Raw genomic sequence first — 55,629 nt, forward strand, 5'->3', positions numbered from 1 at the left:
ATGCGCTGTCGCACGTCGGCTTCACCGGCGCGACGGGCGCGGTGCTGCTCGGCATCTCGCCGATCTGGGGGATGGTCGGCTTCACGCTCGCGGCCGGCATCGGGATGGGCGCGCTCGGCGAGAAGCTCGCGGGCCGCGACGTCGCGATCGGCGTGATCCTGTCCGGCGCGCTCGGCTTCGGCCTGCTGTTCCTGCATTTCTACACGTCGTTCGCGACGCAGGTCACCGCACTGCTGTTCGGCAACGTGCTCGCGGTGAGCCACGACACGCTCGCGGTGCTCGCCGGCATCGGCGCGGTGAGCCTGCTCGCGCTCGCGCTGATCGCACGGCCGCTGCTGTTCGCGTCGTTGCAGCCCGAACTGGCCGAAGCCAAGGGCGTGTCGCTGCGCACGGTGTCGATGCTGTTCCTCGCGGTGTGCGCGCTCGCGGTGGCCGCGGCGACGCAGATCGTCGGCGTGCTGCTGGTGTTCACGCTGCTGGTCGGGCCGGCTGCCGCCGCGCAGAACGTGACGACGCGGCTGTCGACCGGCGTGCTGCTCGCCGCGCTGTTCGCGTTGTTCGAAGCGTGGCTCGGCATCGTGCTCGCGTATCACACCGACTGGCCGACGAGCTTCTGGATCACCGCGCTGTCGGCGCTCGTGTACGGCGCGAGCCTGTTGCGGCGCCACTGAGCACCGCCAGGCGGATTGCCGCCCGAAGGAAATAGAAAACGCCGGCGTGCCCGAGGGCAGCGCCGGCGTTTTTTCATGCGCCCGCGATCGTGCCGCGCGCCGTGTGCCGACGTAAGCGTTAGCTGCTTCCCTTCCCGCTCATCGTACGAGCACGCGCGCGTGATGCGCAATGTGATCGGCGATGAACGTCGAGATGAAGTAGTACCCGTGGTCGTAGCCCGGATGGCGGCGCAGCGTCAGCGGCTGGCCGGCCTTCGCGCACGCGGCTTCGAACACGTCGGGGTTCAGCTGGTTCGCGAGGAACTGATCGGCAAGACCCTGATCGATGAGGATGCCGTCCGCGAACTTCGGCGCGTCGGCACGCGCGACGAGTTCGCTCGCGTCGTGTGCCTTCCATGCTTCCCGATCGGCGCCCAGATAACCCGAGAACGCCTTCTCGCCCCACGGGCAGCGCGTCGGCGCGGCGATCGGCGCGAACGCCGACACCGACCGGTACAGGCCCGGATGGCGCAGCGCGAGCGTCAGCGCACCGTGCCCGCCCATCGAGTGGCCGAAGATCCCCAACCGCGCGCCGTCGATCGACAGCTCGGCCGCGACGAGCTCGCGCAGCTCGCCCGTCACGTACGACTCCATCCGGTAATGCGCGGACCACGGCGCCTCGGTCGCATCGACGTAGAAACCCGCGCCGACGCCGAAGTCCCACGCATCGGTCTCGCCCGGCACGCCCGCGCCGCGCGGGCTCGTGTCGGGCATCACGAGCGCGAGGCCGTGCTGCGCCGCGTATTGCTGCGCGCCGGCCTTGATCGCGAACGTCTCGTCGGTGCACGTGAGCCCCGCGAGATAGAACAGCGCCGGCACGCGGCCGTGCGCGGCCTGCGGCGGCAGGTACACCGAGAACTTCATCGGCAGGCCGATGGCCGCCGAATCGTGACGGTAGAAACGCTGCTCGCCGCCGTGGCACGCATGCGAGGAAACGAGTTCGAGCATCGCGGTGCGCTCCCGGTCAGTACAGCACGACCGAGCGGATCGACTCGCCGGCCTTCATCAGGTCGAAGCCTTCGTTGATCCGCTCGAGCGGCAGCGTGTGCGTGATCAGGTCGTCGATGTTGATCTTGCCTTCCATGTACCAGTCGACGATCTTCGGCACGTCGGTGCGGCCGCGCGCGCCGCCGAACGCCGACCCCTTCCACTCGCGGCCCGTCACGAGCTGGAACGGACGCGTGCTGATTTCCTCGCCGGCTGCCGCCACGCCGATGATGAACGACTGGCCCCAGCCCTTGTGCGTGCATTCGAGCGCCTGGCGCATCAGCTTCACGTTGCCCACGCATTCGAACGAGTAGTCGGCGCCGCCGTCGGTCAGCTGCACGATGTGGTCGACCACGTTCTCGACTTCGTTCGGGTTGATGAAGTGCGTCATCCCGAACTTCTTCGCGAGCTCGACGCGCTTCGGGTTGATGTCGACGCCGATGATCTTGTCCGCGCCGACCATCTTCGCGCCCTGGATCACGTTCAGGCCGATGCCGCCGAGGCCGAACACGACGACGTTCGCGCCCGCCTCGACCTTCGCCGAGTACACGACCGCGCCGACGCCCGTCGTCACGCCGCAGCCGATGTAGCAGATCTTGTCGAACGGCGCGTCCTCGCGCACCTTCGCGACCGCGATCTCCGGCACGACGATGTAGTTCGAGAACGTGGACGTGCCCATGTAGTGGAACAGCGGCTTGCCGTCGAGCGAGAAGCGCGACGTCGCGTCGGGCATCAGGCCCTTGCCCTGCGTCGCGCGGATCTTCTGGCACAGGTTGGTCTTGCGCGACAGGCAGAACTTGCACTCGCGGCATTCCGGCGTGTAGAGCGGAATCACGTGGTCGCCCTTGCGCAGGGTGCCGACGCCGGGGCCGACGTCCACCACGACGCCCGCGCCTTCATGGCCGAGGATCGCCGGGAAGATCCCTTCCGGATCGGCGCCCGACAGCGTGTAGTAGTCGGTGTGACAGATGCCCGTCGCCTTCACCTCGATCAGCACCTCGCCGGCGCGCGGCCCTTCCAGATCGACTTCCTCGATCGTCAGCGGCGCGCCCGCCTTCCATGCAATCGCTGCTTTCGTCTTCATCGTGTGACTCCTGTCTGTGTGTGAGGTCGGCCCGGGTCGGCGCGTCAGCGCTCATGTCGGCCGGCGCGGGTGCGCGAGCACCGACGCCGGTTCCATGCTTCGCCCCGGGTTCCAGGCAAAGCGGTCGAAGCCGTGCCGCGCGGCATCGCGCACGGCACGGCGAAAGAATCTCGTGCTCGCCATGATGGCCGGTCCGGCCGCGCATCGCGTGCGGGAAACGGTCGCCGGCTTGCCACGATGCGTCATCGCTGGCGCAAAAGAACAAGTGTTCGAGTTTAATCGCCCGTCGTGAACCATGCATCCGTTCGCGCATACAGATCGACGAAGCGCGCGTGGCGCGCGGCCAGCGCGCGATCGTCGTGCGGCGCGGCAACCGGCGACGCGGCCGGCGCCAGCGCGTGCAGCGCGTCTTCCCGCCAGTGCCCGATCGCGACGCCCGCGAGCAGCGCGGCGCCGCGCGTCGCGGCGTTCGGGCAGTCGATCGCGTGGAGCGACGCGCCGAGCGCATCGGCCAGCAACTGGCGCCAGCGCGGATCGACCGAGCCGCCGCCCGCGAGACGCAGCATCGCGACCGGATCGCCGCGCTCGGCATCGCGGATCGCATCGAGCCCGGCGCGCAACGCGAACGCGACGCCTTCGAACGCGGCGCGCATCATCGCGCCGCGCGTGTCGCCGAGCCCGAGGCCGAGCCAGCCGCCGCGCGCATCGGGGTTCATCCACGGCGAACGCTCGCCCGTCAGGTACGGCAGGAAGCACAGGCGTTCCGACGCCGCGTGGGCGAACGCGTCGTCATACGCATCGGCCCACTGCTCGTAGCCGAGCCAGCCGCGCACGGCTTCGAGCGCGAGCCCGACGTTCTGCATCGCGGCCATCGTGTAATAGCCGCCGCCGGCCGCCGCGCGATAGCGATGCAGCCCGCGTCGTGCGGGCGGTAGCGCATCCGCGAGCACGACGATCTGGCCGCCGCTGCCGGTCGTCAGCAGCGCGTCGCCGGCGGCGGCCAGCCCGCTGCCGAGCGCCGCGCATGCGGTGTCGGCCGCGCCCGTCGCCAGCGGCACGCCGGCCGGCAGGCCAAGCGCTGCGGCCGCCTGCGCGCCGAGCGTGCCGCAGCGCGCGCTCGACGGAAGGACCGATGCGAACCGGTCGGCCGGCAGGCCGAGCGCGTCGATCAACGCGAGATCCCATGCACCGTCGGGTGTCGCGAGCGCGGTCGCGCACGCGTCGCTCGGATCGGCCGCGACGTCGCCGCCCAGCGCAATGCGCAGCCAGTCCTTCGGCTGCACGGCCCAGCGCGCGGCGCGCAGCGCTTCGGGTTCATGCGTGGCCAGCCAGCGCAACAGCGGGCCGGCCATGCCCGGCGCGACGGGGTTCGGGGCGACGGGCAAGCCGGCGGCCGGCCAATCGGCCACGTCCGCTTCGCGCACCGCGCGCGTGTCGGGCCACAGCAGCGCGGGACGCACCGGCTGCCCGGCCGCGTCGATCAGCACGACACCGTGCATCTGCCCCGAGAACCCGATCGCCGCCACCTGCGCACGCTCGTCGGCCGGCAGCCGCGCGGCCGCGCGCACGAGCGCCTGCCACCACGTATCGGGCACGATCTCCGCCCAGCCGGGCTGCGGCGACGACAGCGCATAAGGTTCGCTCGCGACTGCCCGCTCGACGCCGTCGGCATCGAGCGTGACGAGTTTGACGGAGCCGGTGCCGAGGTCGATTCCGAGCAGGCGCATGACGTGAGGGCGAATTCGAATGAACGGATGTCGATGATAACGGGATCGTGATGTGCGCCCCGTTTTTTGCCGCTACCGCGGCGGGCCGAACACGCGGTCGCCGGCCGGGTTCCACCCGGCTGCACCTTGCAGGCAAAAGCGGCCGTTCGCGGGTTAACCCGGCACGATTTTTCCCAGGCACTTTTTGCCACTATGCCGCCCACCCGATACACACCATAAGGCGGCCTATATTTGACACGGGGGCCGGCGCTATTTTGAAGGGCTATAAAACCGGGGAACCTCACTCCTGCGGCCGTTTCCCGATGATCGACACCCTGTTCCATGCCGAAATGGCATATCGAACCAGCAAAGAACGGAATAGTACCCAGCGCTCTTGTTGCGTTGATTCATTCCGCATAACTTCGTATCACCCCGAAAACAAGATCATGGAGTGAGACAGATGCAATCGAACACGGTCCATCCGTGCGATGAGGTGCTGCCGACCGGCAAGCTGGTAACGCTTGGCCTGCAGCACGTCCTCGTCATGTACGCCGGCGCTGTCGCCGTGCCGCTTATCGTCGGCGCCGCGCTCAAGCTGCCGAAAGACCAGATCGCGTTCCTGATCAGCGCCGATCTGTTTTCGTGCGGCATCGCGACGCTGATCCAGACGCTCGGCCTGTGGATCTTCGGGATCCGCCTGCCCGTCATCATGGGCTGCACGTTCGCGGCAGTCGGCCCGATGATCGCGATCGGCACCAACCCCGGCCTCGGCATCCTCGACATCTTCGGCTCGACCATCGCGGCCGGCATCATCGGCATCGTGCTCGCGCCGATGATCGGCAAGCTGTTGCGGTTCTTCCCGCCCGTCGTCGTCGGCACCGTGATCGCAGTGATCGGGCTGTCGCTGATGGAAGTGGGCATCAACTGGGCAGCCGGCGGCGTCGGCAACCCCGAATACGGCAGCCCCGTCTATCTCGGCCTGTCGCTGCTCGTGCTTACGCTGATCCTGCTGATCAACAAGTACGGCCGCGGCTTCGTCGCGAACATCTCGGTGCTGCTCGGCATCGTCGCCGGCTTCGCGATCGCCTTCGCGATCGGCCGCGTGAATACCGACGGCGTCGCGCACGCACCTTGGGTCGGCTTCGTGATGCCGTTCCACTTCGGCCTGCCGCACTTCGACCCGCTGTCGATCGTGACGATGGTCACGGTGATGTTCGTCACGTTCATCGAATCGACCGGCATGTTCCTCGCGGTCGGCGACATGGTCGATCGCCCGGTCAACCAGGAGCGCCTCGTGCGCGGCCTGCGCGTCGACGGCCTCGGCACGCTGATCGGCGGCATCTTCAACTCGTTCCCGCATACGTCGTTCTCGCAGAACGTCGGCCTGATCGGCGTGACGGGCGTGAAGAGCCGTTTCGTGTGCGCCACCGGCGGCGTGATCCTCGTGCTGCTCGGCCTGTTCCCGAAGATGGCGCAGGTCGTCGCATCGGTGCCGCCGTTCGTGCTCGGCGGTGCGGGCATCGTGATGTTCGGGATGGTGGCGGCGAACGGCATCAAGGTGCTGTCGAAGGTCGACTTCGTGAACAACACGCACAACCTGTTCATCGTCGCCGTGAGCGTCGGCATGGGCCTCGTGCCGGTCGTGTCCCCGCACTTCTTCTCGAAGCTGCCGCCCGCGCTCGCGCCGATCCTGCACAGCGGCATTTTGCTGGCATCGGCGACGGCCGTGATCCTGAACATCGTGTTCAACGGCGTGAAAGGCGAGAAGGACGCACGCTGCGACATCCGTCGCGCCGGACACGACTTCGACGGGCGTCCCGCCGACGTGCACCACTGATCGCGTCGAGCCGGACGACGGCGCGGAGAAGCGGTAAGCGGTAACGAAAAACGCCACGGCATGCCGTGGCGTTTTGCTTTGCGGGTGCGGCGAAAGGCGGGGACGCACGGAGCGATCGTGCGAAGTGCTGTGACGGACACACCAAGCACGCGCCGGCTTGTGACGGCCGGCGCTTACTGCATGGTATGCAAGGGGTTGCTTCACACCATCAAAATGTGCAGCACTGCGCGGCGGCTCGCGGCCAAGGCCTCATTTCACTTGGCAAGGACATTCATGCGGGCAACCGGGAAGGAAGTCGATTTCTACTCGTCGGCCATTATCCGGCACACCGCTCAAATGATGCGACTTATAAAGCCTGGCATCGACGTCGATAGGTGCTCGACCAAGCCCCAATGTGACTAGAAGCCCCTTGATACTTTCCGCGCGTTGTTGAGCCAGCACGTGCGGCTGTCTTTCGTCAGCTTCGGCAAGGCCACCGACAGACGTACGATCGAGATTGGGATATTTGAGTTGAAGGTCTATCGCCCAATTGGCCAGCCTTGTGATCTCATCGCTGGACACCTTGGCAGAATCTCTTTCAAACGAAACATCAAGTGTATGGACTGGGGAGCAGGCGAATGTCCCTGCCGAGAAAAATGCGAGTGCGATACATGCAGGTCCTTTTACCATATCAATTTTCCGTTGGACCCAATCAGATTCAACCAGGATCGCGCTGCAACACTGCCTCTAATCCTCATAGATAATATACCCGGCAATGCTATCCGCATTGTCGATTGCGAGATCGGGGCGCGTCCGAGCCAAGACCAAGCACTTGCGCATGAAATATTGATGATCCTGAGCGCCAAAAGTGTCGGAGAAGTGAGTGCACTCATGAATCAGAGTCGATAGCATCGAGTCCTTCGCACTGGATATGGGGCGCATCCCACAAAATTTTTCGTGGATACAAATAGTATGTGTAGCGGTGTCAGGGGCGCAAACATGAGCGACGGCACCATCAGGGTCCTTGTTGTTCGGCGTACAACCAAGATATCGATCAAGCTCCTCTGATTGACGAACAAAGTTTCCAGGCTTGAGATCGCGCATCACCCGACTTACTCGTGCGAGGCCGACTGTCAGACGTTGCCGAATCGTTTCATCGCTTGAGCCAAACCACGTTGCGACGCGTTGACGTTCGAGCGCCCCCCACTTGCGCAAGTCTACGAGCCGTACATCAATCATTTGTACGGCTCTATCGCGTAACGTTAGGACCATACGGCGAAATTCCGCATCAGTCATGTTTGGGCAGATGGGTGGCCCATTCGATATCAATGCTTCGATTAACGAACCTTCTTTCGTGTCCGTCATCGCCTCTGCAATCGCCACACGATCACCGTCACTCATTCTATTTCTCCGATGACCTCGAGCTTTACCGATTCAGCCTCCGGCGTGATCACTCGCACGGTATGCCCCTGCGCATCGGTAATCCCTGAAGCCAGCACGTCGCCACGGCAATTTGTGATCCAATACCGCGCGCCCACAACAGGTTTCCTGGATTTCTTGTTGCGAATAACGAACTGCTGATCGTGGACTGCCATGCCTCTTCTTACAGGGGCGACGCCTAAGCCATGCTTCCCCGTCAACCGCGCCACCTCGTCTGCGGTAAATGTCATCTTCATGCCGCGCTCGGCATAGAAAACAGGTGGCGGCTTGCAATCGCAGACGTTGATATCACCACTCAACGCCCACGGCTTGCCGTTTGGCCCTGTGCCCGGCCAGCGTGGGCCCTCCGGGGCGACAAACCCTTCCTGCTTGCATGCCGTGCAGTACGTCTTCATGTACAGCGTTGCGATATGCACGCGCGGCGGCGGATTGGAACAGGTTACGTCCTCCAATCCTTCCGTAATCGTGGCGCTGCCGCCCTGATCCCCTTTGGCAAGGAAATAACGAATCATGAGGTCTCGCCTCGATGCACAACGGTTGAACGTTTCACCACTGTGAAGGCGTTAGCAGATACCAGACCATTACGCTCAGGGCTATCGGTAATGACGTCGCCGTTATCTAGTTCGCTACCGACGAAAGCCAGCGGCTGGAAGTCTCCGTTATCCACCAGCCCAAGACCGCTTATGATTCGCGCGGTCGAACCGTCTGCGTAGTGAATTTGATTACCCACGACGCCAGCCTTGCCAAGCCCAACACCGGTGTCCCACGTGCCGGTAGCTTCGCGCAACGCACCGCCTCGCGCGGTCGTGGCTCCTCGTACAGCCAACCTGTATCGCGGCAGTGCAGGCGGCGGCGCATAATCCTCGTTAAACAACCCTCCGGCCGTTTCGCCAGCCGGTACGTGAATTCCCGACAACCGCTGAAGCGTTTCGACGATACGATCGCCGTTGCTCAACCTGCTACCCACCAGCGCAAACGGCTTGTCGCTGCAAATCGCATATTCGCCTGCACCATCCACAATGACGGCCTCGCTGCCATCCTCGTAAGTGACGACATCGCCAACACGGGCAACGACAAGCCCGGCGACTGTGAGGCCGCTCGTGGCCTCGGTTACCCGCCCACCGCGCTCAGTGAGCGCGCCGATGGTGGCAAAAAGATGGGTCGGTGCAGTCTGCTCGCTCTTCATCCGGATTTCCTTTCTCGACAATGGGTGAGAAACGCTTCAAGCAAAATTTGCACGGACGAGAAAGAAGAACCAATCAGACGAGTTCGAATTTCGTATAACTAATCGTTATAAAGACCGTCCAACAGCAAATGAGCCTGAATTGGGCGAAATGAGCGGGGATTTGGCGGCCGGGCTACAGACCACCGGAGAGGGATGATCATCGATTGGGCGAAACGAGAATCTGCACGGTTAGTCCGTACGCGTCGTGCTCGACGGCGCCAGGCCCCTGGATTTCGCGCCCACTGCAGATGTACACGCGTGTCCCGCGTGGATCGCCGCAGCATTCCCACGCGTGGTTACCGCGCACTTAAGGACCAACAATCATGGACTAGCCTTACGTTTCCTTCGTTACGCTTCGCATCGTTCGTAACGGCCAGCTTACGACAGGACTAACAACGTCCTGCCTGCGCGCGAAGCGACCGCACGCAGGCAGGATAACTGCACTTACCCGTTCGTCGCCGTTGCCGACGCAGGCGCCGGAGCGGCCGCCTTGTCGTAGTCGACCGGTGCATCCGGCGCGCGCGGCGCTTCGCCGGCATGCTGGATCCAGCCGCCGCCGAGTGCGCGGTACAGGTTGACCAGGTTCGTCCAGCGTGCCAGACGTGCGCTGATCAGCGACTGCTGCGCGGAATACAGGTCCGTCTGCGCGGTCAGCACCGACAGATAGCTGTCCACGCCGTTCTTGTAGCGCAGGTCCGACAGGTCGAAGCGACGCTGCTGCGCGTGCTCGTTGCGCTCCAGCGCCGCGATCTGCTGGTCGTACGTGCCGCGTGCGGCCAACCCGTCCGCCACGTCGCGGAACGCCGACTGGATCGCCTTCTCGTAGTTCGCGATCTCGATGCGCTTCTGCACGTGCGCAAGATCGAGGTTCGCGATGTTCGCGCCGCCCTCGAAGATCGGCAGCGCGATGCTCGGCGCGAACGACCACGCCGCCGTGCCGGCCTTGAACAGGCCGCCCAGCGTCGGGCTGCCCGTGCCGAATGCGCCCGTCAGCGAGATCTTCGGGAAGAACGCCGCGCGCGCCGCGCCGATGTTCGCGTTCGCGGCCAGCAGCGCCTGCTCGGCCTGCATCACGTCGGGGCGACGCGTCAGCAGATCCGACGGCAGGCCTGCCGGCACGTCCGTCAGCAGGTTCTGCGCGTCGAGCGGCATGCCCGCCGGCAGATCGTCCGGCAGCGGCTCGCCGACCAGCAGCACCAGCGCGTTCAACGCCTGTGCACGCGCACGCGCCTGCGCCTGCTGGTTCGCGAGCGCCGTCTCGACCACCGTCTGCGCCTGACGCAGCTCGAGCTCGGAGCCCGTGCCGTTGTCGAACTGCAGCTTGGTCAGGTCGTACGACGCCTGCGCGGTCTTCAGCGTGTTCTCCGTGACCTGCAGCAGGTCATCGGTCGACAGCAGCGTCAGGTACTGGTCAGCCACCTGCGACACCAGCGAGATCTCCGACGCCTGCCGCGCATACGCGGTCGACAGGTACTGCGCGAGCGCCTGATCCTTCAGGCTCTGCACGCGGCCGAACAGGTCGAGTTCCCACGACGCCGACAGGCCGACGTTGTAGGCGCGCGAGATGTACGGCGCACCGGTCTGCGAAAGACCCTGCGGCACGCGCTGGATATTGCCCGTGCCCGTGCCGTCGAGCGTCGGGAACAGGCCCGCGCGCGTGATCTGGTACTGCGCGCGCGCCGCCTCGATGTTCAGCACCGACACGCGCAGGTCGCGGTTGTTCTTCAGCGCGATCTCGATCAGCCGCTGCAGGCGCGGATCGACGAAGAACTCGCGCCAGCCGATGGCGGTTGCAGCCTGCCCGTTCGCGCTGCGCGCGCCGGCCGCACCCGGCTGCGTCGCGTAGACGCCGCCAGCCGGGTACGCCTGCGCGACGGGTGCATCGGGCCGCTTGTAATGCGGCGCCATCGTGCAGCCCGTGGCAAAGAGCGCGACCGCGATTGCAGTCAAAGCGTGTTTTTGCATCATCACTGTCCCTTGTTGCCTTCGTCGCCGTTGCCCGGCTTCTCTTCGTGGTGCGAGTGCTCCTGAGCCAGGCGCAGCGCCTCGTCGACGTCTTCCTTCTCGCCGCTGAAGATCGCGCGGATCTTCACGAAGAACATCGGGATCATGAAGATCGCGAGGAACGTCGCCGTGATCATCCCGCCGATCACGCCCGTACCGATTGCGTGCTGGCTCGCCGAGCCCGCGCCGTTGCTGATCGCGAGCGGCATCACGCCGAGAATGAACGCGAGCGACGTCATCAGGATCGGACGCAGCCGCAGGCGCGCCGCTTCCAGCGCGGCCTCGATCGGCCCCATCTTCTCCGTCATCTGCAGTTCGCGCGCGAACTCCACGATCAGAATCGCGTTCTTCGCGGACAAGCCCACGGTCGTCAGCAGGCCGACCTGGAAGAACACGTCGTTCTCGAGGCCGCGCATCGTTGCCGCGAGCAGTGCGCCGATCACGCCGAGCGGCACCACCATGATCACCGAGAACGGGATCGACCAGCTTTCATACAGCGCCGCCAGACACAGGAACACGACGAGGATCGAGATCGCATACAGGATCGGCGCCTGCGAACCGGACTGGATTTCCTGGAACGACAGGCCCGTCCACGAGTAGCCGATACCGACCGGCAGCTTCTTCGCGATCTGTTCCATCGCGGCCATCGCCTGACCCGTCGACTTGCCCGGTGCGGCCTGACCCTGGATTTCCATCGCCGACACACCGTTGTAGCGCTCGAGCTTCGGCGAACCGTATGTCCAGTGACCGGTCGCGAACGAACTGAACGGCACCATCCCGCCCGACCCGTTGCGCACGTACCAGATGTTCAGGTCTTCCGGCGTCATCCGGAACGGTGCGTCTGCCTGCACGTAGACCTTCTTGATCCGGCCGTCGGTATCGAGGAAGTTGTTCACGTACTTCGACGCCCACGCGATCGAGAATGTCTGGTCGATCGCATCCGCCGTCACGCCGAGCGCGTTCGCCTTCTCGCGATCGATGTCGACCTTGTACTGCGGCGTATCGTTCAGGCCGTTCGGACGCACACCCTGCAGCGTCGGATCCTTCGAGGCCATCCCGAGCAGCTGGTTACGCGCGGCCATCAGCGCATCGTGGCCGAGACCCGCGTTGTCCGTCAGCTCGAAGTCGAAGCCGGCAGCGGTGCCGAGCTCGGGAATCGACGGCGGGTTGAACGGGATCACGATCGCGTCCTTGTAGCCCGCGTAGCGCCCGAACATCCGGCCGATCAGCGCCTGCACCTTCTGGTTCGCATGCTGACGCTGCGCGTAGTCCTTCAGGCGAACGAACACGAGACCGGAGTTCTGGCCGCGGCCGGCGAAGCTGAAGCCGTTGACCGTGAACGCCGATTCGACGATTTCCTTCTCGTCCTTCAGCAGGTAGTCGGAAATGTTCGCGAGCGTCTTCGCGGTCGTTTCCTGCGTCGAGCCCGACGGCGTCTGCACGATCACGAACATCAGGCCCTGGTCTTCATCCGGCAGGAACGACTTCGGCAGGCGCACGAACAGCAGGCCGACCGCGACGATCACGACCAGGTAGATGATGAGCCAGCGGCCCGAGCGCTTGATCACGTGGTGCACGCCGACGTGGTACTTGTCGCGGCTGTTGTTGAACGTGCGGTTGAACCAGCCGAAGAAGCCCTTCTTCTCTTCGTGATGCCCTTGCGGGATCGGCTTGAGGATCGTCGCGCACAGGGCCGGCGTCAGAATCAACGCGACGAGCACCGACAGCACCATCGCCGACACGATCGTCAGCGAGAACTGACGATAGATCGCGCCGACCGAGCCGCCCGAGAACGCCACCGGCACGAACACCGCCGACAGCACGAGCGCCACGCCGACGAGTGCGCCGGTGATCTGGCCCATCGCCTTGCGGGTCGCCTCCTTCGGTGACAGGCCCTCTTCCGCCATCACCCGCTCGACGTTCTCCACCACCACGATCGCATCGTCCACCAGCAGGCCGATCGCGAGCACGAGGCCGAACATCGACAGCGTGTTGATCGAGAAGCCCACCATCGACATGATCGCGAACGTGCCGAGCAGCACGACCGGCACCGCGATCGTCGGGATGATCGTCGCCCGCAGGTTCTGCAGGAACAGATACATCACGAGGAACACCAGCACGATACCTTCGAGCAGCGTCTTGACCACTTCCTCGATCGACAGCTTCACGAACGGCGTCGTGTCGTACGGGTACTTCACGACGAGGCCGTGCGGGAAGAACGGCGCCAGTTCGTCGATCTTCGCGCGCACGGCCTTCGCGGTCGCCAGCGCGTTCGCGTTGGTCGCGAGCTGGATACCGAGTGCCGCGGTCGGCTGACCGTTGTACTTCGTGTCGAAGTTGTAGTTTTCACCGCCGAGCTCGAGCTTCGCGACATCCTTCAGGCGAACCTGCGAACCGTCCTGGTTGACCTTCAGCAGGATGTTGCCGAACTGCTCGGGCGTCTGCAGCAGCGTCGACTCGGTGATCGTCGCCTGCAGCATCGTGCCCGGCGTGGACGGCGTGCCGCCGATCTGGCCGCCTGCGATCTGCACGTTCTGTGCGGAGATCGCGGTCGACACGTCGACCGGCGTGAGGCCGTAGTTCGTCAGGCGGGTCGCATCGAGCCAGACCCGCATCGCGTACTGCGAGCCGAACAACGTGACGGTACCGACGCCGTTCAACCGGCTGATCGGGTCCTTCACGTGCGACGCCACGAAGTTCGCGAGGTCGTACTTGTTCATGCTGCCGTCTTCGGAGTTGAAGGCGAGCACCAGCAGGAAGCTGCTGCTCGACTTCGTCACCGAGAGGCCGAGCTGCTGCACGACCTGCGGCAGAATCGGCGTCGCGAGCGACAGCTTGTTCTGCACCTGAACCTGTGCGATGTCGGCGTTGGTACCCGGCGCGAAGGTCAGCGTGATCGTCGCGTTGCCCGAGTCGTCACTGGTCGACGACATGTACAGGAAGTTGTCGAGACCGCTCATCTGCTGCTCGATCACCTGCGTCACCGTGTCTTCCACCGTCTTCGCGGAAGCGCCCGGGTAGTTCGCGGTGATCTGGATCGATGGCGGCGCGATCGTCGGATACTGCGAGATCGGCAGCGTGAAGATCGCCGCAACCCCGGCCAGCATCAGGATGATGGCGATCACCCACGCGAAGATCGGGCGATCGATAAAAAACTTTGCCATGAAACAGGCTCCCTGTTATTGCGCGCTCGAAGCAGCGGCAGCACTCGCCGGCGCGGCGCCCGATGCGGCAGCACCGGAAGCGGCAGCGGCGCCGGAACCGGCGGCAGCCGGCGCGGCGGTGGCGGCGGCGCCCGATGCGGCTGCGGCCGCCGGTGCGAGCTGTGCCGGTACCGACTTCACGGTCGCACCCGGGCGCACCTTCTCGCCGCCCTGCACGATCACGTGGTCGCCCGCCTGCAGACCGCCTTCGACGATCCAGTTCGCGCCCTGCATGCCGGTGGTCTTCAGCGGACGCGGCTCGACCTTGTTGCTGGCGTTCACCACCATCGCGATCGCCTGGCCCTTCTGGTCATGCGTGACGCCAATCTGCGGCACCAGGAACGCGTTCTCGTTCACGCCTTCCTCGATCCGTGCGCGCACGAACATGCCCGGCAGCAGCACGCGGCCCGGGTTCGGGAACACCGCGCGGATCGTCACCGAACCGGTGGCCTGGTCGACCGTCACGTCCGAGAACTGCAGCTTGCCGGCTTCCGAGTAGGTCTTGCCGTCTTCCAGGATCAGCGACACCTTCGCGGCGCCCGGGCCGCTCGTCTTCAGGCGGCCGCTCTGCACGTCCTGGCGCAGCTTCAGGCCTTCGAGGCTCGACTGCGTGAGGTCGACGTACACCGGATCGAGCTGCTGCACCGTCGACATCAGCGTCGCCTGGCTCGCCTGCACGTACGCGCCCGGCGTCACTTGCGAGATGCCGACGCGGCCGGTGATCGGCGACACGACGTCGGTGTAGCCGAGGTTGATCTGCGCGGTATCGACCGCCGCCTTGCCGGCCGCGACGTCCGCCGCGGCCTGGCCCTGCGTGGCCACCGCGTTGTCGTAGTCCTGCTTGCTGACCGCGTTCGCGGCCACCAGCACCTTGTAGCGCGCGACCAGGGCGTTCTGCGTGACGAGGTTCGCCTGCGCCTTCGCGAGCGTTGCCTTCGCGCTGTTCAGTGCGGCGACGTACGGCGCCGGATCGATCTTGTACAGACGCTGGCCGGCCTTGACGTCGGTGCCTTCGGTGAATTCACGACGCAGCACGATGCCGTCGACCCGCGCGCGGACCTGCGCGACGAGGAATGCGCTGGTGCGGCCCGGCAGTTCGCTGAAGACCGGTACGGCTTGCGGTTGGACGGTGACGACGCCGACTTCCGGCGTTTGCGGCGGCGGTGCCGATTCTTTTTTCCCGCACGCGGCCAGGAAAACGGCGGCCGTCGCGACAGTGATTAAGCGGTATGGAACCCGTTCGACGCGCATGGAGCGACCTCTGTGTATAACCAATGGAATAAGTGCCGCACCCGACCGGAGGGAGCGCGACACGGATGCGCCTCACGGCGCAGATCGAACACCTGAAATACTGGACTGCTAGATACAGCAAGCGGCACGAAACCTCCGTGCCGACAGGTTGCCCCGCACTGCGGACTGGAACTTTGGCGGGAATCAGCAGAGTGGGATATTAACTGATTGCCACTTGGGTCATTCGATCGTAGGGTGGTATTGTATATACATTCATGAATGTATGTAAAAAGCCCGTTTATGCCCCGCCTGCCGTCCAGTCTTACGGATTGTTACCAATCGCAAGCATAGCCAGTCTATATGACGGCGCCGAGGGTTGCAGACCCTAAATTCACCTACGATCATTCCAATCAGGCCTGCACATGGTCAGACGTACCAAGGAGGAGGCGCTCGAGACGCGTAACCGCATTCTCGACGCCGCCGAACACGTGTTCTTCGAGAAGGGCGTGTCGCACACGTCGCTCGCGGACATCGCCCAGCATGCCGGCGTGACGCGCGGCGCGATCTACTGGCATTTCGCGAACAAGAGCGAACTGTTCGACGCGATGTTCGACCGCGTGTTTCTGCCGATCGACGAGCTGAAGCGGATGCCGCTCGACGCGCCGGGCGGCAATCCGCTCGAGAAGATCCGGCAGATCCTGATCTGGTGCCTGCTCGGCGTGCAGCGCGACGCGCAGTTGCGCCGCGTGTTCAGCATCCTGTTCATGAAGTGCGAGTACGTCGCGGATCTGGAGCCGCTGCTCCAGCGCAACCGTGCGGGCATGAGCGAGGCGCTGCACGCGATCGATGCCGATCTCGCGGGGGCCGTGCGGCTCAAGCTGCTGCCCGAGCGGCTCGATACGTGGCGCGCGACGCTGATGCTGCACACGCTCGTCAGCGGTTTCGTGCGCGACATGCTGATGCTGCCCGACGAGATCGACGCCGAGCAGCATGCGGAAAAGCTCGTCGACGGCTGTTTTGACATGCTGCGCTTCAGCCCGGCGATGCTGAAGGACGGCGACTGACCGCGCGACGAGCGCTCGCTTGCGGTGTTGTCTGTTTCATCGGGCGGCGCGCCGGGCCGCGCCAACGCGCTGCCCGCGCCCTCCCCCCTGTCCCTGCTGTTTCAGGCCGCCTTCATGTTCGCACGCTGCGCGCGGGCCCGCCGGTTCGACGCGGCGACCGAATCGCGCTTCGGCATCGGCGCACCGGCCAGTCCCGCGATCCACGCATCGGTCGACATCACGGCCGCGAAATTCGACTGGAACACCACCGTATAAGCGCGGTGAATCTCCTCGGCGCTCGCCGCCCCCGCTTCGTTCTCGTAAGGCAGTGCGCCCGTCGCGTCATTGAGGTACTCGACATTCAGCCCCGCGTGCGCCGCGTGATAGACCGTCGACGCGTTGCAGTTGTGCGTCATGTAGCCGGCCACCGCGAGCGTGTCGATCCCGTGCGCGTCGAGCCACGCGGCGAGGTCGGTTCCGGCGAACGAGCTTGCCTGCTTCTTCTCGATCAGGTGCGCATACGGCCGGCCGGCAACGACCGCGTGCAGCGCGACGCCGTCGGAGCCGGGCGCGAAGATCGGCGCGCCGGCCGGTGCGACGTGCTGGACGACGATCACCGGCACGCCGGCCGCATGCGCGGCGTCGATCGCACGGCCGATGTTCGCGAGCGACACGTCGAGCGGTGGATATTCGATCGGCAGGTTGCCCGTCACGTATTCGTTCTGGACGTCGATCACGATCAGTGCGCGACGGGCAGCCGGACGGGAAACGGCTTGGGAAGCGGAATGCGGGACGGCGTTCGACATGACGGGCTCCTGGTCCGGGGGCGCGGCCCCGCCCCGGAGCGGGACGGCCAGCGGCGCGATGCGATGCATTGTCGGCGCGCATCGTTCACGGGGACAGTGGCCCGATAGCCATTCTTCGATAAGATCGGGCCATCGCCATTCCGGAGCCCGCCATGACCGCCGCCGCCTCGTCCACCCGGACCGCCCAGCCGGCTCCGACCGTCGTTGCCGTGATCGCGTATGACGGCATCAGCCCGTTCCATCTGTCGGTGCCGTCGGTCGTGTTCGGCAAGGAGCGCGACGCGGCCGCCTCGCCCGCGTTCGAGTTCCGCGTCTGCTCGGCCGAACGTGGCCCGCTGTCGACGACGGGCGGCTTCACGATCACCGCGCAGTACGGGCTCGACGGGCTCGACGATGCGGACATCGTCATCGTGCCGGCCTGGCGTGACCCGGACGAAGCGCCGCCCGACGTGCTGCTCGACGCCGTCCGCGCGGCCGCCGCGCGTGGCGCGCAACTCGTCGGGCTGTGCCTCGGCGCCTACGTGCTCGCCGCGGCCGGCCTGCTCGACGGCCGCCCGGCCACCACGCACTGGGCGTGGGCCGACGACTTCGCACGACGCTTTCCGCGCGTGAAGCTCGATCCGGACGTGCTGTACGTGGACGACGGCAACCTGATGACGTCGGCCGGCACGGCCGCCGGGCTCGACTGCTGCCTGCACGTCGTCCGGCTGCGCTTCGGCTCGGACGCCGCGAACCAGATCGCGCGCCGCCTCGTAATCCCGCCGCACCGGCAGGGCGGGCAGGCGCAGTACGTGCCGCAGCCGGTGGCCGCGCACCCGCGCGATGCGCGGCTCGCAGGCCTGCTCGACTGGGTGCGCGCCCACCTCGACGCCGCACACAGCGTCGATTCGCTCGCCGAACGCGTGCTGATGAGCCGGCGCACGTTCACGCGCCACTTCCGCCAGGCGACCGGCACGACCGTCACTGCGTGGCTGCAGGCCGAGCGGCTCGCGCGCGCGCAGCATCTGCTGGAAACCACCGGGCAATCGATCGATGCGATCGCGCAGGCGGCCGGCTACGGGTCGAGCGTGTCACTGCGCCAGCATTTCGCGGGCGCGCTCGGCACGTCGCCGTCGGCATATCGAAGGGAATTTCGCGGCGCCGATGTCGTGCGGTAACGCGCGCGGCGAGCAGCCTCGCAGCGGAGCCGGCCGGCCGCTCAGCCGCCGTTGATCCAGCGCGCCGCGTAAAGCAGCAGCGCGACGAAGACGATCATCGCGGCCCACGCCCACACGGGCACCGTGCCGGCGCCGCGATGCGGGAGCGCGCCGGCGGCACGCCCGGTCAGCGCACCGCCGAGGTGCGGCGGCAGCGCACGTTTCGTCGCGGCCACCAGCGACGCCGGCCGCAGGAACACGTGCTGGCGCCGTGGCGCGGCCGAGCGCGCGCGGTTCGGCGCGAGACCGTGCTTCGCCTGCACGACCGCGCAAAATTCACGGAAGAAATCGTCGGTCCATTCGCGCAGCGTATTTTCGATCTGCCGCCCCGGCAGCTCGGTGAGCGGGCCGCTCGCCGTCGCCCAGACGACGTACTCGATGCGCGTGGCGTTCGCGTCGTCATCCGGCATCAGCACGAGCTCGACCTGGCCGCGCAGCGCGCCGAGCCCGTCGGCCCGCGCCTTGAAGTTGAGCACGCGGCGCGGCTGCCCTTCCGCGTCGCCCTGCTCCGCGGCCGCATGCGCACGCACGTCGTAGCGGGCGCGCAGCGGGCCGAGCGGCACCGTGATCGTCAGCGCAAACTCGCCGTGCGCAAGCTTCACGAAGGATTCGCAATGGTCGAAGCTCGCGCGCAGCAACGCGAGATCCTCGAATGCCTCCCGCACGACGGGCGGGGCGAGCGGTATGCGTAACGTGTCGTTCAGTTCCATGACGCCTCCCCGATGAACACGCGCCGCATCATGACGTCTCGACGAGACTGTCGATCCGTGCAGCGTCGAAGGCAACGTAGTGCGCGAGCGCCAGCGCAGCCGCCTTCGGTTCCTCATAACTCCATGCGGCGTTCTCGATCACGCCGTCTTCGGTCTGCAAGTCGAAGTGCACGGCCTCGCCCCTGAACGGACAGGCCGACGTGACGCCCGACTTCACGAGCCGGCGCATGTTGACGTCGCGGCGCGGCAGGTAGTGGGTGTCCGGCAGCCCCGCTTCGCGCACGGTCAGCGCGCCGTGCGAATCGGCGTACGTGATGCCGCGATGGATCACGCGCACGCGATGGCGGTTCGGCACGATTTCGAGACGAGGGTCGGCTGCGTCGGACATCGTTTCTCCTTGGGGCGGCCCGGCCAGGCCGGACTCAGGAAACGAAAAAGCCACGGCACGGGTGCCGTGGCTTTCATTATGGGCGAAACCGCAGCCGAATGCGCAACCCCGGCCGGGGCCGCGCGCGGCGGGCTACTGCGCGCTCCACTGGAAGGCGGCTTTCGCGCCGCCCTTCGCGCCGACCGTGACGGCGCGGGATTCCTCGTTGCCCTGGTACGACGCCTGCACCGTATAGCGGCCCGGCGGCACCTTCACGAGCATGTACGGCCCGCGCGCGTCGGTCTTCAGCACTTCGGTACCCTTGCCGTCGACGATCCGCACATGGACGTCGGCCAGGAACTCACCGCCCTTGCCGGTGAACCGCAGCGCCAGCGGCCAACTCGGCTCGCTGCGCTGGAACGCCGTCGATTCGTCCAGCCCGACGCCGCCGGACACGAAGGTGACGTCGCCCTGCTGGCGCGCGGCGGGCAAGCCGTCCGACTGCGCGTACGCGCCGGTCGCTCCGGCTGCGAGGCCGGCGGCCAGCGCCGCGGCGACGGCAAATCGGGACACGTTGCGTAGATATTGCATGGCTCTCTCCTTGGGGTCGGAACACATACAGGGCGCCGCGTCACACCTTCAGTACGGCGGCGGCGCCCGCCGCGGCCGGCCTGGCCGGCCATCGGCCGTGGCCGGTCAGCTCAGGTCGACCGGCACGAAGATCTGTGCATCATCGCGCTGGATCAGCAGAGCAAGACTGTTGCCCGCCCCCTTGACCGCGTCGCGCAACTGCTCGGGGCTCGTGACCGGGCGGCCATTGACCGCGAGGATCACGTCGCCGGGCTGGATGCCCGCGTTGGCGGCCGGCCCGCCGGCCTGCTGCACGATCAGGCCATGCGACAGGTTGGCGGCACTGCGCTCCTGCGGCGACAGCGGACGCACCGCGACGCCCAGGCGCCCCTGCTCGACCGGCCCGCCGTCGTTCGACGCGAGCTTCGCGTCGGCCATCGCGCCGAGCGTCACGCTGATCGACTTCTTCGACTTGTCGCGCCAGATCTGCAGGTCGGCCTTCGAACCCGGCTTCAGGTTCGCGATCTGCGCGGGCAGCGACGTCGAATCGGCGACCGGCGAGCCGTTGACCGCCAGGATCACGTCACCCGGCTGCAGGCCGGCCTTCGCGGCCGGGCCGTTGGCATCGACCGAGCTGACGAGCGCGCCGTCCGGCTTCTGCAGTCCGAACGAGCTCGCGAGCGTCTGGTTCAGCCCTTGCACGGCAACGCCGAGGCGGCCACGGCTCACGTGGCCCGTCTTCACGAGCTCGTCCTTCACCTTGATCGCCTCGTTGATCGGGATCGCGAACGACAGGCCCTGGAAGCCGCCCGTCTGCGAGTAGATCATCGAGTTGATGCCGATCACCTCGCCCTGCAGGTTGAACAGCGGGCCGCCCGAGTTGCCGGGGTTCACCGGCACGTCGGTCTGGATGAACGGCGTGTAATTCTCGTCCGGCAGCGCGCGCGACTTCGCGCTGATGATGCCCGACGTGACCGTGTTGTCGAAGCCGTACGGCGAACCGATCGCGACGACCCACTGGCCGACCTTGCTCTGCGCCGGGTCACCGATCTTCACGGTCGGCAGGCCGCTCGCGTCGATCTTCAGCACCGCGACGTCGGACTGCTTGTCGGAGCCGACGACCTTCGCCTTGTATTCGCGCTTGTCGGTCAGCTTGACCGTGACGACGTTCGCGCCGTCGATCACGTGCGCATTGGTGAGGATGTACCCGTCGGAGCTGATGACGAACCCGGAACCGAGGCTCGCGCTCGGCTGGTCGTCCGGCTGCGCGTCGCCGCCCATGCCCGGCACCTGGCCGTAGAAGTGCTTGAAGAACTGGTAGAACGGGTCGCTCGGATCGATCGGCAGCTGCGGCTGCGGCACGCGCCGCGACACCTGCTTCACGACGTGCTTCGCGCTGATGTTCACGACCGCCGGGCCGTAGGTCTCGACGAGCCCGGAGAAATCGGGGATGCCGGTCTTCGCGGCCGCTTCGGCCGGCATCAATGCGGCGGCCTGCGCGGGCGTGATGATCTGCGGATCGGCGCGGCGGGTGCCGGCGACATAGCCGGCGGACAGGGCGGCCGCCACGGCGACCGCGACGGCGCCGCGCGCAAGGAATCGGGTGTTCATCGTAGGACCTCCTCTTTGTTAGGACGCAGCGTAACGACCCTGACTTAAAGGAGGCTTAATCAGCCTTAAGCGGGGCTTAAGCGGCTGCCGGCGCCCGCGCGGGGGCGTGCTTCACACGGATTCGGACGGCTGCGGCGCCTCGGCCGGCATCTCGGCATCGCGGAACACGACGCTGACGAGCAGGCCGCCCGCGGCCGCGTCGCCGAGCGACACCGTCGCACCCTGCTGCGCGGCCACGCGCTTGACGATCGCGAGCCCGAGCCCGCTGCCCGACACGTCGGTGCGCGCCCGCGCGGAGCTGTCGCGGTAGAAGCGGTCGAACACGCGTTCGCGCTCGTCGGCCGGAATGCCGGGCCCGCTGTCGCCGATCTGCACGCACGCGCGGCCGGCCGCGTCGCGGGTCAGCGATACGTCGATGCGGCCGCCGTCCGGCGTGTACTTCACCGCGTTGTCGAGCAGGTTGCCGAACATCACGCGCAGCGCGCCGACGTCCGCGACCACGCTCGCCGCGCGCGTCTCCTCGAAGCCCAGATCGATGTCGTGCCGTTGCGCGAGCGGCGCAAGCGCGGCCACGCATTCGGCGAGCAGTGCCTGCAGGTCGACCGGCTCGCGCATCGTCGCGCCATCCGGTTCGGCGCGGGCGAGCGCAAGCAGTTGCTCGGTGAGGCGCGTCGCACGCGACACGCCATCCTGGAGATCGGCGATCGCCTCGCGGCGTGACGCGTCGTCCTTCGCACGGGCGACGAGCTGCGCCTGGATCTGCACGGCCGCGAGCGGTGTACGCAGTTCGTGCGCGGCATCGGCCACGAAGGCCTTCTGCGTGTCGAGGGCGGCCGCCAGCCGCGCGAGCAGGCCGTTCAGCGCGCGGACGAGCGGCTGCACCTCGAGCGGCAGGCGCGCATCGGGCAGCGCGTCGAGCGCTTCCGGCCGGCGCGCCTCGACCGCGCGCGTCACGCGACCGAGCGGCGCGAGCCCGCGTCCGACGATCACCCACACGGCCGCGCCGAGGAACGGCAACAGCACGATCAGCGGCCACAGCGTGCGCAGCGCGACGTTCGCCGCGAGCCGGTTGCGCACCGACAGCGGCTGCGCGAGCTGCACGACGTTGTCGCCGACGATCGCGCCGTACACGCGCCATTCGCCGCGATCGGTGCGTTCGGTCGAGAAGCCGAGCTCCGCGCGCGGCGCGATCGGCGCACGCGGATGCGAGAAGTACATCAGCACGCCGTTGCGGTTCCAGATCTGGATCACGATGCCTTCGTCGCCGTTGGTGCGCGAACCGAACACCTGCGAGAACGGCTCGGACGGCAAGGCCGCGGCGATTTCCTGCAACTGGTAGTCGAACAGTTCGTTCGCTTCGGCGAGCGCCTGCCGGTAGATGAGCCAGCCCGCGAGGCCCACGCCCGCGACGACGATCGCGAGCAGCCAGATCAGCAATTGATGACGAATCGACCTCACGCGTCAGCTTTCCTTGACGACCATGTAGCCGAGCCCGCGCACGTTGCGGATCAGGTCCGAGCCGAGCTTCTTGCGCAGCGCGTGGATGTAGACCTCGACCGTGTTGCTGCCGATCTCCTCGCCCCAGCCGTACATCTTCTCCTCGAGCTGGCTCTTCGACAGCACCGCGCCCGGCCGCGCGAGCAGCGCCTCGAGCAGCGCGAACTCGCGCGCGGACAGCGCGACGGGCGCGCCGTCGAGCGTCACCTGGTGCGAAGCGGGATCGAGCGTCAGCGCGCCGTGGCGGATCAGCGATTCGCTGCGCCCGGCCTGGCGGCGGATCAGCGCGCGCATCCGCGCGCCCAGCTCATCGAGGTCGAACGGCTTGACGAGGTAGTCGTCGGCGCCCGCGTCGAGCCCCTTCACGCGATCGGCCACCGCGTCGCGCGCGGTGACGATCAGCACCGGCAGCGCCAGCCCGCGTGCGCGCAGCGTGCGCAGCACGTCGATGCCGTCGCGCTTCGGCAGGCCGAGATCAAGCAGCAGCAGGTCGTACGTCTCGCCGCCGAGCGCCGTCAGCGCGGCGTCGCCGTCCTGCACCCAGTCGACCGCAAAGCCGTCCGAGCGCAGCGCCTTGCGCACGCCTTCGGCAATCATTCGATCATCTTCGACAAGCAGAATCCGCATCGGGACAGGCATCCATGGGGCGAGTCAAACACGCCGACCATTGTAGCGCCGCGAACCGGGCGCGCGGCACCGTGCAATGCAACAGAAAGGCGGATTGCAAGGGGGCTGTCCGGACTTGTCTCTACAATGTGCGCTTTGGCGCCGCGCGCGCCCTGCCCGAACGTCGTGCTTCCCCCGTATTCGCTCATGCCGATTTCCGATCTTTCCACCCGGTTCGCCCCCCGCGCCCGCGTCTGCCTGAAGGCGGCCGCCATCGTCGCCACCTGCACGGCCCTCGCCTTCGCGCCGCCCGCGCAGGCCCGCAAGAAATCCCACAAGGAAGCACGCAAGACGACCGTCGTGTCGCCGGCCGCGCGCGCGGCCGGCCTGCCGGCGTCCGTGCTCGTCGCGCTGCAGCGCGCGAAGGTGCCGGCGTCGGCGATGAGCGTCGTCGTCGAGCGCGTCGGCGATCCGGAGCCGCTGATCGCGTGGAATGCGAGCCGGCCGATGATGCCCGCCTCGACGATGAAGCTCGTGACGACCTTCTCGGGGCTGTCGATCCTCGGTCCCGACTACCGCTGGCGCACGACCGCCTACACGGACGGCACGATCGACCCGGACGGCACGCTGCAGGGCAACCTGTACATCAAGGGCACCGGCGATCCGAAGCTCGTGCCCGAAGAGCTGATCGATCTCGTCGACAAGCTCCGCAAGGCCGGCGTCAAGCGCGTGGCCGGCGGCCTCGTGCTCGACAAGAGCTACTTCGCGACCTCGACGCGCGATCTCCCTTCGTTCGACGACGATGCGAGCGCGCCGTACAACGTCGGCCCCGATCCACTGCTGTACGCATTCAAGGCCGTGTCGTTCACGGTCACGCCGGGCGACGACGGCAAGGTGGCCGTCGACGTGCTGCCGCCGCTCGCGGACCTGTCGATCGACAACCAGCTGGTCGAAGGCTCAGGCTCGTGCAGCGCGGCCGCCGCGGCCGCGCGCCCGACGCTGACGGCCGGCGGCGGGATCATGACCGCCTCGTTCGCGGGCGACTACCCGCTGCGCTGCGGTGCGCACACGACCAACCTCGCGATCCTCGATCACACGACGTTCTTCGCGCGCGGCTTCCTCGCGCTGTGGCAGCAGGACGGCGGCACGATCGCCGGGCCCGTGAGCGAGGGCAAGGTGCCGAGCGCCGCGCGGCCCCTCGCCGTGCATCACAGCCCGGTGCTCGGCAGCATCGTCTACGACATCAACAAGTTCAGCAACAACGTGATGGCGCGCAACCTGTTCCTGACGATCGGCGCGGTCAGCGGCAAGCCGCCCGCGACGCCCGAGCAGTCGAGCCGCGTGATCCAGGCGTTCCTGCAGAAGAACGGCATCGCGATGCCCGACCTCGTGCTCGAGAACGGCTCGGGCCTGTCGCGCGAAGAACATGTGAGCGCGCTGTCGCTCGCCGCGCTGCTGCAGGCCGCGAACGCGAGCCCGGTCGCGCAGGCGTTCGTCGATTCGCTGCCGATCGCCGGTATCGACGGCACGATGAAGAACCGCCTCACCAACGCCGGCGTGCTCGGCAACGCGCACATCAAAACCGGCACGCTGCGCGACGTGCGCGCGATCGCCGGCTACGTCGCCGGTGCGGACGGCCAGAGCTACATCGTCGTGAGCTTCATCAACAACGATCACGCGGAAGCCGCACGCGCCGCGCACGACTCGCTGCTCGAGTGGATCTACGCCGGCGCGCACTGACGTTGCCGCACGCCGCGACATACGGCGCGCCGGTGGCCTGCTGCCTGCGCGTGTCGGCCCGCCTCGGCATCGGGGCGGCACCGCGCAGCGGGTCGCCCTGACGCGCCGCCGGGGCCGCCTGCCGGCGCCTGCGCACACCCAATCCCGCCCTCTCCGGTTTGAAACACCCGCCGCCACCCGCGCACGACATATCGCGCGCCACCCACGTCCGCAAAACAGGGCCATACCGCCCGCCCCCGTGCCGCGCGGCTTCCGTACAAACCCTGTCCTCAGAGGGAACCCTCTACGCTGCCCCCTCGCCTAGCGCCTGGCGATTGCGTAGGCTGTTGGCCTGACCGATATCTACAACGGGCCACACGCCCGGCCTCAAGGCTTGCAGGGGAAAGAAGGAGACACGCCCATGCGATTCGACGTCGAATTGCTTCTGCTCGCGCTGGCGCCCGTCTTCCTGCTCTGCATCGCGTGGGAGGCCTGGCACCTCGCCCGCACCCGTGCGCACGACGCTGTCTATGCGTGGCGCGACACGCTGTGCAACGCGGCGCTCGCGCTGATGCACCAGGGCGCCGACAAGATCGCGTGGCTGTTCGTGATCCCCGTCTATGCGTACTGCTACCAGCACTATCGCCTGTTCACGTGGCATGACGGCTGGCTGTCGTTCGCGGTGCTGTTCGTCGCGCAGGATTTCCTCTACTACGTCTTTCATCGCGCGAGCCATCGCGTGCGCTGGCTGTGGGCCGCGCACGTCGTGCACCACTCGTCCGAGCGGATGAATTTCTCGACCGCGTTCCGCCAGAGCCTGATGTACCCGGTCGCGGGAATGTGGGTGTTCTGGCTGCCGCTCGCGTTCGCCGGTTTTCCGCCGCAACAGGTCGTCGGCATCGTGCTGATCAACCTCGCGTTCCAGTTCTTCGTGCATACGCAGGCGATCGGCAAGCTCGGCTGGCTCGAATACGTGCTGAACACGCCGTCGATCCACCGCGCGCACCATGCGCGCAACCCGCGCTACATCGACCGCAATTACGCAGGCGTCCTGGTGATCTGGGATCGCCTGTTCGGCAGCTATGTCGAGGAAACGCCCGACGATCCGCCGCAGTACGGGATCGTCGAGCGGCTAGGCTCGAACAACCCGCTCGTCGCGACGTTCCACGAGTGGGTGTCGATGGCCGGCGACGCGTTGCGCGTCGGCGGCTGGCGCAACAAGCTGCGCGCGATTTTCGGCCCGCCCGAATGGGCGAGCGCTTATCATGCGCAGATTGCCGAGGCCGCGAACCCCGATCCGCGCACCATGCCGCTTGCGGCCGCGCGAGACCAATAAACCGTTTCAGCCAACGGCCGCCGCGCAGCCCGGAACCGAGCAGGCACGCGGCAGATGAGAAACACATCAGGCCATATCTACGAGGAGATCGAACGATGCAGACACAACAACACGCACCCGCCCGCACCCGTCAGCGCATGCTGCGCACCGCGCAACTCGCGATCGCCGGCGCCGCGCTCGTGCTGCTCGCCGCGTGCGGCGGCGGTGGTGACGACAACAACAACAGCGCATCGAACACGCCGCCGTCGGGCGTGAAAATGCAGGTCGTGTCGTTCGGCGACAGCCTGTCCGACGCGGGCACCTACTCGCAGATCAAGCTCGGCTTCGGCGGCGGCCGCTTCACGACCAACCCGGGCCAGGTGTGGACGCAGAACGTCGCGCAGTACTACGGCGACACGCTGCAGCCCGCGAACCAGGGCGGTTTCGGCATTCCGCTGCAGGCCACCGGCGGCCTCGGCTACGCACAGGGCGGCTCGCGCGTGACGCAGCAGCCGGGCATCGGCCACGCGGACGCCAGCGTGCCGAATTCCGATTACGCACAAGCGACCACGACGCCGATCGCCGACCAGGTCAAGCAATACGTGTCGCAGCACGGCAGCTTCAACGCCGGCCAGATCGTGCTGCTGAACGGCGGCGCGAACGACATCTTCTACCAGGTCGCGGCGCTGCAGGCCGGCGCGATCACGCCGACGCAGCTGCAGCAGAACATCGGCGCCGCCGCGCAACAGCTCGCGGGCATCGTGCAGCAGATCGTCGCCGCCGGCGCGACGCACGTGTTCGTGTCGAACGTGCCGGATATCGGCGGCACGCCGCTCGCGCTCCAGGGCGGCTCGCAGACGACCCTCACGCAACTGTCGATGCTGTTCAACGGCACGCTCGCCGCGACGCTGCAGGCACTCAAGGTCGACACGACCAAGTACGTGCTGCTCGACACGTTCACGTGGCAGGACGGCATCCTCGCGAACTACAAGGCGAACGGCTTCGCCGTGTCGAACACCGACACCGCCTGTAACCTGAAGGCGATGGTCCAGGCTGCCACCCAGTACGGCGTCGCGAACGCAACCGCATTCGGCTCGTCGCTGTTCTGCTCGCCGCAGACCTACACGGTCGCGAACGCGGATCAAACCTACATGTTCGCCGACACGGTCCACCCGACGACGCGCCTGCATGCGCTGTTCGCGCAGTTCGCGCAGTCGAAGATCGCGGCCTCGGGCGTCGGCAAGTAAGCCGCCGGCCACGCGCCCAAACGAAAACGCCCGACCGGTTTGCCGGTCGGGCGTTTTTTCATTCGTGAACCGCGACGGGTATCAGTCGCGCGCTTCGAACGCGGCGGCCGCGCGGCCGAGGCGATCGTTGACCGCGATCCATTCGACGGTCTCGGGCAGCTTCTCGACGAGAATCCGCGCCACCTGCGCGCGGTCGAGCGCACGCAGCATCCCGTACAGGTCGCGCGCATACGCCTGCGGATCTTCCGGCGCCGCGACGAAATGCACGCCGTCGGCCTGCGCCCAGCGTCCCGCGCGCGATGCGCGTGCGACGAGCGCGACACGCTCGCCGTCGGTCTGCGCGGCCGCGAGCAGCGGCTCGAGCGCGTCGAACGGCAGCAGCGCGAGCGGCGTGCGCGGCGCGTAATGCGCCTTCAGCGTGCCCGACGCGCGCGGCGCGGTCGCGTCGCTGCCGTCCGGCAGTTGCGGTGCGCGACCGAGCACGGCGGCGATTTGCTGCGGCGTCACGTGGCCCGGGCGCAGCAGCGCCGGGAAGCCGCGCGACAGGTCCAGAATCGTGGATTCGATACCGACTTCCGATGCGCCGCCGTCGAGCACGTGCACGGTGTCGCCGAATTCGTCGCGTACGTGCTGCGCGGTGGTCGGGCTCACATGGCCGAACCGGTTCGCGGACGGCGCAGCCACGCCGCCATGCCCGCCGCGCCGCGCGCTGAACGCGGCCAGCAGCGCCTGTGCGACCGGATGCGACGGGCAGCGCAGCCCGACCGAATCCTGGCCGCCGCTCACGGCGTCCGGGATGCGCGCGTGGCGCTTCAGGATCAGCGTCAGCGGGCCCGGCCAGAACGCATCGATCAACGCCTGCGCGTCGGCCGGCAGATCGTCGGCCCAGTAGCCGGGATCGCCGCCCGGCGGCAGATGCACGATCACCGGATGATTCGCGGGCCGCCCCTTCGCCGCGTAGATGCGCGCGACGGCCTCGGGATTCGCCGCATCGCCGCCGAGCCCGTAGACGGTTTCGGTCGGAAACGCGACGAGCTGGCCCGCGTCGAGCAACGCGGCGGCCGCGTCGATCTGAGCAGCCGTCACGGCGTTCGGGAGATCGATGGACATCGGCTGGCGTCTCAGTCGAGCGGCACGCGCAGCAGCTGCGCGCACGCGGTGGCCGCGGCAACGGCTTCGTCGCGCGTTGCGGCCGTGAAGTTCACGTGGCCCATCTTGCGGCCGACGCGCGCGTCTTCCTTGCCGTACAGGTGCAGGTGCGCGGTCGGCATCGCCGCGACCGTGTCCCACGGCGGCGTGACGGCATCGGCCGCCGCACCGTTCGGGAACCACACGTCGCCGAGGATGTTCAGCATCGCGGCCGGCGAATGCTGGCGCGGGTTGCCGAGCGGCATGCGCGTCATGGCACGCACCTGCTGCTCGAACTGGCTCGTTGCGCACGCATCGACCGTGTAGTGGCCGGAATTGTGCGGGCGCGGCGCCATCTCGTTCGCGACGAACGAACCGTCTTCCAGCACGAAGAATTCGACGCACAGCACGCCGACGTAGCCGAGCGTATCGGCGATCCGCACGGCGGCCTGCTGCGCCGCTTCGACACGCGCGGCATCGGCGGCCGGCGCGGGCACGACCGTCAGCGCGAGGATGCCGTTGTGGTGCGCATTCTGCGCGAGCGGGAACGCGGCCGAGCGGCCGTCCGCGCCGCGCGCGATCAGCGCCGACACTTCGTATTTCAGCGGCAGGCGCTTTTCGAGCACGCACGGCACGCCGTTCAGCGCCGCATGCGCGTCGCGCACTTCCTGCGCGGTGCTCACGCGCACCTGGCCCTTGCCGTCGTACCCAAGGCGCGCCGTCTTCAGGATGCCCGGCAGCACCGCGTCGAGCGCGGCATCGTCGAGCGCGGCGAGCGCCGCCGACGATTCGATCACGACGTGCGGCGCGACGGGCACGCCCGACGCTTCGATGAAGCGCTTCTCCGCGATCCGGTCCTGCGCGACCGCGACACAGCGGCCGGCCGGTGCAACGAACGTCGTGCGCGCGAGGAAATCGAGGCTTGCAGCCGGCACGTTCTCGAACTCCGTCGATACCGCGTCGCACAGGTCGGCCAGTTCGGCGAGCGCGGCTTCGTCGTCGTAGGCCGCGCGCAGGTGGCGGTCGGCGACCGCGCCGGCGGGGCTCGTCGGATCGGGATCGAGCACGGCGACGCGATAGCCCATCGACTGGGCGGCAAAGCAGAACATGCGGCCGAGCTGGCCACCGCCGACCATGCCAAGCCACGCGCCGGGCAGGATCGGGGAAACGGAATCAGGAGTTGCGGTCATGTCAGTGGTCGGTCGCGGCGGGCGCTGCCCGCCGCAAGTGGGGAGGTCAGGCAGCCGCTCGAATGGCCGGGCGGCCGCCGGTGCGCCGTCATTCCAGCGGCGGCAGCACCATCGCGTGCGCGGCTTCGTTCTGGCGCACGCGGAACGCGGCGAGGCGGTTCGCATAGTCGACCGAATTGCCGGACAGGATCGACACCGCGAACAGCGCGGCATTTGCAGCGCCGGCCTCGCCGATCGCGAACGTCGCGACGGGCACGCCCTTCGGCATCTGCACGATCGAGTGCAGCGAATCGACCCCCTTCAGGTACTTGCTCGCGACCGGCACGCCGAGCACCGGCACCGTGGTCTTCGCGGCCAGCATGCCGGGCAGGTGCGCGGCGCCGCCGGCGCCCGCGATGATCGCGCGCAGCCCGCGCTCGCGCGCCTTCTCCGCATAGTCGAACATCTCGTCGGGCATCCGGTGCGCGGACACGACCTTCGCTTCGTACGGCACGCCGAATTCCTGCAGGATGGCGACCGCATGCTTCATCACGTCCCAGTCGGAACTCGAACCCATCAGCACGCCGACGAGCGGCGCGCTGTGCGTGTGGGCAGTCTGAACTTCGCTCATGTGTTCCGTTCCCCGATCAGGCCAGCGACTGGCCCGTGATGCGCTCGAGCGCTTCCTGGTACTTCGCGGCCGTCTTCTCGACGACGTCGGCCGGCAGTGCCGGCGCCGGCGCCGTCTTGCCCCACGGCTGCGCCTCGAGCCAGTCGCGCACGAACTGCTTGTCGAACGACGGCGGGTTCGTGCCGACTTCGTACTGGTCGGCCGGCCAGAAGCGCGACGAATCGGCGGTCAGCACTTCGTCCATCAGGTACAGCTGGCCGTGGTTGTCGAGGCCGAATTCGAACTTCGTGTCGGCGATGATGATGCCGCGCGTGGCCGCGTAGTCGGCCGCTTCCTTGTACAGCTTGATCGAGATGTCGCGGATCGTCGCGGCCAGCTCGGTGCCGATGCGGCGCTCGGTTTCCTCGAACGTGATGTTCTCGTCGTGCTCGCCCATCTCGGCCTTCGCGGCCGGCGTGAAGATCGGCTCGGGCAGCTTCTGCGCGTTCTGCAGGCCTTCCGGCAGCTGCACGCCGCACACGGCGCCCGACGCCTGGTATTCCTTCCAGCCGCTGCCGGCCAGGTAGCCGCGCACGACCGCTTCGATCATGATCGGCTCGAGGCGCTTGACGACCACGCCGCGGCCCTTCACCTGCTCGACCTCGTCGGCGGCGACAACCGTTTCCGGCGCGTCGCCCGTCAGGTGGTTCGGCACGATGTGCGCGAGCTTGTCGAACCAGAAGTTCGCCATCTGGTTCAGCACGCGGCCCTTGTTCGGAATCGGCTCGCCCATCACCACGTCGAATGCCGACAGGCGATCGGTCGTGACGATCAGGAGCTTGTCGTTGCCGACCGCGTAGTTATCGCGGACCTTGCCGCGACCGAGGAGCGGCAGCGAGCGGAGCGTGGATTCGTAGAGGGTAGACATCGTCTTTTCGCAGATAAGGAGCCAAACAAAAAGGGAAACGCCGTTCCCCGCGGCAGGCGGGAACGGCGGTCTTGCAATACGTCGGCGAACCGGCCGGGCGACGGTGCCCGGGCGGTTGCCGGCCGGCCCTCGTTCGGCCGGACGGAGCGGCTGCGGGGCCGGATCAGATCCGGCCGGACAGCCTTGCCGTTGCCCACATCGGGCGCGGCAATCGTACTACAGTCTCAGCGCACGACCTGTGCGAGCGCGCCGGACTTGTACTGCTCGGCGATCTTGTCGAGCGCCACCGGCTTGATCTTGCCGGCCTGGCCTTCGCAGCCGAACGCGAGGTAGCGATCGACGCAGACCTGCTTCGCCGCTTCGCGCGCGGGCTTCAGGTAGTCGCGCGGATCGAACTTGCCCGGGTTCTCGAACAGGTAGCGGCGGATCGCACCGGTGATCGCCAGACGCAGGTCGGTGTCGATGTTGATCTTGCGCACGCCGTGCTTGATGCCTTCCTGGATTTCCTCGACCGGCACGCCGTAGGTTTCCTTCATGTCGCCGCCGAATTCGCGGATCTCGGCCAGCAGTTCCTGCGGCACCGACGACGAACCGTGCATCACCAGGTGGGTGTTCGGGATGCGCGCGTGGATTTCCTTGATGCGCTGGATCGACAGGATGTCGCCCGTCGGCTTCTTCGAGAACTTGTACGCGCCGTGCGACGTGCCGATCGCGATCGCGAGCGCATCGCACTGCGTGAGCTTCACGAAGTCGGCGGCCTGCTCCGGATCGGTCAGCAGCTGCTCGCGGGTCATCGTGCCTTCCGCGCCGTGGCCGTCTTCCTTGTCGCCCTTCATCGTCTCGAGCGAGCCGAGCACGCCGAGCTCGGCTTCGACCGTCACGCCGATCGAGTGCGCCATCTCGACGACCTTGCGCGACACGTCGACGTTGTACTCGTACGATGCGACCGTCTTGCCGTCGGCTTCCAGCGAACCGTCCATCATCACGCTGGTGAAGCCGCTGCGGATCGCGGCCATGCAGACTGCCGGCGACTGGCCGTGATCCTGGTGCATCACGACCGGGATGTGCGGGTACGACTCGACCGCTGCTTCGATCAGGTGGCGCAGGAACGGCTCGCCCGCGTACTTACGCGCGCCGGCCGATGCCTGCATGATCACGGGCGCGCCGACCTGGTCCGCCGCCGCCATGATCGCCTGGACCTGTTCCAGGTTGTTCACGTTGAAGGCCGGCAGGCCGTAACCGTGCTCTGCCGCGTGGTCCAGCAATTGACGCATTGATACGAGAGGCATTGTGGAACTCCATGGAATGAAAACCGGTGCGCCCTGACGCCGGCGCGGCGCTCGCTCCCGGTCGAACCCGGGGTGGCGCGGCGCGGCTGAGCGTCGAATAGCCGCATTTTATCGCGAAGCGCCTCCGATTCCGACCGCCCGGTGGCGCCGACTCGCAATTTGTTACGTTCGCACGGCACAATGCGGGCAAAAATGAGAAAAAAAGCCGCGCGGGGCTTCGACCCCACGCGGCTTTCGCGCGAAAAACGGTGCCGGATCGATTTTTCAGCCGACCCGGGCGGTCGGCCTGCAGGCCGACCCGAGATTCAGCGGGCGCTCAATAGTGCTCGCCAACCCGCACGATCTTCAGCGTGTTGGTGCCGCCCGCCTGCCCCATCGGCTCGCCGACGGTCAGCACGACCATGTCGCCGTGCTGCACGTAGCCCTGCTTGACGACGATCTCGAGCGCCGCCTGCAACGCCGAGTCGCGGTCGCTGTTGAAGTCGACGTGCAGCGGCGTCACGTTGCGGTACAGCGCCATCGTGCGCTCGCTGCCGACGCGCGGCGTCAGCGCGAAGATCGGCACGTGCGTGTAGTGACGCGACATCCACAGTGCGGTCGCGCCCGATTCGGTCAGCGCGATGATCGCCTTCGCCCCCAGGTGGTACGCGGTGAACAGCGCGCCCATCGCGATCGACTGGTCGATCCGCGTGAACGTGCGGTCGAGGAAATCCTTGTCCAGCTCGACTTCTTCCGACTTTTCCGCCTCGACGCACACGGCCGCCATCGTCTCGATCGTGACGACCGGATACTTGCCGGCGGCCGTCTCGGCGGACAGCATCACCGCGTCGGTGCCGTCGAGCACCGCGTTCGCGACGTCCGACACTTCCGCGCGGGTCGGCACCGGCGCGTGGATCATCGATTCCATCATCTGCGTCGCGGTGATCACGAGCTTGTTCGACTCGCGCGCCATCCGGATCATCCGTTTCTGCAGCGCCGGCACGGCCGCGTTGCCCACTTCCACCGCGAGGTCGCCGCGCGCGACCATGATGCCGTCGGACGCGTCGAGAATGCTTTGCAGCGCCGGAATCGCTTCCGCACGCTCGATCTTCGCGATCATCTTCGGCTTGATGCCGTACGGCGCGCCCGCGATGTTCGCGAGCTGGCGCGCCATTTCCATGTCGGTCGCGTTCTTCGGGAACGACACCGCCACCAGGTCCGCGCCGAGCGACATCGCGGTGCGGATGTCTTCCATGTCCTTCGCGGTCAGCGCGGGCGCCGACAGCCCGCCGCCCTGGCGGTTGATGCCCTTGTTGTTCGACAGCTCGCCGCCCACCTTGACGATCGTGTGGATCTCGTCGCCGAGCACGCGCTCGACGGTCAGCACGATCAGGCCGTCGTTCAGCAGCAGCAGGTCGCCCGTGCGCAGGTCACGCGGCAGCTCCTTGTAGTCGAGCCCGACGCGCTCGTCGTTGCCCAGCTCGCAGCCCGCGTCGAGGATGAAGGCCTGGCCCGGCTCGAGCGTCGTCTTGCCGTTCTCGAACTTGCCGACGCGGATCTTCGGGCCCTGGAGGTCGGCCATGATCGCGATCTCGCGGCCGACCTTGCGGGCGGCCTCGCGCACCATCTCGGCGCGCTGGCGGTGATCGTCGGCCGTGCCGTGCGAAAAATTGAGCCGCACGACGTCGAGGCCCGCCTGCATCATCTGCAGCAGAATCTCCGGCGAACTGGAAGCCGGGCCGATCGTGGCGACTATCTTGGTGGCGCGCTGCATGAAACTCCTCATCTGGATCAAGGTGGATGCGCTGGGTGAAACGCTGCGAGAGCCGGAAGCGGCAGGCCCAGCGGCCGCCGCTCCGGGGGGCGTGCCGGTGCTTGCGCCCGGCATCGCTTTGTTCTGAATCTCGTGGTGCTGCTCGGCCGCGTCGCCGGCGGCCGCCGGTGCGCGCGGGGCGGTGTTCGCCCGCGCGGGCGCGCGTTTGCGCTTGCCCGCGCCGGCCGTCGGCTCCGCTTTCGCGGAGCGCGCGGCCTTCGTCACCCCTGCGCGCGCCGCCACGCTCAGGCCGCCCGCGTTTCCAGCACTTCCACTGCCGGCAGCTTCTTCCCCTCGAGGAACTCGAGGAAGGCGCCGCCGCCCGTCGAGATGTAGCTGACCTGGTCATGGATGCCGTACTTCGCGATGGCCGCGAGCGTGTCGCCGCCGCCCGCGATCGAGAACGCGGACGATTTGGCGATCGCTTCCGCGAGCGTCTTGGTGCCGTTGCCGAACTGGTCGAACTCGAACACGCCGACCGGGCCGTTCCACACGATCGTGCCGGCCTTCTCGAGCTGGCTCGCGAGCGCCTTGGCGGTATCCGGGCCGATGTCGAGGATCATGTCGTCCGCTTCGATGTCGGCGACCTGCTTCACCGTGGCCGCGGCCGTCGGCGAGAATTCCTTGGCCGTCACGACGTCGGTCGGGATCGGCACCGACGCGCCGCGCTCGCGCGCTTCGTCGATGATCGCCTTCGCCTCGTTGACGAGGTCGGCTTCCGCGAGCGACTTGCCGATCGACAGGCCGGCCGCGAGCATGAACGTGTTCGCGATGCCGCCGCCGACGATCAGCTGGTCGACCTTGCCGGCCAGCGACTTCAGGATCGTGAGCTTGGTCGACACCTTCGAGCCGGCGACGATCGCCACCAGCGGGCGGGCCGGGTTGCCCAGCGCCTTGCCGAGCGCGTCGAGTTCGGCAGCCAGCAGCGGGCCCGCGCACGCGACCGGCGCGTACTTCGCGATCCCGTGGGTGGTCGCTTCCGCGCGGTGCGCGGTGCCGAACGCGTCGTTCACGTACACGTCGCAGAGCTTCGCCATCTTCTGCGCGAGCTCGTCCGAATTCTTCTTCTCGCCCTTGTTCACGCGGCAGTTCTCGAGCAGCACGACCTGGCCCGGCGCGACGTTCACGCCGTTCTCGACCCAGTTCGACACGAGCGGCACGTCACGGCCGAGCAGCTCGGCGAGGCGCTTCGCGACCGGCGCGAGCGAATCTTCCGGCTTGAATTCGCCCTCGGTCGGGCGGCCGAGGTGCGACGTGACCATCACGGCCGCGCCGGCGTCGAGCGCGGCCTGGATGGCCGGCACGGACGCGCGCACGCGCGTGTCTTCGGTGATGTTGCCCTGGTCGTCCTGCGGGACGTTCAGGTCGGCACGGATGAATACCCGCTTGCCGGCGAGCTGGCCGGCGGCGATCAGGTCGGTAAGACGCTTGACTTGGCTCATGTTGAACAAATTGAAGTAGTGGATGGGGAAAGGGGGTTCACGCTGGACGTGCGCGGGCTGCCGCGAAAGGGCGCCGGATGCGGCCGTGGCTGGCGGTTCGCATGACGCGCACGGGTAAAAAATCTCGAACGGGCATTCTAGCCGATCCACCCGGCAGACTGACCCGCGGGCGGCGAATTCCGCCTATTTGGGATCGCGCGCGGGAACGGACCCATTGCCGCAATGCAGCAATGCACCCGCGCGAGCGTCCGGCGCCCGGCGGGCCGGAACGGCGGCCCATCAGAAGATCAGGCGCAGCACGGTGAATACGAGCATCCCGACGACGATCGTGCCGAGCATGCTGCGCCGCCACAAAAACCAGCCGAGGCCGGCGAGCGCCGCGTAGAACGGATGGTTGGACAACGCGAACGACAACCCGGCCGGCGTTTCGAGCACGTCGGGCAGCACGACGGCGACCAGTGCCGCCGCCGGCGCGTAGCGCATCGCGCGCTGCGCGCGCTCGGGCAGCACGGTGCGTTCGCCGCCGATCAGGAACAACGCGCGCGTCACGGCCGTGACGATCGTCATCCCGATGATGACGATCCAGATTTCCGTCGCGCTCATCAACTACTCCTTGAAATGTTGCCATCGATGGCGGGCAAGAAAGACATACCCTTGACAGGCAGCTTCTTCCATCGACTAGGATCACCGGCATGATTCTTGTCTATCGCTACCGGGTGAAGTCGCTCAACGGACTGCTCAACAAGCAGAGCCGTGCGGTGAACTATGTCTGGAACTTCTGCAACGACACGCAGAAACATGCCCTGAAGTGGAACAAGAGGTGGCCGACGGGTTTCGATCTGAACGTACTGACGACGGGCTGCAGCAAGATACTCGGCATCCACTCCGGCATGGTCAACGCAACGTGCGAGCAATACGCGAAGTCGCGCAATCAGCGCCGTCGGCCTTACTTGCGCTATCGCGGCAAGAAATCTCTTGGCTGGGTGCCGTTGAAGGGGCGTGACCTGAAGCGCGAAGGCGACGCATTTCGCTTTGCCGGCAGCACCTTTCGCGTGTTCAACAGCCGACCGCTTCCCGAAGGCAAGATCAAGGACGGAACCAACTTTGCGCAGGATGCGCGCGGCAATTGGTTCTTGAACATCGTGATCGAGATGCCAGATGTTCAGGCCCGCCCGATCCGTTCCGGCGTCGGCATCGATCTCGGCCTGAAAGACTTCGCCACACTTTCGACGGGCGAGAAGCTGCCGAACGACCGGTTCGGCCAGCGAGCGGCCGATAAGCTGGCAAAGGCCCAGCGAGCGCGAAAGCACAAGCGACATATCGCGAAATTGCACGCCAAGGTGGCGAATGCGCGTGCTGATTTCCAGCACAAGTTGGCGCTCGATTTGGTGCGGCGCTTCGATTACATCGTGGTCGGCAACGTGTCGCCCGCGAAACTCGCCACAACCCGGATGGCGAAGAGCGTCTACGACGCATCCTGGTCGTCCTTCCGAAACAAGCTCCGTTACAAGGCGATCGCGCACGGGGCCACGTTCGAGGAAATCGACGAAAGCGGTTCCACCCAGTCCTGTTCGGCGTGCGGGTCGAAAGACAGCACGACGCGGCCGAAAGGTATCGCGGGACTGCGAGTAAGAGAGTGGGCCTGCGATGGCTGTGGTGTCGTGCATGATCGAGATACCAACGCTGCTTTGAACATTCTCCGATGCGGACGTGCATCGCCAGCTGTGGGAATCCGCCCCCTTTAGGCGGCGGAGGACGTCAATCGATTTCCTTTTCGTGCACGGTTTCGGTGCGAATGCGCCGCCAGTCGGCCCGCTCGACGAAGAAATCGGCCGTGCAGCCGGCCGCGAGCGCGGCGAGCACCGCGAGCGGCAGCGCGAGCCGGTACGGCAGGTCGAACGCGACGAGCGACACGACACCGGCGACCGCGACGGCCGCGAGCGTCGAGCGGTTCGCGACCGCCGACACCATGATGGGGATCAGCGCGAGCGTGCCGGCCAGTTCCAGCCCCCAGCTCGCGGGAAAGAAGCTCGCGAGCAGGATGCCGGCGAGCGACGACACCTGCCACGACAGCCAGCTCGCGAGCGCCATCCCCCAGAAATACGCTTCCTTGCCGGGCACGTGGCCGTACGCGAAGCCCTGTTTCTGGAACAGCAGGTAGATCACGTCGCCGTTGAAATAGCCGATCGCGAGGCGCCGCCACAGCGGCAGGTAGGAAAAATGGGGAGCAAGCCCGGCGCTGAAGATCACGAAGCGCGTGTTGACCATCGCGGCCGTGAGCAGGATGGTCCAGATCGGCAGCTTCGCCGCGAGGAGCGGCAGCACCGCGAGCTGCGACGAGCCCGCGTAGACCAGCAGCGACATCGCGCTCGCCTGCCAGAGGGTCATGACCGACTTGCTCATCGCGATGCCGGTGACGAGCCCCCACGAGAAAATCGCCATCAGCGTCGGGGAATAGTCGCGCGCGCCCTGGATCAGCGCGAAGCGGTCGGTGGCGGACAATCGAGCGAGCATGGGAAGCGGGCCGCAGCGGGCGGTTCGTCGGGGCGCCGGCGCCTCCTGCCGGGTCGACCCTTCGTTATTGGAATCGGTACCGGGCGATTATAGCGCCGGCCCCGCGCCGACCGACCGGATCGCCTTCAAATGACGCTAAAATATGCGTCTTTCCGGCTCAACGCTGCATACAACCGCATCCCAGGAGAAATCTATGTCAATGGCCGACCGCGACGGCAAGATCTGGATGGACGGCAAGCTGATCGACTGGCGCGACGCCAAGATCCACGTCCTGACCCACACGCTGCACTACGGCATGGGCGTCTTCGAGGGCGTGCGCGCGTACAAGTCGGCCGACGGCAGCACCGCGATCTTCCGCCTGTACGAGCACACGAAACGTCTGCTGAATTCGGCGAAGATCTTCCAGATGGACGTGCCGTTCGACCGGGAAACGCTTGAAGCCGCGCAACTCGCAGTCGTGCGCGAGAACCAGCTCGAGTCGTGCTACCTGCGCCCGATCATCTGGGTCGGCTCGGAAAAGCTCGGCGTGGCCGCGAAGGGCAACACGATCCACGTCGCGATCGCCGCATGGCCGTGGGGCGCGTACCTCGGCGAGGAAGGCCTCGCGAAGGGCATCCGCGTGAAGACGTCGTCGTTCACGCGCCACCACGTGAACGTGTCGATGGTGCGCGCGAAGGCGTCGGGCTGGTACGTGAATTCGATCCTCGCGAACCAGGAAGCCACCGCCGACGGCTACGACGAAGCGCTGCTGCTCGACGTCGACGGCTACGTGTCGGAAGGCTCCGGCGAGAACTTCTTCCTGGTGAACAACGGCAAGCTGTACACGCCCGACCTGTCGTCGTGCCTCGACGGCATCACGCGCGATACCGTGATCACGCTCGCGAAGGACGCCGGCATCGAGGTGATCGAGAAGCGCATCACGCGCGACGAGGTCTACACGGCCGACGAGGCGTTCTTCACCGGCACGGCCGCTGAAGTCACGCCGATCCGCGAGCTCGACAACCGCACGATCGGCAGCGGCGCGCGCGGCCCCGTCACGGAAAAGCTCCAGTCGGCGTTTTTCGATATCGTGTCGGGCAAGAACGCGAAGTACGCGAACTGGCTGACGAAGGTCTGAGCGCGCCGCGCCACCGACCGCCCCACAAAAGAGTGATAAGAGAAAGTCTCATGAGTGAAATCAAGGAAATGCCGCTGGTCGAGCTGACGGCCAAGGATCTTCCCGCGTACTGCCCGAACCCGGCCATGGCGCGCTGGAGCGCCCACCCGCGCGTCTTCATCGACGTCTCGCACGGCGAGGCACGCTGCCCGTACTGCGGCACGCGCTACAAGCTGCGTGACGGCGAGGTCGTCAAGGGCCACTGAGCCCCGGCGGCCGGGCCTGCAGGCTGATGCAGGCCCGCCGATCGCCCAGGCGGCGCAGCCGGATTGCCGGCGCGCCGCCATTCTCCATTCTGGCAACCCGAACGCGGCGCCTGAGCGCCGTGCTTCATTACGACATCGGAAGTCGACCTGATGCGTCGAGCGCTGGTTATCGCACCGAACTGGATCGGTGACGCATTGATGGCGCAGCCGCTTTTTGCGCTGCTGAAGAAAAACCATCCCCGCATCGCGATCGATGCCGTCGCGCCCTCGTGGGTCGCGCCCGTGCTCGAGCGGATGCCCGAGATCCACGATGTCTACGCGACCGATCTCGCGCACGGCAAGCTGCAACTGCTGCGCCGCTGGCAGCTCGCGAGCGACCTGCGCGACGTCGGCTACGACGCGGCGTACGTGCTGCCGAACTCGCTGAAATCCGCGGTGATCCCGTGGCTCGCGAACATCCCGCTGCGGGTCGGCTACACGGGCGAGCACCGCTACGGGCTGCTGAACGTGCGGCACGCGAACCCGGACAAATCGGGCGAGCGGCCGCCGATGACGGCCCACTACGCGGCGCTTGCATACGCGCCGGGCGCGAAGCTGCCCGAGTCGATGAAGACGCTGCCCGCGCCGCGCCTCGACGCCGATCTCAACGAGACGGCGCGCGTGTCCGCACGTTTCAATCTCGATACGCGCAAGCCGCTCGTCGTGTTCTGCCCGGGCGCGGAATACGGCCCGGCCAAGCGCTGGCCGCCCGAGCACTTCGCGTCGCTCGCCACCATCGTCCACCAGTCGTTCCCGTACACGCAGATCGTCGCGCTCGGCTCGCAGAAGGACGCCGCGGCCGCGCAGGCGATCGCCGACCACGCGCCGAACGTGCGCAACCTGTGCGGGCAGACGTCGCTGTCGGAGGCGTGCGCGCTGATCGCGCGCGCGAACGCGGTGGTCACCAACGATTCGGGGCTGATGCACGTTGCCGCCGCGCTACGCCGGCCGCTCGTCGCGCTGTACGGATCGACCGATCCGCGCCACACCCCTCCGCTGTCGGACCTGGCGAAGGTACAATGGCTTCATCTCGAATGCAGTCCCTGCTTCGAACGCGAGTGCCCGCTCGGCCACCTGAAGTGCCTGCGCGAACTCGGTCCCGAGCAGGTATTCGGCGATTTGCGCGGCATGCTCGTCGGGCAGCGCTGACCCTGGCCGGCAGCGTCGCACGGCGCGCCGGGCAATCCGATTCACCGGTGTACGGCGGCTCCATCCGGGCCGCCGTGCTGAATACGGCGCGCGACGCGCGCGAGAGATAACCCCGATGCCACGTTTTGCCCGCCTCTTCGAAGCCGCCGCCGATACGCTGAACGCCTACTACCAGGCCGTCGCCGATGCCAATCTCGACGCGCTGCTGGGACTGTGGATCGACGAGGATTTCGCCAGCTGCGTATGGGCGGACGGCGAGCATCTGCACGGCCTCGACCAGATCCGCAGCGGGCTCGCCAACCGGCTCGCCACGCGCCCCGTGACGATCGAGCCGCTCGACATCCGCGTGTACGACAGCCTCGGCACGGTCGTCTATACGATCGCCGAAGCGCATCAGCAGGCCGACCTGACGGCCGAACCCGACATGGTTTTCGCGACGTACGTGATGATTCACGAACGTGGCGAGTGGCGCATCGCGCACATTCACGCGAGCCCGATTCCCGAACAAGCGGCCGGACAATTCGCCGCGAAGATCCGTCATGGGCAGGGTCCGCTGCACTGACGAAAAGACGAAGCAACGCATACGCGGGGCGATCATGAGTACGGCTTCTCCGCCCACCTCGCCGCTGACCGGGGCCCCGGCCCCCGACGACGACATACTGCGCTATCGCGCACCACGCTGGCTGCCCAACAGCCATGCGCAAACCATCGTGCCCGCGCTGTTCGCGCGGCGTCCCGTCGTCGCTTATCGACGAGAGCGATGGGAAACCCCCGATCACGACTTCATCGATCTCGACTGGGTCGCGCATCTCGACAGCGCGGCGCCGGCGCCCGATGCGCCGCTGTTCGTGCTGTTCCACGGCCTCGAAGGCAGCTCCGGCTCGCACTACGCGCTCGCGATGATGGCCGCCGCGCGCGCGAAGGGCTGGCACGCCGTCGTGCCGCACTTCCGCAGTTGCAGCGGCGAGATCAACCGCCAGCCGCGCTTCTACCATCTCGCCGACAGCGCCGAGGTCGACTGGATCCTGCGCCGGCTCGCCGCGCAGCATCGCGGGCCGCTCGTCGCAGCCGGTGTGTCGCTCGGCGGCAACGTGCTGCTGCGCTGGCTCGGCGAGCATCGCAGCGACACGTCGATCCTGCGGGCGGCCGCCGCGATCTCGACGCCGATCGACGTGCACGCCGGCGGGCGCGCGCTGTCGCAAGGCTTTGCGATGGTCTACACGCGCAGCTTCCTGAAGACGCTCAAGCGCAAGGCGCTCGCGAAGCTCGACCAGTACCCGGGGCTGTTCGACCGCGACGCCATGCTGCAGGCCGTGACGATGCGCGACTTCGACGAAGTCGTGACCGCGCCGCTGCACGGTTTCGCGAACGCCGACGACTACTGGACGAAGGCGACGACACGGCCGCTGCTGCCCGCGATCGATGTGCCGACGCTGATCCTCAACGCCCGCAACGACCCGTTCCTGCCTGAATCGGCGCTACCGGGCCCGGCCGACGTATCGCCGGCCGTCGAGCTCGACCAGCCTGCGGCCGGCGGGCACGCGGGATTCATGACCGGGCCGTTCCCCGGCCGCCTCGACTGGCTGTCGGCGCGGGTGTTCGGCTATTGCTCCAAATTCGTCGACCATGGATGACATCGTCACGCAGGCCCTCGCCAAGTGGCCGAACGTGCCGCACTGTACCGGCTGGCTGCTGCTCGACCGGCGCGGCGAATGGCGGCTGCGCGACGACGCGGCGCAGGCGGCCGGCGAACTCGGCTCGCCGATCCGGCATGCGGCGCTGAACGCGTTCATCGGCCGCAACTACGAATGCGATGCGCAGGGCCAGTGGTTCTTCCAGAACGGGCCGCAGCGCGTGTACGTCGAGCTCGCCTATACACCGTGGATCGTCCGGCTCGCCGAGCGCGACGGGCAGCTCACGCTCACCGACCAGACCGGCGCGCCGTTCGAACCGGACGAAGCCTGGCTCGACGACGCGGGCGGCGTGCTGTTTCGCGCGGCCGGCACGCCGCCGCGCATCGCGGCGCTGCACGATCACGACCTCGGGCTGTTCGCCGATCATGCGGATTTCGATGCCGCGCCGCCCGTGCTGCGCTGGCGCGACGGCCGCACGCTGCCGCTCGGCAGCATCGTCGGTGCGGACGTGCCCGCGCGGTTCGGCTACGTCGCCAGCCCGGCGCAACAGGCCCGCAATACGGCTGACAGCGGCAACTGACCCGCAGCGGCCGCGCCCGCGCTTCCCGAGTATCGGCCGCTACCCGCGGCCATTCTTCTCGTCTTCGCGCTCTTCCTTGTAGCGCGCCTCGAATTCCAGCAGCCGCGCGCCGATCATCGACTGCTCGTAGAACGACACGTCCTTCGCGTCGCGCGCTTCCTTCAGCTGGCGAATCGCCGACGGCCACGCGCCGTCGAGCGCGAGCTTCTCAGCGAGCGCGCGGCGCCGCGCCAGCAGGTCACCCTTGCCGTCGCTCGCCTTCGCGAGATAGTCCCACCAGTCCGGCTGCTCGGGGTCGGCCTTCGCCTGCGCGCGTGCCTGCGCCTGCGCTTCCGCGAAACGGCGCGCCGCGATCAGCGCCTGAAGATGCGCGACGATCGCCGCGTGCGACGCCGGCCAGCGCCGCTGCGCGAGCGCCGCGAGCCGCACCGCGTCGTCGGCCCGCCCCGCGCGGCGCGCGATGTCGGCGGCCAGGACGTCGAGGCTCGGCGAGCTCGTCGCCGGATCGTCCTCACGCCGCTCGCGGGCGTCGAACGCACTGCGTGCCGACGCGAGCGCCTTGCCGGCCGCGTCGTATTCGCCGAGCAGCGCATCCGCGAGTGCGATGCCGTACCAGTTCGCCGCGACGTTCGGCGCGGTGCGATCGTCGATCTCGAACTGCATCCGCCGCGCCTCGGCCGCGATGTCGGTCGGCGCGCGGTTCTGCAGGACGCGCAGCCGCGCACGTACGAACCCGTATTCGGGCGACTGGCGCGGCTGCCGGTACGGCGCGCGGCGCGCGCGATCCTCCATGTCGGCGATCCGCTCGCCGGTCAGCGGGTGCGTACGCGCGTAGGCCGGCACGCCCGCATCGCCCATCGACGCGCGGTCGAGCCGCTCGAAGAAGCCCGGCATCCCGTATGGGTCATAGCCCGCGCCCGCGAGCAGCTGAAAGCCGACGCGATCGGCCTCGCGCTCGGCCGAACGCGAGAAGCGCAGCTGGTTGTCCACCGCATACGCCTGCCCGCCCATCGCGATCGCACTGCCGAGGTCGCCGCTTCTCGCGAGCACGCCGGCCAGCACACCGAGCAGCATCGTCGCGAGCGCCGTGTAGCCGGTCTTCTCATTCGCGCCGATCATCCGCGCGATGTGCCGCTGCAGCACGTGCCCCATCTCGTGGCCGACCACCGATGCGAGTTCCGACTCCGTCTGTGTCGTGACGACGAGGCCGCTGTTGATCCCGATGAAGCCGCCCGGCATCGAGAATGCGTTGATCTGCGGATCGCGCACCGGGAACAGGTCGAAGTCCGGCGTGTAGCCGCCGATGAAGCGCGCGGCCGCCGCGGCCGCGAGCCGCGCCGCCATCGCGTTCAGGTAGTCGCGCACGAGCCAGTCGTCGAGATAGTCGGGATCGCGCCGCACTTCGCGCATCACGCGTTCGCCGAGCCGGCGCTCGGCCTGCGGCGTCAGCGAACCGCCGGAGCCGTCGCCCAGGTCGGGCAGCTCCAGCGAGCGAAGCGGCGCGCGCAGGCTCGCGGCCGGTGCCGACGCGCCGCCTGCGTCCGAAAACCGGCTCTCCGCGCCGCCGTACGTGCCGAACACGCCGGCCGCGATGCCGGACGGCACGGTGGAAATCGACCGCGCGCCGCCGGCCGCCGATTCGAGCGGCGGCGCGGACGCGCTCTGCGCACGGCCGCTCGGAGGCAATGCGAGCGCCACCGACAGCGACACGGCAAGCAACTGTTTGACACGCATGGCAGGATGAAAACGACGCCGTCCCGCGCGCCGGGCGCGCATCGCGGCGTTTGGTCTGAATATTCGGGTCATTGTACCGGCGGCAGCGTGACTGTCCCGTTCGGCATGGACGCCATCTGCGTCCCCGGCGCCGCGTATGCCACTGCTATGATAGGCGCCCGTTGAACCGTTGGATCGGATCGGGGCGCAGAGACGGGATTCGATGCCCCGGCCAATCGCGATGCGCGATCGCGGGACGTGCTCGCGCCCGCCGTTCCACTAGAGGAAGACATGTCAGGACTCACCCATTTCGATGCCGCCGGCCATGCGCACATGGTCGACGTCGGCGGCAAGCAGGAAACCCGACGCATCGCGATCGCGCGCGGCACGATCCGGATGCTGCCGGCCACGTTCGCGCTGATCCGCGACGGCAAGGCCAAGAAAGGCGATGTGCTCGGCGTCGCGCGCATCGCGGCCATCCAGGGCGCCAAGCGCACGGCCGACCTGATCCCGCTGTGCCATCCGCTCGCGCTGACGCGCGTGGCCGTCGAGTTCGAACTCGACGACGCGTTGCCCGGCGTCCACTGCGTCGTGCAGGTCGAGACGTTCGGGCGCACCGGCGTCGAGATGGAAGCGCTGACCGCCGTGCAGGTCGGGCTGCTGACCGTCTACGACATGTGCAAGGCCGTCGATCGCGGGATGGTGATCACCGACGTGAGCGTGCGCGAGAAACGCGGCGGGAAGTCGGGGGACTGGAAGGCGGAGGAATAAGACTCCGTTTCGTAAATCCTTTCTTCGATTCCATACCGGCCACCCCGGTATCACCTTCGTTTGACGAAATCGCCTCGAATCTGACTGCTAGCATACGAAAAATCGATCTTGTCCCACTCCGGTCTCACAAGAAACTGGAATGGCTTCAATTCTGAGGCTGGCCCAATTTCCGTCCCAGTCTTAGTTGGAAAATTCCGGCTCTTCGGGGCGGGCCGAACCGGCCCGATCGGTGCACTGGCGGGCGAATTCCGCCGATGCGCACCGTAATGCACTCGCACTTCCGTGATCTACTTGATGCGCATTTCCAGTGCGCTTTGATCCCGCGCGACCGACTCGTAGCGGTAGACCGTGCGGAACAGCTGCAATAACGCGCAGGTCTGCCGCTGGCTTGCGCCGAAACGCTGCATCAAGTCCGTGAAAAGCTCACGGCGCCGAGAAGGCTTCAGAGCTTTTTTGACAGCACGTCCTGCAGCATGGCCTTGTCCAGCGACAGATCGGCCACGAGCCGCTTGAGCTTGGCGTTCTCTTCCTCAAGTTGCTTCAGCCGGCGCAGTTCCGAGCGCGACAGCCCGCCATATTTCGTCCGCCAATTGTAGAACGTCGCGTCGCTGATCCCCATCTTGCAGCACACCTCCGCGACAGGCGTGCCCAGCTCGGCCTGCTTCAATGCGTATGTGATCTGTTCCTCGGTGAACTTGCTCTTCTTCACGGCATGACCTCCTGGTCTCGATGACAACGCCATGCCGGAATTTTCCACTTTCAAATGGGACAGTTTTGTGGGCTAGGGTCATGCCAATGTAAAGATCTGATGAATTCATGCCGTTATCCATGTGGGTGCAATAAATGCGCTCGCGATCAATGGACGACTAGGAGGTGGTTGAGTGGCAATTGAATCCGGAGCTTGGGCTCCATATCTTAATAATCCTATTGTCTGCGCTGCTTTCGTGGTTTCAGTCGCGTCTGGCGTCGTCTTCGCCGTGCTGAAAACCAAGAAATCGGATAAAAAAATCATCCAACTGGCGGTTGTGTGCTTTTTCCTCATCTCCCTTGGTGTTCTCCTTGTATCTGCCGGTACAGTCTTAGGCCAGAATCGAGGCTCGGTTGAGAACGCGCGAGCACAATCAAGCAATGGCAATGGCAATGGCAATGGCAATGGCAATGGCAATGGCAATGGCAATGGCAATGGCAATGGCAATGGCAATGGCAATGGCAATGGCAACAGTGTTGCGCAAGGCGCATCTTCATCCGTAGGGAATGTACAACTAAATGCGGCCCCGATTGCACCCGCTTCGGGATCGTCGGCTCCTGTTGTCACCGGCATTAATACGGGAGGCCTTTTGTCCAATAATGTCCAGGTGGTGAATGGCTCGAACAATAATGTTACCAACCAAGCGGGGAAACAGAAGTGAAAGTGAAAATTTCGCTCATCGCTCTAGTTGCCGCACTCTCTTCATGCCCCTCGTTGTCCACTAGCGCTGAAGGTGCAGGGAATGCGCAAATCGTCACCGGCGACTGCAATATTGTAGTTAATTCGGCTACACCAAAATCATTCCCTGCGCAGTACTGCCCGAAATTCTCTGTCGCAAAGGATGCGGCAGATGCACTCGCAAAAATAGAGAGATATATCGAAGCCTCAAATCCAACCAAATTGGACTTAGCCTCCGCTAAAATTGAGAAATGGGCATCGGATAGCGAAGACTATTTAACACTCAGCCTTTCCAATACCAGCACACTGCCGGCACAGAGGGTGAAGATTCGATTTTTGGCTCCGGTTAATCCAGGGGAAAATCAATCTCATCAAATAAATTTTAGCCCCAGCCGAGCCGTCCCATCAGCCATGCTAAAAAGTCTTAGCATTGGAAGCAAAGATACAACAAAAATTCCAGTGGCCCCTGTTTCAGAGTTGATCAGATATTCTAGAAATGGAGTGCCAGCCGATTACGAGTTCATTGGTGCAGGCACAACCCCAAACGCGCCCGATGATATGACGCAGCAATACATTCAAGGCCACGGCTTGACCAATAACTACACATTCCAGTCGACCGCGTCCAGTCTTGGCGTTCAGATTTTGTATGGAACGATATTCGGCGGAAAAGTTAGCCTGCTAACTGGTGTGTATCTTTATTTCGGGAAAGTCACTGCTAATCAGCCAATCGACGGCACAGAGCGGGAGGGCATCATCGAATAGGTAGCTACTTCCAGCGGTCTATGAGTGTGCACGAACAATCATTGGCCTTCTTCGGTGACCTGAGCAGCATGGTTCGCACTGAATCAGTTTTTTTATGGGCTCGGTGTGAACCGTTTAGAGAAAAGTCTCGACCCGGTTCACCTGAGGCACACCCGATTCACATTGCTCGTAGGTGGTCAGCACACTCCTGTCTGGGCCATCACGAGACGTGAGATTGGTTACCGGCAATCCATAAAGAAAGGCCCTAAGCGGTCGATAACTACACTGAGTTATGCGGACGCCCCCCTATCGCAGGCGCCCCCTTTCTAACCATGTCGTAACGAACAAGCACGGAGGGTCTCAAAATGGCTATCACTTGCCCGAAATGCAACAGCCCGCAGGTGGACAAGCGAAATTACGGGAAAAAAGCAGGCACTGCGGTTGGGGCGGGCGCAGGGGCAGTGGGAGGCTGGCTCGGTGCAGGCGAAGGCGCGGCCGCGGGTGCAGCAATCGGTTCGCTAGTTCCTGTCGTCGGAACCCTGCTTGGCGGCATCGCCGGTGGTATTTTGGGCGCATTGGGTGGTGCCGCCACCGGCGCAGTTGTAGGCTCAAAAGCTGGCGAGATGGTGGACTCGCATGTGCTCGACAACTACAAATGCCTCGATTGCGATCATACGTTTAGCGTATAAGCTATCTTCGTCCGCCTGAACCGATAAGCCCTTGCAGTCCGTCCGACTGCAAAAACCAACTGGCGGAATGTTAGCGCCCCAGGGTCTCAAATTCGGCGCGGCGGACCACGATGCAGGCTCCATGATTATCACGGCGACTAGTTAAAACATGACCGACAAGACCATCGAACAATTCGACCAAGCGATGCGCGGCATTTATGACGCCGCCCGACGGTTGAAGCCGCCATACCACGCAACATACTTCTTGCGGATGGTGAACGAACACGGTGGCAAGGAGACTGCGAACCGACTGCTGGCAACAAACAAGCCATCGGAAGGGTTCACTGAACTCTTTCTCCGTGGACGGGAAAACCTCCGTCTAAGCGTCGAATATCTTGTCCTTCAGAAACCGTGGCGCGATCTGTTCACGGAAGAACAGCTTGCGGTCGCGAGGAAGCGGTTGATCGAGGTTGAATGTCCGTTGCCAGCGGACGAGCGGGGTTGATCGCCTGACGACACCGAAATGACCTACAGATATTTCCTCGACGGCGTGGTCCATCCCGAACGAGCGCAGATACCCGATCACCACATCTCCCCTAAGTTCAAGCACGTTGTATCCGGGGTGAATGCGAAAGCTGACGTTCGGATTCTCATGAATCAGGTGGCTGTATGGGTCGAGACGGAAGTCGAGTGGAATGCCTTGGACCTGCGCAACGCAGTCAGGTACATGGTCCAGCTGGAAATGGACATTGTGGGCTTCCTTCTCGGCCACACCTATGATGTGGAAATACGGCGGGCCATCTGCCCGGAAGTCGGTCTCGATGTCGTTTTCGGCATCGACGTTCCTTGCATCGGCGAACTGCATCGGGGAGTCGATCTGCATGCCCGAATTGCAGCCATGCGTCCTAAGCTGCGAGGCGAACCGGGAGTCTTCCTTCATCGGTGCTTACGCGACCTTATCACCGCGATGAAGGAACCGGACGATGTTGCTTTCCACTGCTATCGAGCCATCGAATCGCTTCGCCACCATTGCGTCGCTACTCGATCACTGGACCCGAAGGACAAGACAACTCAGTGGAAGACACTGCGCGAGATTGCCGGGTGTGATGAATCAGCGACGAGGCTACTGGAAAATGCAGCGCAGGCCCCACGCCACGGAGAACCCCAAGTCGTTCCTGAGGCAGATGCGGTCAAGCTCCTGACCACAGCATGGACTATCGCGGACGGCTACATCCTCAACTGCTGATGATGTTTGCGGTCATTCCGAGAACAGCTACGCGCTCGACGACAACCCGATCCGGTTCAAGGTGCGCCCCGACGGCTTCGAGGTGCGCGCGACGGTCGGCTCGATGGACAGCGACGTGATGACGCGGCCGGGCATCTTCCGCTACCGCGTCGACGGCGACACCGTGCAGCGCGTACAGCCCGTCGCGCTCAACGGCCGCGATTTCGTCGACGAATGGCTGAAGGCGGATGATGCGCTGGCGCGCGAATGGAGCGAACCCGCCGCAGCAGCGGCCGCGCTGAAAGGCCGGCAGGCGTTCGACAAGGCCAGCAAGGTGGCCGGCAGGGGGTTCGCGTATGGCCCGGTGCGCGGCTGCTCGGACAGCAAGGATCGCTTTCAGGTCGAACTCGATCTGACGGGCACCACCGGGGAAACGGTCGCGCGACACTACGCGCAGATTCGCCAGGAGCGCAACGGGTTCACGCTGCTCGGGCTGAGTACCGCGGCCGAGCCGGCTTGCCGCGGCGCGAACCTGATGCCGCAGCACTGAACGTCGGACGCGCGTGCCGTCACGGCCGCGCGCATCGACTGTCGGCGGTCATGCACAACGAGGCGGCGGGGACCTCTAAGCGGGCCGCACCGCCCACGCCTCACTGGCCGCGCTGCGGCTCGAACACGAACGGTTGGGTCAGCAGGAACGGGTTCGCGGTCGCGCCCGTCTGCACGCAGGTCGCGTGCGTCATCGCGTCGACGGCCGCACGATCAGCCGCCGCATTGCGGCTGCTCGTCGTCACGGTGACGTTCTGCGCTTCGCCGGACGTCGTCATCAGCGCGCGCACGAGCACGGTCGCCGGGCGCGTGAGCGGCTTCGCGGTATCCGGATAGACGGCGCGTGGAATGTGACAGGTCAGCTTGCTTTCCTGCGACGACGACAGCATCGCGCAGCCGGAAAACAGCATCGCGACGGCGGGCAGGATCAGGTAGGTCGAGCGAATAGCCATGGTCGAATATCGTTCTTCAGCACTGTTCCGGACACACGCGCCGCGCACCGGAACACGTCGCCCGGCCGCATCGCATGCATCACACTGCGCCGCAGCCATCGGACCGGCGCCCCGTTACGGCCGCACGGCCGATCGATGCTCGGCCGCGATCCTGCGTGGCGGACTTCCCGGGTGACCGGGGTGTTGCCTGTGTTCGCGCTGCCCTCGCCTCACACGGGTCGGCACGCGAGCGCTTTCGCGCATTGTGCACGCGCGGCCCGGCGAGAGGCGGCGATTTGACAATGGTTGACGCGAATCGCCGGGCCTTCAGCCGGAATCCATGCAATCCGCGAGGTAATCGATGCGCGGCCGGAATCGCCGGGTTCGCGCCGGGCGCTAACGCCCGACGCGCACCGCCGCTCCGTCGCGGCTCGGCACATGCCGGAATTCCCCGTTCCGGCAGGCGCTGCGCGCATCAATCCGAATCGTCGTCGTCCTCGTCGTCGGCCGCATCGGCCGGCACTTCGCCGTATTTCGCGACGACCGCCGCCTTGAACGGCTTCAGCGCCGGCTGCTGATCGCACAGCTTGTACAGCGCGGCCAGTTGCTGCGGCCAGTCCTTCAACTCCTTCGCAAACACGTGCAGGCGTGCGACGGTGTCGAGCGCGTCGGCCTCGCGGCCGGCCAGCGCCTGCAGTGCCGCATAGCGGCGCAGCACCGTCTCGCCGGGCAGCAGCGCAATCGCGCGCTCATGCGCGGCGAGCTTGGCCGGCAGGTCGTCCGCCGAAATCGGGAGGAGCGTAGCCGCACCGTATTCACCCCACGCGCCGAACAGCAGCGACGGCGCATCGCGGTACTGCGCAGCCGGATCGCTGCCGTAATACAGCACTTCCGCGCGCTGGTAGTCGCGCAGCACCGGCACCGCCGCCAGCACGCCGCCGACCGACAGCACCGCGAACAGCCCGAATGCCGCACGCCCCGGCAGGATGCGCAGCGACTTCACCTCGAGCAGCCCGATCACGAACATGGCCGGCAACAGGAAGAACATGTACTGCTGCGGATACTCGACCAGCGCGTGCATCAGCAGGATGCCGATCAGCGCGAAGCCGAACACGCGCATGCTCGACTGCGGCGCGCGCACCGCGCGCACGAACCACGTCACGAGCGCGACGACGAGCACGCCCAGGCCGGCGAGGCCGGACTTCGCGAGCAGGTCGATGAAGATGTCGTGCGAGTTGTTCGCGATCTCGACACCGCCGAGCGAGCGCACGAGCGCGAACTGGTGCGACGGGAATTCACCCCAGCCGACACCGAGCAGCGGATGTTCGCGAAACATCGCGAGCCCGTACTTCCACAGCGCGAGGCGCGGTGCGATCTGCCCCGCGTCCCGCATCCGGTCGGCCGCGGATTCCGCGAGACCCAGGTGATAGTGGACGTTCGCCCAGCGCACCGCGACGTTCACCGCGATGAACGCCACCGCGAGCACGACCGGGATCGCCCACGCACGCGCATTGCCCGGCGCGCGGCGCGATTCGAGCCACGCCATCCAGAAGCCCGCGACGACCATCACCGCGACCTGCAGCCACGGCCCGCGCGACACCGTCAGCGCCAGACCGGCGGACAGCACGATCGACAGCACGAGCCACGCCCATACCGCGAGCCGGCGCGTCTGCACGAGATACAGCGCGCCCGCGAACGCGAACGCGATGTAGCTGGCCAGATGGTTCGCTTGCGCCATGTTGCCGTACGGACGGCGATCGACCGCGACGTTGTATATCACGACGAACGGCGACAGCGCCGACTCGAGGTGGAACAGCTGCACGATCTGCGTTCCGACCGCGAACACGCCGCCGATGAGCAGCGCGCCGGCCATCATCCGCGACACGGCCTCGGCCAGGCCGTCGCGCGCGAGCGCATAGCCGGCCTGCATCGCGACCAGCGCGGCGGCGAGATAGCCGACCGCCAGCCAGTTCATCGACGGCACCTTGAGCGGGATCAGCGCGACCTGCGCGATGAGCACCACGGCGAACCCGAGCGGCGCGACGAACGCGGCCGGCGCCGCAAACGGCTCGGCCGGGCGGCCCGCGCGCGCGAGCAGCACAACGGACACACCGACCAGCAAATACAGCACCAGTGCCGAAAACTCGGAATAGAAGGTCGGGATCGGATACGTGTGATTCGTGATCGCGTACGGCACGATCAGGGCGACAGCCAGCGCAACGAGCGGCAACGAACGGGAAAAAGTAGAAGGCATGAGCGAACCGGATGTCAGCAACCGGCGCACTATACAAAACTTTGCCCCCTCTGTGCGGGGCCTTCGCTCCGCGCCCTGGCGCCGGGTGGCCGCCCCGGCCGGCTGACGAGGCGGCCGGCATGCTGCCCGCGCCGCCCTGCACCACGATCGGCACTAAGCGCGGCACTCCGCCGGCGCATATTTCGCGGGCAGCGTCGCCGCGTCAGCCGGCAGCGGCCCGGCCCCCGGCGCGGGCAGCGACGACGCCCCCTTGCCGGCGGCGAAGCACTCCCACGCGATCGCGCCGGCCTGCATCGCGCCCTTTTTGAGCGGCACGCGTGCGGTGGGCGCGTCGGCCTTGTCGGGCGCGGACGGCACGAGCACCAGCGTGTTGGTGCCGGCCGCGGCGACGCGCGTGGTGAACGCGACCGTGATCTGGCCGGTCTCGCCGTCGATCACAACCGATTCGACGTTGCGGGTCGCGGCCGGCGGGCTGTAGCCGCCGTCGAGGCTCGCGCCGCTTGCGGCGTTGTCGGCGACGGCGAGCCGCGCGGACGACGCAAGCGCGAGCCCTTCGCCGACGCGCGAGCGCGCAAGGTAATCCTGGTACGCGGGAATCGCATAGGCCGCGATCACGCCGACGATCGCCAGCACGATCATCAGTTCGATCAGCGTGAAGCCGGCCGGCCGCCAGCGCGGCGACGGCCGGTTCGCGCGCCGCAGATCGGCGGCCACGCGACGGAACAGGGAAACGGAAAAGGCTTCGAACATGGCAGGCTCCGGAAACGAAAAACGCCTGCCGTAAAGGCAGGCGTCTCGATCGTAGCCAGCGGGCCGTGAATCCGGCAGTCGGCCGGACGGCCAATGTCAGTGCGCGTGCGGTACGTCGCGGCGCTTCCTGAGCGTGTAACCGATCGCCACGACGAACAGCGCGCCCGCGATGCTCGCGCCGTAGAGGACCTCCGGCGTATCGAGCACCGGCCAGCGGTCGCCGACCGGGTCATTCACGATCAGCCCGCCCGCGATCCAGCCGAGCAGCCCCGCACCGAATGCCACGAAGATCGGGAAACGGTCGAGCAGCTTCAGCACCAGCGTGCTGCCCCACACGATGATCGGCACGCTGACGACGAGCCCGAAGATCACGAGCGCGATCCGGTGCGACGGGTCGGCCTGTTCGGCCGCGCCCGCGATCGCGATCACGTTGTCGAGGCTCATCACCGCATCGGCGATCACGATCGTCTTCACGGCGTCCCACAGCCGGCTGGCCGGCTTGATGTCGTCGTGCGCGCCCTCGGCCGGCGCCATCAGCTTGATGCCGATCCACAGCAGCAGCAACCCGCCGCCGAGCTTCAGGAACGGCACGTCGAGCAGCGCGACCGCGAACGTGATCAGCGCGACACGCAGCAGGATCGCCCCCGCGGTGCCCCAGACGACGCCGCGCAGCCGCTGGTTCGCGGGCAGGTTGCGGCATGCGAGCGCGATCACGACGGCGTTGTCGCCGCCGAGCAGGATATCGATGATGACGATCTGGAGAACGGCGCCCCAGTGGAGCGACGTCAGGAATTCGAGCATGGCGTGACGGGCAGGACGGCGGCCGCCCGCGGGCGACCCGGTTCATTGCCGGCACATGCGCGATGCATGCCCGGTGCTTACGAATTCATTGCGCGAGCATAACAAAAAACGCCGGCAAAGCCGGCGTTTTCTGCAGGACGAACCCAGGTGGAAATATTACAGCGCCTTCTTCAGCAGACGGCCCATTTCCGACGGGTTGCGCGTCACGGTGATGCCGCACGCCTCCATGATTTCCAGCTTCGCTTCGGCCGTATCCGCACCGCCCGAGATCAGCGCGCCGGCGTGGCCCATGCGCTTGCCCGGAGGCGCCGTGACGCCAGCGATGAAGCCGACCACCGGCTTCTTCATGTTGTCCTTGATCCACTCTGCCGCATTGGCTTCGTCCGGACCACCGATTTCGCCGATCATCACGACTGCGTCCGTATCCGGATCGTCGTTGAACATCTTCATCACGTCGATGTGCTTCAGACCGTTGATCGGGTCGCCGCCGATACCGACTGCCGACGACTGGCCGAGGCCGAGTGCCGTCAGCTGGGCAACCGCTTCATACGTCAGCGTGCCCGAACGCGACA

Annotated in this window: 53 protein-coding genes and 2 pseudogenes (2 of these 55 only partly in view); 22 read left to right on the forward strand and 33 right to left on the reverse strand. The window is 66.5% G+C overall.

Annotated features, from left to right (window positions below):
- Positions 1-671, forward strand: the 3' portion of a protein-coding gene (locus CFB40_RS14215) for a metal ABC transporter permease (protein ID WP_027789245.1). The gene continues 112 nt to the left of window position 1, outside the view; 671 of the gene's 783 nt are visible here — the last part of the coding sequence; its start codon lies off the left edge, out of view; it ends in the stop codon at positions 669-671.
- 138 nt (positions 672-809) lie between these two features.
- Here the strand turns inward: CFB40_RS14215 and fghA are convergent, their stop codons facing one another.
- From fghA to CFB40_RS14230, 3 genes are all read right to left on the reverse strand, one after another.
- On the reverse strand, positions 810-1,658 hold the full coding sequence (fghA, locus tag CFB40_RS14220) for an S-formylglutathione hydrolase (protein WP_089431634.1): 849 nt from the start codon (positions 1,656-1,658) through the stop codon (positions 810-812).
- A gap of 16 nt (positions 1,659-1,674) precedes the next feature.
- A complete protein-coding gene (locus tag CFB40_RS14225; protein ID WP_011353045.1) occupies positions 1,675-2,781 on the reverse strand; it encodes an S-(hydroxymethyl)glutathione dehydrogenase/class III alcohol dehydrogenase in 1,107 nt (368 codons plus the stop codon).
- A gap of 275 nt (positions 2,782-3,056) precedes the next feature.
- On the reverse strand, positions 3,057-4,508 hold the full coding sequence (locus CFB40_RS14230) for a xylulokinase (RefSeq protein WP_089431635.1): 1,452 nt from the start codon (positions 4,506-4,508) through the stop codon (positions 3,057-3,059).
- A 439-nt stretch (positions 4,509-4,947) separates the two neighbouring features.
- Here CFB40_RS14230 and CFB40_RS14235 point away from each other — a divergent pair, with 439 nt between their 5' ends.
- A complete protein-coding gene (locus CFB40_RS14235; protein ID WP_174972934.1) occupies positions 4,948-6,324 on the forward strand; it encodes a nucleobase:cation symporter-2 family protein in 1,377 nt (458 codons plus the stop codon).
- Between the two features lie 249 nt (positions 6,325-6,573).
- On the opposite strand, the gene CFB40_RS37995 is transcribed toward CFB40_RS14235, so the two are convergent.
- The 7 genes from CFB40_RS37995 to CFB40_RS14270 all read right to left on the reverse strand — a co-directional run bounded on the left by CFB40_RS37995 (position 6,574) and on the right by CFB40_RS14270 (position 15,426).
- Positions 6,574-6,993, reverse strand: coding sequence for a hypothetical protein (locus CFB40_RS37995; RefSeq protein ID WP_143329844.1), 420 nt, complete (start codon positions 6,991-6,993; stop codon positions 6,574-6,576).
- Between the two features lie 57 nt (positions 6,994-7,050).
- Positions 7,051-7,704, reverse strand: coding sequence for a M35 family metallo-endopeptidase (locus CFB40_RS14245; protein ID WP_089431637.1), 654 nt, complete (start codon positions 7,702-7,704; stop codon positions 7,051-7,053).
- Positions 7,701-8,255 (reverse strand): hypothetical protein, encoded by a 555-nt coding sequence (locus tag CFB40_RS14250; protein WP_089426220.1) that lies wholly within the window; start codon positions 8,253-8,255, stop codon positions 7,701-7,703. Before CFB40_RS14250 ends, CFB40_RS14245 begins: the two co-directional genes overlap by 4 nt.
- Positions 8,252-8,929, reverse strand: a complete 678-nt coding sequence (locus tag CFB40_RS14255; protein ID WP_089426221.1) for a PAAR domain-containing protein — start codon at positions 8,927-8,929, stop codon at positions 8,252-8,254. The genes CFB40_RS14250 and CFB40_RS14255 overlap by 4 nt, the downstream gene beginning before the upstream one ends.
- A 483-nt stretch (positions 8,930-9,412) precedes the next feature.
- Entirely contained in the window at positions 9,413-10,936 is a 1,524-nt protein-coding gene (locus CFB40_RS14260; RefSeq protein WP_089431638.1) for an efflux transporter outer membrane subunit, read from the reverse strand.
- Entirely contained in the window at positions 10,936-14,136 is a 3,201-nt protein-coding gene (locus CFB40_RS14265; protein ID WP_069248738.1) for an efflux RND transporter permease subunit, read from the reverse strand. The genes CFB40_RS14260 and CFB40_RS14265 overlap by 1 nt, the downstream gene beginning before the upstream one ends.
- 15 nt (positions 14,137-14,151) lie before the next feature.
- Positions 14,152-15,426, reverse strand: coding sequence for an efflux RND transporter periplasmic adaptor subunit (locus CFB40_RS14270; protein ID WP_089426223.1), 1,275 nt, complete (start codon positions 15,424-15,426; stop codon positions 14,152-14,154).
- Positions 15,427-15,827: 401 nt separating this feature from the next.
- Here CFB40_RS14270 and CFB40_RS14275 point away from each other — a divergent pair, with 401 nt between their 5' ends.
- A complete protein-coding gene (locus CFB40_RS14275; protein WP_089426224.1) occupies positions 15,828-16,469 on the forward strand; it encodes a TetR family transcriptional regulator in 642 nt (213 codons plus the stop codon).
- Between the two features lie 101 nt (positions 16,470-16,570).
- On the opposite strand, the gene CFB40_RS14280 is transcribed toward CFB40_RS14275, so the two are convergent.
- On the reverse strand, positions 16,571-17,254 hold the full coding sequence (locus CFB40_RS14280; RefSeq protein ID WP_089426645.1) for a cysteine hydrolase family protein: 684 nt from the start codon (positions 17,252-17,254) through the stop codon (positions 16,571-16,573).
- A 152-nt stretch (positions 17,255-17,406) separates the two neighbouring features.
- Between CFB40_RS14280 and CFB40_RS14285 the strand changes: the two genes are divergently transcribed.
- Positions 17,407-18,411, forward strand: coding sequence for a helix-turn-helix domain-containing protein (locus CFB40_RS14285; RefSeq protein ID WP_089431639.1), 1,005 nt, complete (start codon positions 17,407-17,409; stop codon positions 18,409-18,411).
- A gap of 41 nt (positions 18,412-18,452) precedes the next feature.
- Here the strand turns inward: CFB40_RS14285 and CFB40_RS14290 are convergent, their stop codons facing one another.
- From CFB40_RS14290 to CFB40_RS14315, 6 genes are all read right to left on the reverse strand, one after another.
- Complete coding sequence (locus CFB40_RS14290) at positions 18,453-19,160, reverse strand: CoxG family protein (protein WP_089426226.1); 708 nt, start codon at positions 19,158-19,160, stop codon at positions 18,453-18,455.
- Positions 19,161-19,188: 28 nt separating this feature from the next.
- Positions 19,189-19,548, reverse strand: coding sequence for a DUF427 domain-containing protein (locus tag CFB40_RS14295; RefSeq protein ID WP_089426227.1), 360 nt, complete (start codon positions 19,546-19,548; stop codon positions 19,189-19,191).
- A gap of 132 nt (positions 19,549-19,680) precedes the next feature.
- A complete protein-coding gene (locus CFB40_RS14300; RefSeq protein ID WP_089426228.1) occupies positions 19,681-20,118 on the reverse strand; it encodes a carboxypeptidase-like regulatory domain-containing protein in 438 nt (145 codons plus the stop codon).
- Positions 20,119-20,223: 105 nt separating this feature from the next.
- Positions 20,224-21,708: a DegQ family serine endoprotease gene (locus CFB40_RS14305; protein ID WP_089431640.1), complete on the reverse strand. Its 1,485-nt coding sequence runs from the start codon at positions 21,706-21,708 to the stop codon at positions 20,224-20,226.
- A gap of 111 nt (positions 21,709-21,819) precedes the next feature.
- Positions 21,820-23,166: an ATP-binding protein gene (locus CFB40_RS14310; protein ID WP_089431641.1), complete on the reverse strand. Its 1,347-nt coding sequence runs from the start codon at positions 23,164-23,166 to the stop codon at positions 21,820-21,822.
- Between the two features lie 3 nt (positions 23,167-23,169).
- The gene (locus CFB40_RS14315; protein ID WP_021164091.1) at positions 23,170-23,832 is read right to left on the reverse strand and encodes a response regulator; all 663 of its coding nucleotides are present in this window, start codon (positions 23,830-23,832) and stop codon (positions 23,170-23,172) included.
- Positions 23,833-24,018: 186 nt separating this feature from the next.
- Between CFB40_RS14315 and dacB the strand changes: the two genes are divergently transcribed.
- The 3 genes from dacB (at position 24,019) to CFB40_RS14330 (ending at position 28,092) form a co-directional block, all read left to right on the forward strand.
- Positions 24,019-25,551: a D-alanyl-D-alanine carboxypeptidase/D-alanyl-D-alanine endopeptidase gene (gene dacB / locus CFB40_RS14320; RefSeq protein ID WP_089426231.1), complete on the forward strand. Its 1,533-nt coding sequence runs from the start codon at positions 24,019-24,021 to the stop codon at positions 25,549-25,551.
- Between the two features lie 400 nt (positions 25,552-25,951).
- On the forward strand, positions 25,952-26,866 hold the full coding sequence (locus CFB40_RS14325; RefSeq protein WP_089431642.1) for a sterol desaturase family protein: 915 nt from the start codon (positions 25,952-25,954) through the stop codon (positions 26,864-26,866).
- 95 nt (positions 26,867-26,961) lie between these two features.
- Positions 26,962-28,092, forward strand: coding sequence for an SGNH/GDSL hydrolase family protein (locus CFB40_RS14330; RefSeq protein ID WP_089431643.1), 1,131 nt, complete (start codon positions 26,962-26,964; stop codon positions 28,090-28,092).
- Between the two features lie 81 nt (positions 28,093-28,173).
- Here the strand turns inward: CFB40_RS14330 and CFB40_RS14335 are convergent, their stop codons facing one another.
- The 6 genes from CFB40_RS14335 to pyk all read right to left on the reverse strand — a co-directional run bounded on the left by CFB40_RS14335 (position 28,174) and on the right by pyk (position 34,969).
- Complete coding sequence (locus CFB40_RS14335) at positions 28,174-29,202, reverse strand: L-threonylcarbamoyladenylate synthase (RefSeq protein ID WP_089426234.1); 1,029 nt, start codon at positions 29,200-29,202, stop codon at positions 28,174-28,176.
- An 11-nt stretch (positions 29,203-29,213) separates the two neighbouring features.
- A complete protein-coding gene (locus tag CFB40_RS14340) occupies positions 29,214-30,410 on the reverse strand; it encodes a 5-(carboxyamino)imidazole ribonucleotide synthase (protein WP_089431644.1) in 1,197 nt (398 codons plus the stop codon).
- A gap of 88 nt (positions 30,411-30,498) precedes the next feature.
- Positions 30,499-31,020 (reverse strand): 5-(carboxyamino)imidazole ribonucleotide mutase, encoded by a 522-nt coding sequence (purE, locus tag CFB40_RS14345; RefSeq protein ID WP_039360624.1) that lies wholly within the window; start codon positions 31,018-31,020, stop codon positions 30,499-30,501.
- 16 nt (positions 31,021-31,036) lie between these two features.
- Positions 31,037-31,927: a phosphoribosylaminoimidazolesuccinocarboxamide synthase gene (locus CFB40_RS14350; RefSeq protein ID WP_089426236.1), complete on the reverse strand. Its 891-nt coding sequence runs from the start codon at positions 31,925-31,927 to the stop codon at positions 31,037-31,039.
- Positions 31,928-32,151: 224 nt separating this feature from the next.
- Complete coding sequence (gene fba / locus CFB40_RS14355) at positions 32,152-33,216, reverse strand: class II fructose-bisphosphate aldolase (protein ID WP_034189083.1); 1,065 nt, start codon at positions 33,214-33,216, stop codon at positions 32,152-32,154.
- Between the two features lie 316 nt (positions 33,217-33,532).
- The gene (gene pyk / locus CFB40_RS14360; protein WP_039360687.1) at positions 33,533-34,969 is read right to left on the reverse strand and encodes a pyruvate kinase; all 1,437 of its coding nucleotides are present in this window, start codon (positions 34,967-34,969) and stop codon (positions 33,533-33,535) included.
- Here pyk and CFB40_RS39080 point away from each other — a divergent pair.
- Positions 34,968-35,096: a hypothetical protein gene (locus tag CFB40_RS39080; protein ID WP_256093618.1), complete on the forward strand. Its 129-nt coding sequence runs from the start codon at positions 34,968-34,970 to the stop codon at positions 35,094-35,096. The two genes, pyk and CFB40_RS39080, sit on opposite strands and share 2 nt — an antisense overlap.
- A 157-nt stretch (positions 35,097-35,253) precedes the next feature.
- Here CFB40_RS39080 and CFB40_RS14365 read toward each other — a convergent pair whose 3' ends face one another.
- Both CFB40_RS14365 and CFB40_RS14370 read right to left on the reverse strand, forming a co-directional pair.
- Positions 35,254-36,450 (reverse strand): phosphoglycerate kinase, encoded by a 1,197-nt coding sequence (locus CFB40_RS14365; RefSeq protein WP_069257480.1) that lies wholly within the window; start codon positions 36,448-36,450, stop codon positions 35,254-35,256.
- A 279-nt stretch (positions 36,451-36,729) separates the two neighbouring features.
- Positions 36,730-37,053 (reverse strand): AzlD domain-containing protein, encoded by a 324-nt coding sequence (locus CFB40_RS14370; RefSeq protein ID WP_089426237.1) that lies wholly within the window; start codon positions 37,051-37,053, stop codon positions 36,730-36,732.
- 89 nt (positions 37,054-37,142) lie between these two features.
- On the opposite strand from CFB40_RS14370, the gene CFB40_RS14375 reads away from it, so the two are divergent.
- Positions 37,143-38,195 (forward strand): RNA-guided endonuclease InsQ/TnpB family protein, encoded by a 1,053-nt coding sequence (locus tag CFB40_RS14375; protein WP_089431645.1) that lies wholly within the window; start codon positions 37,143-37,145, stop codon positions 38,193-38,195.
- 13 nt (positions 38,196-38,208) lie between these two features.
- Here the strand turns inward: CFB40_RS14375 and CFB40_RS14380 are convergent, their stop codons facing one another.
- A complete protein-coding gene (locus CFB40_RS14380; RefSeq protein ID WP_089426239.1) occupies positions 38,209-38,964 on the reverse strand; it encodes an AzlC family ABC transporter permease in 756 nt (251 codons plus the stop codon).
- A gap of 193 nt (positions 38,965-39,157) precedes the next feature.
- Here CFB40_RS14380 and CFB40_RS14385 point away from each other — a divergent pair, with 193 nt between their 5' ends.
- From CFB40_RS14385 to CFB40_RS14410, 6 genes are all read left to right on the forward strand, one after another.
- Positions 39,158-40,081 carry a branched-chain amino acid transaminase gene (locus CFB40_RS14385; RefSeq protein WP_089426240.1) on the forward strand — a complete coding sequence of 308 codons (924 nt, stop codon included), beginning with the start codon at positions 39,158-39,160 and terminating at the stop codon, positions 40,079-40,081.
- 50 nt (positions 40,082-40,131) lie between these two features.
- Complete coding sequence (locus tag CFB40_RS14390; protein ID WP_006749970.1) at positions 40,132-40,326, forward strand: zinc-finger domain-containing protein; 195 nt, start codon at positions 40,132-40,134, stop codon at positions 40,324-40,326.
- 150 nt (positions 40,327-40,476) lie between these two features.
- A complete protein-coding gene (gene waaF / locus CFB40_RS14395; RefSeq protein WP_039360609.1) occupies positions 40,477-41,514 on the forward strand; it encodes a lipopolysaccharide heptosyltransferase II in 1,038 nt (345 codons plus the stop codon).
- A gap of 115 nt (positions 41,515-41,629) precedes the next feature.
- A complete protein-coding gene (locus CFB40_RS14400) occupies positions 41,630-42,076 on the forward strand; it encodes a nuclear transport factor 2 family protein (protein ID WP_006749968.1) in 447 nt (148 codons plus the stop codon).
- A gap of 34 nt (positions 42,077-42,110) precedes the next feature.
- On the forward strand, positions 42,111-43,148 hold the full coding sequence (locus tag CFB40_RS14405) for a hydrolase (RefSeq protein WP_089426646.1): 1,038 nt from the start codon (positions 42,111-42,113) through the stop codon (positions 43,146-43,148).
- Entirely contained in the window at positions 43,141-43,728 is a 588-nt protein-coding gene (locus tag CFB40_RS14410) for a DUF2946 family protein (protein WP_089426241.1), read from the forward strand. The genes CFB40_RS14405 and CFB40_RS14410 overlap by 8 nt, the downstream gene beginning before the upstream one ends.
- A gap of 39 nt (positions 43,729-43,767) precedes the next feature.
- On the opposite strand, the gene CFB40_RS14415 is transcribed toward CFB40_RS14410, so the two are convergent.
- Positions 43,768-45,462: a M48 family metalloprotease gene (locus CFB40_RS14415; protein WP_089431646.1), complete on the reverse strand. Its 1,695-nt coding sequence runs from the start codon at positions 45,460-45,462 to the stop codon at positions 43,768-43,770.
- A 270-nt stretch (positions 45,463-45,732) separates the two neighbouring features.
- Here CFB40_RS14415 and moaC point away from each other — a divergent pair, with 270 nt between their 5' ends.
- Positions 45,733-46,212: a cyclic pyranopterin monophosphate synthase MoaC gene (gene moaC / locus CFB40_RS14420; protein ID WP_089431647.1), complete on the forward strand. Its 480-nt coding sequence runs from the start codon at positions 45,733-45,735 to the stop codon at positions 46,210-46,212.
- 290 nt (positions 46,213-46,502) lie between these two features.
- Here moaC and CFB40_RS14425 read toward each other — a convergent pair.
- A pseudogene (locus CFB40_RS14425) lies at positions 46,503-46,921 on the reverse strand (transposase); the annotation flags it as partial.
- A gap of 172 nt (positions 46,922-47,093) precedes the next feature.
- Between CFB40_RS14425 and CFB40_RS14430 the strand changes: the two are divergent.
- From CFB40_RS14430 to CFB40_RS14455, 6 genes and pseudogenes are all read left to right on the forward strand, one after another.
- Positions 47,094-47,621: a hypothetical protein gene (locus tag CFB40_RS14430; protein WP_143329845.1), complete on the forward strand. Its 528-nt coding sequence runs from the start codon at positions 47,094-47,096 to the stop codon at positions 47,619-47,621.
- On the forward strand, positions 47,618-48,400 hold the full coding sequence (locus CFB40_RS38000) for a hypothetical protein (RefSeq protein ID WP_143329846.1): 783 nt from the start codon (positions 47,618-47,620) through the stop codon (positions 48,398-48,400). The genes CFB40_RS14430 and CFB40_RS38000 overlap by 4 nt, the downstream gene beginning before the upstream one ends.
- A gap of 344 nt (positions 48,401-48,744) precedes the next feature.
- Positions 48,745-49,068: a hypothetical protein gene (locus CFB40_RS14440; RefSeq protein ID WP_089426245.1), complete on the forward strand. Its 324-nt coding sequence runs from the start codon at positions 48,745-48,747 to the stop codon at positions 49,066-49,068.
- 148 nt (positions 49,069-49,216) lie between these two features.
- The gene (locus CFB40_RS14445; RefSeq protein ID WP_089426246.1) at positions 49,217-49,552 is read left to right on the forward strand and encodes a hypothetical protein; all 336 of its coding nucleotides are present in this window, start codon (positions 49,217-49,219) and stop codon (positions 49,550-49,552) included.
- A gap of 18 nt (positions 49,553-49,570) precedes the next feature.
- The gene (locus tag CFB40_RS14450; protein ID WP_089426247.1) at positions 49,571-50,293 is read left to right on the forward strand and encodes a hypothetical protein; all 723 of its coding nucleotides are present in this window, start codon (positions 49,571-49,573) and stop codon (positions 50,291-50,293) included.
- Positions 50,294-50,321: 28 nt separating this feature from the next.
- Positions 50,322-50,822: pseudogene (locus CFB40_RS14455) on the forward strand (hypothetical protein); the annotation flags it as partial.
- A 100-nt stretch (positions 50,823-50,922) separates the two neighbouring features.
- Here the strand turns inward: CFB40_RS14455 and CFB40_RS14460 are convergent.
- From CFB40_RS14460 to sucD, 5 genes are all read right to left on the reverse strand, one after another.
- A complete protein-coding gene (locus CFB40_RS14460; RefSeq protein WP_089426248.1) occupies positions 50,923-51,273 on the reverse strand; it encodes a TonB family protein in 351 nt (116 codons plus the stop codon).
- Between the two features lie 454 nt (positions 51,274-51,727).
- Entirely contained in the window at positions 51,728-53,506 is a 1,779-nt protein-coding gene (locus CFB40_RS14465) for a PglL family O-oligosaccharyltransferase (RefSeq protein ID WP_089431649.1), read from the reverse strand.
- Between the two features lie 153 nt (positions 53,507-53,659).
- Complete coding sequence (locus CFB40_RS14470) at positions 53,660-54,256, reverse strand: pilin (protein WP_089431650.1); 597 nt, start codon at positions 54,254-54,256, stop codon at positions 53,660-53,662.
- 96 nt (positions 54,257-54,352) lie between these two features.
- A complete protein-coding gene (locus tag CFB40_RS14475; RefSeq protein WP_089431651.1) occupies positions 54,353-55,057 on the reverse strand; it encodes a TerC family protein in 705 nt (234 codons plus the stop codon).
- 156 nt (positions 55,058-55,213) lie between these two features.
- On the reverse strand, positions 55,214-55,629 hold the 3' portion of the coding sequence (sucD, locus tag CFB40_RS14480; protein ID WP_006477916.1) for a succinate--CoA ligase subunit alpha. It continues 466 nt past the right edge of the window; the window shows 416 of its 882 coding nt (coding positions 467-882); its start codon lies off the right edge, out of view — the gene reads right to left on this strand; the stop codon is at positions 55,214-55,216.

Origin of the sequence: Burkholderia sp. AU31652 (assembly GCF_002223155.1) — a bacterium.
Taxonomy (GTDB): Bacteria; Pseudomonadota; Gammaproteobacteria; order Burkholderiales; family Burkholderiaceae; genus Burkholderia.

Bases quoted from the DNA above. Each gene is read 5' to 3' on its own strand.
- fghA (WP_089431634.1), bottom strand. From the start codon at position 1,658: ATGCTCGAACTCGTTTCCTCGCATGCGTGCCACGGCGGCGAGCAGCGT.
- CFB40_RS14225 (WP_011353045.1), bottom strand. From the start codon at position 2,781: ATGAAGACGAAAGCAGCGATTGCATGGAAGGCGGGCGCGCCGCTGACG.
- CFB40_RS14230 (WP_089431635.1), bottom strand. From the start codon at position 4,508: ATGCGCCTGCTCGGAATCGACCTCGGCACCGGCTCCGTCAAACTCGTC.
- CFB40_RS14235 (WP_174972934.1), top strand. From the start codon at position 4,948: ATGCAATCGAACACGGTCCATCCGTGCGATGAGGTGCTGCCGACCGGC.
- CFB40_RS37995 (WP_143329844.1), bottom strand. From the start codon at position 6,993: ATGGTAAAAGGACCTGCATGTATCGCACTCGCATTTTTCTCGGCAGGG.
- CFB40_RS14245 (WP_089431637.1), bottom strand. From the start codon at position 7,704: ATGAGTGACGGTGATCGTGTGGCGATTGCAGAGGCGATGACGGACACG.
- CFB40_RS14250 (WP_089426220.1), bottom strand. From the start codon at position 8,255: ATGATTCGTTATTTCCTTGCCAAAGGGGATCAGGGCGGCAGCGCCACG.
- CFB40_RS14255 (WP_089426221.1), bottom strand. From the start codon at position 8,929: ATGAAGAGCGAGCAGACTGCACCGACCCATCTTTTTGCCACCATCGGC.
- CFB40_RS14260 (WP_089431638.1), bottom strand. From the start codon at position 10,936: ATGATGCAAAAACACGCTTTGACTGCAATCGCGGTCGCGCTCTTTGCC.
- CFB40_RS14265 (WP_069248738.1), bottom strand. From the start codon at position 14,136: ATGGCAAAGTTTTTTATCGATCGCCCGATCTTCGCGTGGGTGATCGCC.
- CFB40_RS14270 (WP_089426223.1), bottom strand. From the start codon at position 15,426: ATGCGCGTCGAACGGGTTCCATACCGCTTAATCACTGTCGCGACGGCC.
- CFB40_RS14275 (WP_089426224.1), top strand. From the start codon at position 15,828: ATGGTCAGACGTACCAAGGAGGAGGCGCTCGAGACGCGTAACCGCATT.
- CFB40_RS14280 (WP_089426645.1), bottom strand. From the start codon at position 17,254: ATGTCGAACGCCGTCCCGCATTCCGCTTCCCAAGCCGTTTCCCGTCCG.
- CFB40_RS14285 (WP_089431639.1), top strand. From the start codon at position 17,407: ATGACCGCCGCCGCCTCGTCCACCCGGACCGCCCAGCCGGCTCCGACC.
- CFB40_RS14290 (WP_089426226.1), bottom strand. From the start codon at position 19,160: ATGGAACTGAACGACACGTTACGCATACCGCTCGCCCCGCCCGTCGTG.
- CFB40_RS14295 (WP_089426227.1), bottom strand. From the start codon at position 19,548: ATGTCCGACGCAGCCGACCCTCGTCTCGAAATCGTGCCGAACCGCCAT.
- CFB40_RS14300 (WP_089426228.1), bottom strand. From the start codon at position 20,118: ATGCAATATCTACGCAACGTGTCCCGATTTGCCGTCGCCGCGGCGCTG.
- CFB40_RS14305 (WP_089431640.1), bottom strand. From the start codon at position 21,708: ATGAACACCCGATTCCTTGCGCGCGGCGCCGTCGCGGTCGCCGTGGCG.
- CFB40_RS14315 (WP_021164091.1), bottom strand. From the start codon at position 23,832: ATGCGGATTCTGCTTGTCGAAGATGATCGAATGATTGCCGAAGGCGTG.
- dacB (WP_089426231.1), top strand. From the start codon at position 24,019: ATGCCGATTTCCGATCTTTCCACCCGGTTCGCCCCCCGCGCCCGCGTC.
- CFB40_RS14325 (WP_089431642.1), top strand. From the start codon at position 25,952: ATGCGATTCGACGTCGAATTGCTTCTGCTCGCGCTGGCGCCCGTCTTC.
- CFB40_RS14330 (WP_089431643.1), top strand. From the start codon at position 26,962: ATGCAGACACAACAACACGCACCCGCCCGCACCCGTCAGCGCATGCTG.
- CFB40_RS14335 (WP_089426234.1), bottom strand. From the start codon at position 29,202: ATGTCCATCGATCTCCCGAACGCCGTGACGGCTGCTCAGATCGACGCG.
- CFB40_RS14340 (WP_089431644.1), bottom strand. From the start codon at position 30,410: ATGACCGCAACTCCTGATTCCGTTTCCCCGATCCTGCCCGGCGCGTGG.
- purE (WP_039360624.1), bottom strand. From the start codon at position 31,020: ATGAGCGAAGTTCAGACTGCCCACACGCACAGCGCGCCGCTCGTCGGC.
- CFB40_RS14350 (WP_089426236.1), bottom strand. From the start codon at position 31,927: ATGTCTACCCTCTACGAATCCACGCTCCGCTCGCTGCCGCTCCTCGGT.
- fba (WP_034189083.1), bottom strand. From the start codon at position 33,216: ATGCCTCTCGTATCAATGCGTCAATTGCTGGACCACGCGGCAGAGCAC.
- CFB40_RS39080 (WP_256093618.1), top strand. From the start codon at position 34,968: ATGAAACTCCTCATCTGGATCAAGGTGGATGCGCTGGGTGAAACGCTG.
- pyk (WP_039360687.1), bottom strand. From the start codon at position 34,969: ATGCAGCGCGCCACCAAGATAGTCGCCACGATCGGCCCGGCTTCCAGT.
- CFB40_RS14365 (WP_069257480.1), bottom strand. From the start codon at position 36,450: ATGAGCCAAGTCAAGCGTCTTACCGACCTGATCGCCGCCGGCCAGCTC.
- CFB40_RS14370 (WP_089426237.1), bottom strand. From the start codon at position 37,053: ATGAGCGCGACGGAAATCTGGATCGTCATCATCGGGATGACGATCGTC.
- CFB40_RS14375 (WP_089431645.1), top strand. From the start codon at position 37,143: ATGATTCTTGTCTATCGCTACCGGGTGAAGTCGCTCAACGGACTGCTC.
- CFB40_RS14380 (WP_089426239.1), bottom strand. From the start codon at position 38,964: ATGCTCGCTCGATTGTCCGCCACCGACCGCTTCGCGCTGATCCAGGGC.
- CFB40_RS14385 (WP_089426240.1), top strand. From the start codon at position 39,158: ATGTCAATGGCCGACCGCGACGGCAAGATCTGGATGGACGGCAAGCTG.
- CFB40_RS14390 (WP_006749970.1), top strand. From the start codon at position 40,132: ATGAGTGAAATCAAGGAAATGCCGCTGGTCGAGCTGACGGCCAAGGAT.
- waaF (WP_039360609.1), top strand. From the start codon at position 40,477: ATGCGTCGAGCGCTGGTTATCGCACCGAACTGGATCGGTGACGCATTG.
- CFB40_RS14400 (WP_006749968.1), top strand. From the start codon at position 41,630: ATGCCACGTTTTGCCCGCCTCTTCGAAGCCGCCGCCGATACGCTGAAC.
- CFB40_RS14405 (WP_089426646.1), top strand. From the start codon at position 42,111: ATGAGTACGGCTTCTCCGCCCACCTCGCCGCTGACCGGGGCCCCGGCC.
- CFB40_RS14410 (WP_089426241.1), top strand. From the start codon at position 43,141: ATGGATGACATCGTCACGCAGGCCCTCGCCAAGTGGCCGAACGTGCCG.
- CFB40_RS14415 (WP_089431646.1), bottom strand. From the start codon at position 45,462: ATGCGTGTCAAACAGTTGCTTGCCGTGTCGCTGTCGGTGGCGCTCGCA.
- moaC (WP_089431647.1), top strand. From the start codon at position 45,733: ATGTCAGGACTCACCCATTTCGATGCCGCCGGCCATGCGCACATGGTC.
- CFB40_RS14440 (WP_089426245.1), top strand. From the start codon at position 48,745: ATGGCTATCACTTGCCCGAAATGCAACAGCCCGCAGGTGGACAAGCGA.
- CFB40_RS14445 (WP_089426246.1), top strand. From the start codon at position 49,217: ATGACCGACAAGACCATCGAACAATTCGACCAAGCGATGCGCGGCATT.
- CFB40_RS14450 (WP_089426247.1), top strand. From the start codon at position 49,571: ATGACCTACAGATATTTCCTCGACGGCGTGGTCCATCCCGAACGAGCG.
- CFB40_RS14460 (WP_089426248.1), bottom strand. From the start codon at position 51,273: ATGGCTATTCGCTCGACCTACCTGATCCTGCCCGCCGTCGCGATGCTG.
- CFB40_RS14465 (WP_089431649.1), bottom strand. From the start codon at position 53,506: ATGCCTTCTACTTTTTCCCGTTCGTTGCCGCTCGTTGCGCTGGCTGTC.
- CFB40_RS14470 (WP_089431650.1), bottom strand. From the start codon at position 54,256: ATGTTCGAAGCCTTTTCCGTTTCCCTGTTCCGTCGCGTGGCCGCCGAT.
- CFB40_RS14475 (WP_089431651.1), bottom strand. From the start codon at position 55,057: ATGCTCGAATTCCTGACGTCGCTCCACTGGGGCGCCGTTCTCCAGATC.